At 71.3% G+C, this 57,181-nt stretch carries 49 protein-coding genes and 5 pseudogenes (2 of these 54 only partly in view); 30 read left to right on the top strand and 24 right to left on the bottom strand.

From position 1 onward, the window contains the following. On the top strand, positions 1–191 hold the 3' end of the coding sequence (locus tag OG453_RS40000; protein ID WP_266873627.1) for an isopenicillin N synthase family oxygenase. Its footprint begins 892 nt before the window's first position; only the last 191 of its 1,083 coding nucleotides appear in the window; the start codon falls outside the window, past its left edge; the stop codon is at positions 189–191. Positions 192–204: 13 nt separating this feature from the next. On the opposite strand, the gene OG453_RS39995 is transcribed toward OG453_RS40000, so the two are convergent. Beyond that, positions 205–936 carry a Clp protease N-terminal domain-containing protein gene (locus OG453_RS39995; protein WP_266873626.1) on the bottom strand — a complete coding sequence of 244 codons (732 nt, stop codon included), beginning with the start codon at positions 934–936 and terminating at the stop codon, positions 205–207. Between the two features lie 74 nt (positions 937–1,010). After that, on the bottom strand, positions 1,011–1,661 hold the full coding sequence (locus OG453_RS39990; RefSeq protein ID WP_266873625.1) for an HD domain-containing protein: 651 nt from the start codon (positions 1,659–1,661) through the stop codon (positions 1,011–1,013). A gap of 117 nt (positions 1,662–1,778) precedes the next feature. Between OG453_RS39990 and OG453_RS39985 the strand changes: the two genes are divergently transcribed. Continuing rightward, on the top strand, positions 1,779–2,765 hold the full coding sequence (locus tag OG453_RS39985; protein ID WP_266873624.1) for a GlxA family transcriptional regulator: 987 nt from the start codon (positions 1,779–1,781) through the stop codon (positions 2,763–2,765). A gap of 13 nt (positions 2,766–2,778) precedes the next feature. On the opposite strand, the gene OG453_RS39980 is transcribed toward OG453_RS39985, so the two are convergent. The 4 genes and pseudogenes from OG453_RS39980 to OG453_RS39965 all read right to left on the bottom strand — a co-directional run bounded on the left by OG453_RS39980 (position 2,779) and on the right by OG453_RS39965 (position 6,634). Next, positions 2,779–4,050, bottom strand: coding sequence for an MFS transporter (locus tag OG453_RS39980; RefSeq protein WP_266873623.1), 1,272 nt, complete (start codon positions 4,048–4,050; stop codon positions 2,779–2,781). Between the two features lie 159 nt (positions 4,051–4,209). Further along, complete coding sequence (locus tag OG453_RS39975; protein ID WP_266873886.1) at positions 4,210–4,692, bottom strand: GNAT family N-acetyltransferase; 483 nt, start codon at positions 4,690–4,692, stop codon at positions 4,210–4,212. Positions 4,693–4,782: 90 nt separating this feature from the next. Then, positions 4,783–5,184 (bottom strand): annotated as a pseudogene (locus OG453_RS39970) (Fur family transcriptional regulator); the annotation flags it as partial. A gap of 181 nt (positions 5,185–5,365) precedes the next feature. Then, positions 5,366–6,634, bottom strand: coding sequence for an aminotransferase class I/II-fold pyridoxal phosphate-dependent enzyme (locus OG453_RS39965; protein ID WP_266873622.1), 1,269 nt, complete (start codon positions 6,632–6,634; stop codon positions 5,366–5,368). Between the two features lie 128 nt (positions 6,635–6,762). On the opposite strand from OG453_RS39965, the gene OG453_RS39960 reads away from it, so the two are divergent. Continuing rightward, a complete protein-coding gene (locus OG453_RS39960) occupies positions 6,763–7,119 on the top strand; it encodes an iron chaperone (protein ID WP_266873621.1) in 357 nt (118 codons plus the stop codon). On the opposite strand, the gene OG453_RS39955 is transcribed toward OG453_RS39960, so the two are convergent. Next, on the bottom strand, positions 7,091–7,513 hold the full coding sequence (locus OG453_RS39955) for a DUF4345 domain-containing protein (protein ID WP_266873620.1): 423 nt from the start codon (positions 7,511–7,513) through the stop codon (positions 7,091–7,093). The two genes, OG453_RS39960 and OG453_RS39955, sit on opposite strands and share 29 nt — an antisense overlap. A gap of 132 nt (positions 7,514–7,645) precedes the next feature. Between OG453_RS39955 and OG453_RS39950 the strand changes: the two genes are divergently transcribed. Next, positions 7,646–8,080, top strand: a complete 435-nt coding sequence (locus tag OG453_RS39950; protein ID WP_266873884.1) for a PPOX class F420-dependent oxidoreductase — start codon at positions 7,646–7,648, stop codon at positions 8,078–8,080. On the opposite strand, the gene OG453_RS39945 is transcribed toward OG453_RS39950, so the two are convergent. Both OG453_RS39945 and OG453_RS39940 read right to left on the bottom strand, forming a co-directional pair. Continuing rightward, the gene (locus OG453_RS39945) at positions 8,058–9,107 is read right to left on the bottom strand and encodes a tetratricopeptide repeat protein (RefSeq protein WP_266873619.1); all 1,050 of its coding nucleotides are present in this window, start codon (positions 9,105–9,107) and stop codon (positions 8,058–8,060) included. The genes OG453_RS39950 and OG453_RS39945 overlap by 23 nt on opposite strands. Positions 9,108–9,286: 179 nt before the next feature. Further along, positions 9,287–10,477 carry a hypothetical protein gene (locus tag OG453_RS39940; RefSeq protein ID WP_266873618.1) on the bottom strand — a complete coding sequence of 397 codons (1,191 nt, stop codon included), beginning with the start codon at positions 10,475–10,477 and terminating at the stop codon, positions 9,287–9,289. Between the two features lie 369 nt (positions 10,478–10,846). On the opposite strand from OG453_RS39940, the gene OG453_RS39935 reads away from it, so the two are divergent. Further along, positions 10,847–13,075, top strand: coding sequence for an MMPL family transporter (locus OG453_RS39935; RefSeq protein WP_266873617.1), 2,229 nt, complete (start codon positions 10,847–10,849; stop codon positions 13,073–13,075). A gap of 86 nt (positions 13,076–13,161) precedes the next feature. On the opposite strand, the gene OG453_RS39930 is transcribed toward OG453_RS39935, so the two are convergent. Then, positions 13,162–13,812 carry a hypothetical protein gene (locus OG453_RS39930; RefSeq protein ID WP_266873616.1) on the bottom strand — a complete coding sequence of 217 codons (651 nt, stop codon included), beginning with the start codon at positions 13,810–13,812 and terminating at the stop codon, positions 13,162–13,164. 163 nt (positions 13,813–13,975) lie between these two features. Here OG453_RS39930 and OG453_RS39925 point away from each other — a divergent pair, with 163 nt between their 5' ends. Beyond that, a complete protein-coding gene (locus OG453_RS39925) occupies positions 13,976–14,404 on the top strand; it encodes a cyclopropane-fatty-acyl-phospholipid synthase family protein (RefSeq protein ID WP_266873615.1) in 429 nt (142 codons plus the stop codon). Positions 14,405–14,904: 500 nt separating this feature from the next. Next, on the top strand, positions 14,905–15,540 hold the full coding sequence (locus tag OG453_RS39920; protein ID WP_266873614.1) for a LysE family transporter: 636 nt from the start codon (positions 14,905–14,907) through the stop codon (positions 15,538–15,540). Here the strand turns inward: OG453_RS39920 and OG453_RS39915 are convergent. Beyond that, positions 15,537–16,520 (bottom strand): DUF3048 domain-containing protein, encoded by a 984-nt coding sequence (locus OG453_RS39915; protein WP_266873613.1) that lies wholly within the window; start codon positions 16,518–16,520, stop codon positions 15,537–15,539. The genes OG453_RS39920 and OG453_RS39915 overlap by 4 nt on opposite strands. 185 nt (positions 16,521–16,705) lie before the next feature. Beyond that, positions 16,706–17,851, bottom strand: a complete 1,146-nt coding sequence (locus OG453_RS39910; protein WP_266873612.1) for a S1 family peptidase — start codon at positions 17,849–17,851, stop codon at positions 16,706–16,708. Positions 17,852–18,030: 179 nt separating this feature from the next. Between OG453_RS39910 and OG453_RS39905 the strand changes: the two genes are divergently transcribed. Both OG453_RS39905 and OG453_RS39900 read left to right on the top strand, forming a co-directional pair. After that, complete coding sequence (locus tag OG453_RS39905) at positions 18,031–19,992, top strand: M13 family metallopeptidase (RefSeq protein WP_266873611.1); 1,962 nt, start codon at positions 18,031–18,033, stop codon at positions 19,990–19,992. Between the two features lie 74 nt (positions 19,993–20,066). After that, positions 20,067–20,687, top strand: a pseudogene (locus OG453_RS39900) (aldo/keto reductase); the annotation flags it as partial. On the opposite strand, the gene OG453_RS39895 reads toward OG453_RS39900, so the two are convergent. Beyond that, positions 20,663–20,896, bottom strand: a complete 234-nt coding sequence (locus OG453_RS39895) for a hypothetical protein (protein WP_266873882.1) — start codon at positions 20,894–20,896, stop codon at positions 20,663–20,665. The pseudogene OG453_RS39900 and the gene OG453_RS39895 sit on opposite strands and share 25 nt — an antisense overlap. A 120-nt stretch (positions 20,897–21,016) precedes the next feature. Then, the gene (locus tag OG453_RS39890; RefSeq protein WP_266873610.1) at positions 21,017–23,065 is read right to left on the bottom strand and encodes an NACHT domain-containing NTPase; all 2,049 of its coding nucleotides are present in this window, start codon (positions 23,063–23,065) and stop codon (positions 21,017–21,019) included. Positions 23,066–23,231: 166 nt separating this feature from the next. On the opposite strand from OG453_RS39890, the gene OG453_RS39885 reads away from it, so the two are divergent. Continuing rightward, positions 23,232–23,687 carry a nuclear transport factor 2 family protein gene (locus tag OG453_RS39885; protein ID WP_266873609.1) on the top strand — a complete coding sequence of 152 codons (456 nt, stop codon included), beginning with the start codon at positions 23,232–23,234 and terminating at the stop codon, positions 23,685–23,687. Here the strand turns inward: OG453_RS39885 and OG453_RS39880 are convergent. The 3 genes from OG453_RS39880 to OG453_RS39870 all read right to left on the bottom strand — a co-directional run bounded on the left by OG453_RS39880 (position 23,615) and on the right by OG453_RS39870 (position 26,988). Continuing rightward, positions 23,615–24,754 carry a methyltransferase gene (locus OG453_RS39880; protein ID WP_266873608.1) on the bottom strand — a complete coding sequence of 380 codons (1,140 nt, stop codon included), beginning with the start codon at positions 24,752–24,754 and terminating at the stop codon, positions 23,615–23,617. The genes OG453_RS39885 and OG453_RS39880 overlap by 73 nt on opposite strands. Then, on the bottom strand, positions 24,751–25,551 hold the full coding sequence (locus tag OG453_RS39875; protein ID WP_266873607.1) for an AraC family transcriptional regulator: 801 nt from the start codon (positions 25,549–25,551) through the stop codon (positions 24,751–24,753). The genes OG453_RS39880 and OG453_RS39875 overlap by 4 nt, the downstream gene beginning before the upstream one ends. Positions 25,552–25,791: 240 nt before the next feature. Next, positions 25,792–26,988 (bottom strand): CdaR family transcriptional regulator, encoded by a 1,197-nt coding sequence (locus OG453_RS39870; RefSeq protein ID WP_266873606.1) that lies wholly within the window; start codon positions 26,986–26,988, stop codon positions 25,792–25,794. 145 nt (positions 26,989–27,133) lie between these two features. Between OG453_RS39870 and OG453_RS39865 the strand changes: the two genes are divergently transcribed. Continuing rightward, complete coding sequence (locus OG453_RS39865; protein ID WP_266873605.1) at positions 27,134–28,309, top strand: lactate 2-monooxygenase; 1,176 nt, start codon at positions 27,134–27,136, stop codon at positions 28,307–28,309. Further along, positions 28,306–29,283 (top strand): 2-hydroxyacid dehydrogenase, encoded by a 978-nt coding sequence (locus OG453_RS39860; RefSeq protein WP_266873604.1) that lies wholly within the window; start codon positions 28,306–28,308, stop codon positions 29,281–29,283. Before OG453_RS39865 ends, OG453_RS39860 begins: the two co-directional genes overlap by 4 nt. Positions 29,284–29,360: 77 nt before the next feature. On the opposite strand, the gene OG453_RS39855 is transcribed toward OG453_RS39860, so the two are convergent. After that, entirely contained in the window at positions 29,361–30,182 is an 822-nt protein-coding gene (locus OG453_RS39855; protein WP_266873603.1) for an endonuclease I family protein, read from the bottom strand. Between the two features lie 173 nt (positions 30,183–30,355). Then, a complete protein-coding gene (locus tag OG453_RS39850) occupies positions 30,356–30,946 on the bottom strand; it encodes a TetR/AcrR family transcriptional regulator (RefSeq protein ID WP_266873602.1) in 591 nt (196 codons plus the stop codon). 106 nt (positions 30,947–31,052) lie between these two features. Here OG453_RS39850 and OG453_RS39845 point away from each other — a divergent pair, with 106 nt between their 5' ends. Next, on the top strand, positions 31,053–32,525 hold the full coding sequence (locus tag OG453_RS39845) for an aldehyde dehydrogenase family protein (RefSeq protein WP_266873601.1): 1,473 nt from the start codon (positions 31,053–31,055) through the stop codon (positions 32,523–32,525). Positions 32,526–32,616: 91 nt separating this feature from the next. Here the strand turns inward: OG453_RS39845 and OG453_RS39840 are convergent. Next, positions 32,617–32,909 (bottom strand): annotated as a pseudogene (locus OG453_RS39840) (AzlC family ABC transporter permease); the annotation flags it as partial. Between the two features lie 9 nt (positions 32,910–32,918). Between OG453_RS39840 and OG453_RS39835 the strand changes: the two are divergent. Next, on the top strand, positions 32,919–33,074 hold the full coding sequence (locus OG453_RS39835) for a hypothetical protein (protein ID WP_266873913.1): 156 nt from the start codon (positions 32,919–32,921) through the stop codon (positions 33,072–33,074). A gap of 11 nt (positions 33,075–33,085) precedes the next feature. On the opposite strand, the gene OG453_RS39830 is transcribed toward OG453_RS39835, so the two are convergent. Further along, positions 33,086–34,282, bottom strand: a complete 1,197-nt coding sequence (locus OG453_RS39830) for an acyl-CoA dehydrogenase family protein (RefSeq protein WP_266873600.1) — start codon at positions 34,280–34,282, stop codon at positions 33,086–33,088. A 205-nt stretch (positions 34,283–34,487) separates the two neighbouring features. Here OG453_RS39830 and OG453_RS39825 point away from each other — a divergent pair, with 205 nt between their 5' ends. The 3 genes from OG453_RS39825 (at position 34,488) to OG453_RS39815 (ending at position 35,746) form a co-directional block, all read left to right on the top strand. Then, the gene (locus OG453_RS39825; protein WP_266873599.1) at positions 34,488–34,709 is read left to right on the top strand and encodes a hypothetical protein; all 222 of its coding nucleotides are present in this window, start codon (positions 34,488–34,490) and stop codon (positions 34,707–34,709) included. Positions 34,710–34,732: 23 nt separating this feature from the next. Then, positions 34,733–35,173 carry a hypothetical protein gene (locus OG453_RS39820; protein WP_266873598.1) on the top strand — a complete coding sequence of 147 codons (441 nt, stop codon included), beginning with the start codon at positions 34,733–34,735 and terminating at the stop codon, positions 35,171–35,173. Between the two features lie 96 nt (positions 35,174–35,269). After that, positions 35,270–35,746 (top strand): carboxymuconolactone decarboxylase family protein, encoded by a 477-nt coding sequence (locus OG453_RS39815; protein ID WP_266873597.1) that lies wholly within the window; start codon positions 35,270–35,272, stop codon positions 35,744–35,746. 90 nt (positions 35,747–35,836) lie between these two features. On the opposite strand, the gene OG453_RS39810 is transcribed toward OG453_RS39815, so the two are convergent. Next, positions 35,837–36,295 (bottom strand): Rrf2 family transcriptional regulator, encoded by a 459-nt coding sequence (locus OG453_RS39810; protein WP_266873596.1) that lies wholly within the window; start codon positions 36,293–36,295, stop codon positions 35,837–35,839. A 171-nt stretch (positions 36,296–36,466) separates the two neighbouring features. Here OG453_RS39810 and OG453_RS39805 point away from each other — a divergent pair, with 171 nt between their 5' ends. The 11 genes and pseudogenes from OG453_RS39805 to OG453_RS39760 all read left to right on the top strand — a co-directional run bounded on the left by OG453_RS39805 (position 36,467) and on the right by OG453_RS39760 (position 51,947). Beyond that, positions 36,467–36,970 carry a hypothetical protein gene (locus OG453_RS39805; RefSeq protein WP_266873595.1) on the top strand — a complete coding sequence of 168 codons (504 nt, stop codon included), beginning with the start codon at positions 36,467–36,469 and terminating at the stop codon, positions 36,968–36,970. Further along, positions 36,940–38,366: pseudogene (locus tag OG453_RS39800) on the top strand (hypothetical protein). The gene OG453_RS39805 and the pseudogene OG453_RS39800 overlap by 31 nt, the downstream one beginning before the upstream one ends. Beyond that, the gene (locus tag OG453_RS39795) at positions 38,363–39,817 is read left to right on the top strand and encodes a VWA domain-containing protein (RefSeq protein WP_266873594.1); all 1,455 of its coding nucleotides are present in this window, start codon (positions 38,363–38,365) and stop codon (positions 39,815–39,817) included. Before OG453_RS39800 ends, OG453_RS39795 begins: the two are co-directional and overlap by 4 nt. 77 nt (positions 39,818–39,894) lie before the next feature. Then, complete coding sequence (locus tag OG453_RS39790) at positions 39,895–41,019, top strand: AAA family ATPase (RefSeq protein ID WP_266873593.1); 1,125 nt, start codon at positions 39,895–39,897, stop codon at positions 41,017–41,019. 89 nt (positions 41,020–41,108) lie between these two features. Next, a pseudogene (locus OG453_RS39785) lies at positions 41,109–43,899 on the top strand (hypothetical protein). Between the two features lie 163 nt (positions 43,900–44,062). Continuing rightward, the gene (locus OG453_RS45265; protein WP_323178738.1) at positions 44,063–44,161 is read left to right on the top strand and encodes a putative leader peptide; all 99 of its coding nucleotides are present in this window, start codon (positions 44,063–44,065) and stop codon (positions 44,159–44,161) included. Between the two features lie 166 nt (positions 44,162–44,327). Then, positions 44,328–45,317 carry a TauD/TfdA family dioxygenase gene (locus OG453_RS39780; RefSeq protein ID WP_266873592.1) on the top strand — a complete coding sequence of 330 codons (990 nt, stop codon included), beginning with the start codon at positions 44,328–44,330 and terminating at the stop codon, positions 45,315–45,317. A 354-nt stretch (positions 45,318–45,671) separates the two neighbouring features. After that, positions 45,672–45,899: a type A2 lantipeptide gene (locus tag OG453_RS39775; RefSeq protein WP_135329083.1), complete on the top strand. Its 228-nt coding sequence runs from the start codon at positions 45,672–45,674 to the stop codon at positions 45,897–45,899. A 93-nt stretch (positions 45,900–45,992) separates the two neighbouring features. Next, on the top strand, positions 45,993–46,799 hold the full coding sequence (locus OG453_RS39770; protein WP_266873591.1) for an HlyD family efflux transporter periplasmic adaptor subunit: 807 nt from the start codon (positions 45,993–45,995) through the stop codon (positions 46,797–46,799). After that, positions 46,796–49,081 carry an NHLP family bacteriocin export ABC transporter peptidase/permease/ATPase subunit gene (locus OG453_RS39765; protein WP_266873590.1) on the top strand — a complete coding sequence of 762 codons (2,286 nt, stop codon included), beginning with the start codon at positions 46,796–46,798 and terminating at the stop codon, positions 49,079–49,081. The genes OG453_RS39770 and OG453_RS39765 overlap by 4 nt, the downstream gene beginning before the upstream one ends. Position 49,082: 1 nt before the next feature. Next, positions 49,083–51,947 (top strand): NHLP bacteriocin export ABC transporter permease/ATPase subunit, encoded by a 2,865-nt coding sequence (locus OG453_RS39760; protein ID WP_266873589.1) that lies wholly within the window; start codon positions 49,083–49,085, stop codon positions 51,945–51,947. A gap of 24 nt (positions 51,948–51,971) precedes the next feature. Here the strand turns inward: OG453_RS39760 and OG453_RS39755 are convergent, their stop codons facing one another. Both OG453_RS39755 and OG453_RS39750 read right to left on the bottom strand, forming a co-directional pair. Further along, positions 51,972–53,348 carry an SLC13 family permease gene (locus OG453_RS39755; protein WP_266873588.1) on the bottom strand — a complete coding sequence of 459 codons (1,377 nt, stop codon included), beginning with the start codon at positions 53,346–53,348 and terminating at the stop codon, positions 51,972–51,974. A 265-nt stretch (positions 53,349–53,613) separates the two neighbouring features. Then, entirely contained in the window at positions 53,614–54,393 is a 780-nt protein-coding gene (locus tag OG453_RS39750) for an IclR family transcriptional regulator (protein WP_266873587.1), read from the bottom strand. 97 nt (positions 54,394–54,490) lie between these two features. Here OG453_RS39750 and OG453_RS39745 point away from each other — a divergent pair, with 97 nt between their 5' ends. Together OG453_RS39745 and OG453_RS39740 are read left to right on the top strand one after the other, a co-directional pair. Next, entirely contained in the window at positions 54,491–55,657 is a 1,167-nt protein-coding gene (locus OG453_RS39745) for an alanine--glyoxylate aminotransferase family protein (protein WP_266873586.1), read from the top strand. Positions 55,658–55,697: 40 nt separating this feature from the next. After that, positions 55,698–57,181, top strand: partial view of an FAD-binding and (Fe-S)-binding domain-containing protein gene (locus OG453_RS39740; protein WP_266873585.1) — the 5' portion only. 1,441 nt of this gene lie beyond the right edge of the window; only the first 1,484 of its 2,925 coding nucleotides appear in the window; it begins with the start codon at positions 55,698–55,700; its stop codon lies off the right edge, out of view.

Raw genomic sequence — 57,181 nt, 5'->3', positions numbered from 1 at the left:
ACGTCGACGCGGTCATCGCCACCCTGCCCAGCCATCTGGACGCCGCCGATGAACTGGCCTACGAACCGATCCTCGTACGCGACCACATCAAGGCGAAGCTGGCGGGCTCCCGGCAGGGCAAGGCGAACGCGGCGGCCGTCCGGGAGGCGGCGCGGGTGCTCGCCGCCGCCGAACGGGAGGGCCGGGCCTGAACTGCCGCTGGTGTCAGGCCTGTTCGTGGGCGGCGCGGATCGCCTCCACGGCCTGCACGATGTTCGCCTCGGCGGTCGCCTTGTCGATGCCGAGGCCCGCGAGCGCGCCCGCTCCGTCCTCCGCCTCGAGGAGCGCGAGCAACAGGTGCTCGGTGCCGATGTAGTTGTGGCCGAGGCGCAGGGCCTCACGGAAGGTCAGTTCGAGGACCTTCCGCGCGGGCGCGTCGTACGGAATGAGGTCGGGCACCTCGCCGACCGCGGGCGGCAGGGCGTCGGTGATCCTCTCGCGTACGACATCGAGGTCCACGCCCTGCGCGACGATCGCCTTCGCGGCGAGCGCGTCCGCTTCGGTGAGCAGGCCGAGGGTGAGATGAGCGGTGCCGATCTCGGCGTTGCCACCGGCCCGCGCCTCCTCCTGCGAGGCCATGACCACCTTCCTGGCCCGCTCGGTGAAGCGGCTGAATCCCTGCCCGGGATCGAGATCGGACGCGTCGCCGGGATCCTTGGGCACGAACCGCTTCTGCGCGGCCTGCCGGGTGACGCCCATGCTCTTGCCGATGTCCGTCCAGGAGGCGCCCGAGCGCCGGGCCTGGTCCACGAAGTGGCCGATGAGGTGGTCCGCGACGTCGCCGAGGTGATCCGCGGCGATGACGGCGTCGGTGAGCTGGTCGAGGGCGTCGGTGTGGACCTTCTTGATGGCGTCGATGAGGTCGTCGAGACGGATGGGATGCGAGGGCTGCGTCATGTGTCAACCGTAGGTTGACAGTCCTGCGACCGTCAACCCCGAGTTGACACTTCCGACTGCTCCGCCTGCTCCGCCTACTCCGCCCAAGGGGAGTTCCGGATCACCTCGACGAAGTCGCCGCGGGTGTGGCCCGGGACGAAGTGCGCGAGGACATCGGCCTTCACATTGCCGAAGGCGGTCTCCGGCTTGGGCGCGACGCCCTCGGCGAACGCCTCCAGGATGCGCCGCTTGAAGTCGGGGCGCGGGTGCAGCGCGGTGATCGCGGCACGGTCCTCGGCCGTCAGGTCGTCGTAGCCGATGCCCAGGACGTCGTACTCGACGCCGGCGGTGACCAGTGCGACCTCCGGCTCCATGAACTCGGGGACGCCCGGCGTCGTGTGGAGGGCGATGGCCGTCCACACCCGGCGCACGCCGTCCGCGGGAACGCCGTGGCTCCGCAGGAAGCGCCGCGCCTCGTCGGCCCCGTCCACCTCGAAGCGGCGGCCGCTGCCGTGGAACCGCTCGGCCAGGCCCAAATCGTGGAACATCGCCCCGATGTAGAGCAGTTCGGGATCAAAGCTCAGCCCGCGTCGAGCGCCCTGCAGGCTGCCGAACCAGAAGACGCGGCGGGAGTGGTGGTAGAGCAGCTCGCTGGTCGTGTCCCGCACCAGCTCGGTGGCCGCGGCGGCGAGGGCGGTGTCGGGGACGGAGATTCCGGCGGCGGTGGAGGTGTCGGTGGCGTTCATGGAGTGACTCCTTCTTCTTGGTGGGATCCAGCCTGCTCGCGGCGGGCACCGCACGGCCATGTCCCTGCGGACAGGTACCCCACACATCTGGACACGCTCTCCGGCTACCGTGGACCCGTGCCCAAGGAGCCGGACCGACCCCGCCCCCACCACGTGTACGTCCTCGCCTTCGACGGCGTACGCCTGCTCGACGTCGCCGCACCGCTGGAGGTCTTCACCACCGCCGCCCGCTACACCGGAGGCGGCTACGTGGTGCGGGTCTGCACCCCCGACGGGCAGGACGTCACGACGTCGACCGGACTGCGGATCGCGGCCGACCTGCCGGCGGCCGATGTGCGCCGTGCGGACACCCTGATCGTGCCGGGCCACGCCGAACGCGTCACGTTCGCCGGACGGGCCGAACTCGTCGAGCTTGTGGGCCAACTGGCCGACGCTGCCCGGCGGTTGGCCTCCGTGTGTACGGGAGCGTTCGCGCTCGCCGCCGCGGGCCTCCTGCGCGGGCGCCGGGCCACTACGCACTGGGAGCACGCGGCGCAACTCGCCCGGCTGTACCCGGACACCGACGTGACGGCGGACGCCATCTACGTCCAGGACGGCCCGGTCTTCACCTCGGCCGGGGTCACGGCGGGCATCGACGTCTGCCTGGCCCTGGTCGAGCAGGACCACGGTCCCGACCTCGCCCGCCGGGTCGCCCGTGACCTCGTCGTCTTCCTGCAACGGCCGGGCGGGCAGTCCCAGTTCTCCGCCGCATCGCGCACCCCGGCGACCGGCCACCCGGTGCTCCGCCCGCTCCTGGACGCGATCGCGGCCGACCCGGCGGCCGACCACCGCCTCGCCGCCCTGGCCGCGAAGGCCGCGGTCAGCCCCCGCCACCTGACCCGCCTCTTCAGCCGGCAGCTCGGCACCACCCCGGCCGCGTACGTGGAGTCCCTCCGCTTCGAGGCAGCCCGCATGCTCCTCGAACGCGGCGCCGGTGTCACGGACGCGGCCGAACGCAGCGGCCTCGGCAGCGACGAGACGCTGCGCAGGGCCTTCGCCCGACACCTGGGGACGACACCGTCCGCGTACGCGGCGCGCTTCCGTACGACGGCGGTCAGAGCGTGACGGGGGCGGGTTCCTAGGGGGTGTCGGCGGCCAGACCCTCGGGGGCGGGTCCGTCGTGGCTGGTCGCGCAGTTCCCCGCGCCCCTTCGGGGCGCCTCCGCCCAGCGCACCGCCGGCCCCATCGCAAGGCCGGCGACGAGGAAGACGCCTCCCAGGAGCAGCCATCCCGGGACGCCCCACATCACCAGGAGCCAGGTGAGCAGGAGCGGTCCGAGGGTGCGGGCGACGGGGACGCCGGTGCCGAAGAAGCCCTGGTACTGGCCCACTTGGTGCGCGGGGGCCAGGTCGAAGCCGAGCTGCCAGGAGCCCGCGGACTGCTGCATCTCGGCGACGACCTGGAGCACGGCCCCCACGGCGAGGACCGCCACCGTCGCCCACACCGGCAGGCCCGCGGCCGAGCAGGCGAAGACCACGCACGACGCGAGCATGACCAGGCCGGAGCGCCGCACCGCGCGGGTCGCCGTGCGCGGTCCGCCGACATCACGGGCCATCCGGACCTGGAAGGCCATCACCGCAAGGGTGTTGAGGACGAAGAGCGCCGAGACAAGCCAGCTCGGCGCGTTGGTCCGCTCCACGATCCACAGCGGAACGGCGAGGCTCAGCAGTGGCATCCGCAGCAGCAGAACCGCGTTGAGCGCGGTGACGACGGCGTAGGGCCGGTCCCGGAGCACCGCGAGGCGCGGCTCGCCCTTCGCACGGGCCGCGGAGCCCGGCACCACGGGCAGCCGCAGCAGCGTGACCGCGCAGAGCAGGAAACCGGCCGCGTCCAGCGCGAAGACCGCCAGGTACGCCTCACGCGTGTCATGGCGCAGGGCGAGACCGCCGAGCGCGGCGCCCACGGCGAGCCCGGCGTTGAGCGTCGACTGCAGGCGGGCGAGGACGCCCGTACGCGCCGATGGCTCCACGAGTCCGGCGAGCAGCGCCTGCCGCGCCGCGGCGAGCCCGCACTGCGCGACGGCGTACAGGACGGCGGCGAGGAGGAAGGGAACGAAGGACCGGATGAACAGGAAGGAGCCGACCGACGCACTGGTGGCCAGGGCGAGCAGCACGGCCGTTCCGCGCGGCCCCTGCCGGTCGGCGAGCGCGCCCAGCGGGACACCGGTGACGGAACCGATCGCCCAGGCGATGGTGAGCGCGAGCCCGATCTGGGTGGGGGAGAGGCCGACGACGCGGGTGAAGTAGAGGGCCGAGGTCACGTAGTACGCGCCGTCGCCCAGTGAGTTGCTCAGCTGGGCGACGGCGAGAACACGTGGCGCTCCGGCCGGCGGAAGGATCTGATGCGGCACAACTCTCCCCAGGTCAGCGGCGGTTGGGCCGTCTGGCGAATGTCCTGATGGGGAGAGGTTAGGCAGCTGAGTGGTTCGGTCCCTGGACCATTTGCGGGCCGCCGGCTTGGGCCAATTGGTGCGGCCGCTGCGAGCGGACGCCCGGCCGTCACGCCTTCGCTAGGCCCCCGGCGGACGCACCATGTACACGTCGATCGGGTCCTGCTCCTCGACGCTGAACCCATGGCGTTCGTACAGCCGCCTGGCGGCGCTGCCCTGCAGGACGTTCAGGCGGACGAGGTCGCCGGCGGCGTCGGTCCGGTCGAGCAGCGTCCGCAGCACGGCCGAGCCGAGGCCTCGGCCCTGAAGCGCGGGGTCGAGATAGAAGTGCTCGAGCCACTGCCCGTCATCGGCGGGACGCAGCGTGACGCAGCCCGCGAAGGCGCCGTCGATGACGATGACCGAGGTGTGGCGCGGCGAGAAGGAGTCCCGCAGCCGCTGGCGCACCCGGTGCTCGTCGAACCGGCCGAGCCGCTCCAGATCCGGGCGCATCACCGTCGCCCGCAGCTCGGCGATCACCTCGACGTCCGTGGGCTCGGCGGCCCGCAGGGCCCAGGCCGGGGCGGGAAGCTTCACCGGCGACTCGTCTGTACGCGCATTCATGGCCGCAGTATTCCTGGCCGGCGCCTGGCGGCATGGAGTGGTCTCATCGGCGGCCTGGCAGCCGGCGCAGACGCCGCTCAGTTCGAGGGTGTGCTCCAGGCCGGCAAAGCCGGTGCTCTCGCCGAGGCGCTCGGCCCACCGCTCGACGACCTCGGCGTCGACCGGCTGGCTGCGCCCGCAGCAGCGGCAGATCAGGTAGTGACTGTGCTCGTCCGTGGGCCGCTGCAGATACAGCCGCTCGCCGCCTTCGTCGCGTACGACGTCGACGAGTCCCGCGCGGCCCAGCTCGCGCAGGGTGCGGTAGACCGTGGTCAGCCCGACCGTGCTGCCGGAGGCGGCCAGCACGGCGTGCAGTTCCTGCGCGGAGACGAAGTCCTGGCATCGGCCAAGGGTTTCGAGGACGGCGGTGCGCTGCCGAGTCCTGCGCAGGCCCCGCTCGGCGGCGCGGCTGTCCCGCGAGGCCGGCGGGGCCGCCGGCCGGGCATGGCTCATGGGGGGCTCCTTGGCGGAACGGTGCCGGGTGGAGCCCCCATGCTAAATGAACACGGTTTTCAAGTCGACGCGGTTCCGTGCCCCGAAGGGGCGCGGGGCCGTGACATGTGCGGCTTCGCCGCGTGGGCGCGACCAGCCACATGCGACCCGCGGATTTCGTACCGGTCTTCCAGCGGAGCGCTCAGCTCGCCTGCTTCTCGTACCCCACGAGCCGCACGCACACGGTCAGACCCTCGATGGCCTGCTCCAGCTCCGTGAGCCCGGGGTAGCTGGGCGCGATGCGGATGGTGGCGTCGCGCGGGTCGTCACCGTACGGGTGGGTGGCGCCGGCCGGGGTCAGCACGATGCCCGCGTCGGCGGCACGGCGCACGACCTCCTTCGCGCAGCCGTCCGGCACCTCCAGGGTGACGAAGTAGCCGCCCTTGGGGTCGGTCCACCGGGCAAGCCCGGTCGAGCCGAGCTCGGCGTCCAGGATCCGGGCAACCGTCTCGAACTTCGGCTGGAGCAGCGCGCGCTGGCGCTCCATGTGGGCCCGCACACCCTCGGCGTCCCGCAGGAACAGGACGTGCCGCAGCTGGTTGATCTTGTCAGGGCCGATCGACCGCTTGGAGTTGTTGGCGACCAGCCACTGCACGTTCGCCGGGGACGAGCCGAAGAAGGCGACGCCCGCGCCCGCGGCGGTGATCTTCGAGGTGGAGCCGAACACGAAGGCGCGGTCGGCGTGGCCCGCGTCCGCGCAGGCGGCGAGCAGATCGGCGATCTCGGCGGGCTCGTCGGTGAGGTGGTGGGCGGCGTACGCGTTGTCCCAGAAGATCCGGAAGTCGGCCGCGGCGGTCTCCATGCGGGCAAGGCGCGCCACGGTCTCGTCGCTGTACGTGACACCGTCGGGGTTGCTGTACTTCGGGACGCACCAGATGCCCTTGACCGCCGGGTCCTCGGCGACGAGGCGCTCCACGACGTCCATGTCCGGGCCGTCGGCCGTCATCGGCACCGGGATCATGTCGATCCCGAACCGCTCGCAGAGCGCGAAGTGACGGTCGTAGCCGGGCGCCGGGCACAGGAAAGCGATCCGCTCCTGGTCCACCCAGCGCGACTCGGCCCCCGGCAGCACGCTGAGCAGGGCGTGCACCAGGCAGTCGTGCATCAGCTCCAGGCTGGAGTTGCCGAGCGCGAGCAGCTGCCCGGCCGGCACCTGCAGCACACCGGCGAAGATCTCGCGGAGCTCGGGCAGGCCCTGCAGGCCGCCGTAGTTGCGTACGTCCGTGCCGTCGGCGGCGGTGTGCCGCCCGCCCGGCAGGCTCAGCAGGTCGTCGGAGAGGTCGAGCTGCTCGGGCGCCGGCTTGCCCCGCGTGAGGTCGAGCTTGAGCCCGCGGGCGACAAGGGCCTCGTAGTCCTGCAGGGCCCGCTCGCGGAGCCCGCTCAGGGCGTCGGCGCTCAGCTCGGTGGTCATGGGTGTGTCCTCTCACTGCTGGTGGCGCGGCCCGTACTGGCGCCGGGGGGCTTCCGTCCTGCCTGCCGAGGATACAAACCGGCAGGACCGGGCACGCCCGCCGGGGCGTCCCGGCCTACCCTCGGGGAATGGTGCAGAGCGCGGCTGAAGACGTGACCGGCTACCTCGCCGAGGTCCCCGACGGGCGCAGGCCCGCCCTGACCCGGCTGCGGGAGCTCTGCCTGGCGGAGCTGCCGGGCTTCGACGAGGTCATGGCGTACGGGATGCCCGCGTACGCGCGGAACGGCACCGCCGAGATCGCCTTCGCCGCCCAGAAGCAGTACGTCTCCTTCTACCTCCTGCGCGGCGAGGTGCGCGAGGCCTTCGAGGAGCGTCTTGCCGGACACGACATGGGCAAGGGCTGCCTGCGGTTCCGCAAGGCGGAGAACATCGACTTCGACCTGGTGCGGGATCTGCTCAGGGCGACTGCGGCTCTACCTGTGTGACCCGGCCCCGGAGCGCCTTCTCCTCGGCGTCCGCGAGCCAGAAGAGCAGCGGGGACAGCACCAGTTCGAGCACGCCAAGGGCGACCTGGAAGTCGTGCGGCCAGCCGTCCACAGCCAGCGAGAGCAGCCGCCCGAGCGCGCCGAGCAGGAACACTCCGGTCAGCACCCGCACCGCCGCCGCGGGGATCGGCGACTGGCGGGCCGCCCAGAGCCAGGCGAGGCCGTACCCCGCGAAGATCGCGCCGAAGAACCGCCCGAGGCTGTCGATCGTCGCACCGGCCGATTCCGCGCCCGGGATCGAGGCGTTCCCGAGCAGCACGTGAAAGAGCCCGATCGCCACACACGCGTACCCCATCGCGAGCACGAGCCCGCGGAGCACCTTCGCTCTGGCCATGATCAACCATCCCCCAACTGCCAGTAGACACGTCCACCATGCCTCGAACAGATAGTAGACATGCGTAAGATCGCGCAACCAACGTCGGTGCGCAGCGGGGCCGGCATCGACACAGAGCTCTGGAGCGGGGACATGGACGAGGCGACGGCGCGGCGGCTCGGTGCGGGGAAGTATCTGCTGGTCACCAGCTACCGCAGGAACGGCACCCTGGTGCCGACCCCCGTCTGGGTGGTGCAGGACGGCACCGCCCTTGGCGTCTGGACCGTCGCGGACTCCTGGAAAGTCAAGCGGATCCGCAACCGCGCCGACGTCCTGGTCGGCCCCTGTGATGCACGGGGCAATCCCACCGGCGAGCAGATCCCCGCCACCGCCGAGATCTGCCACCCCGCGCAGACGGCCCGCTACCGCACCCTCATCACCCGCAAGTACGGCCTGATCGGCAGGCTGACCCTGCTCGGCAGCAGGCTCCGGCGCGGCCTCGACGGGACGGTGGGCATCCGCATCACGCTCACGGACGGCACCGACGCCGCTGATGGCACGGGCGTCACCGACGCGTCGCCGAGCTGAGCTCCGTACCTTCCTCCGCGTCGATCTCCGACCGGAAGGCGACGGCCATCTCGCGCGCCTGCCGCAGCCCGATCCTGGTGAAGTCCCGCTCCAGCTCGGCGAGTTCGGCCAGTGTCTCGGCCCGGTCGCGGCCGAGCCGGGCGCGTGACTTCACCAGGCCGAGCCGTGAAAGGGCGATGCCGCGCGGCTCCCGCATGGCACGGAACTCCTCGAGCGCGATGGCGTACGTCTCGCGCGCCGCCCCGTAACTCCCGTCCCGGTACAGGACGTTGCCGCGCATCTTGTGGTTGTAGGCGAGCGCGCTCGCCAGATCCATGGCGCGGCAGATGACCTCCGCCTCCGACAGGAGTTCAAGGGCCCGCTCCGTCTCGCCGCGCAGCGACAGGACGTCGGCGACCCCGCGCAGCGACCAGGCGCGCCCCCGCGCGTCCTGCGCGTCCGTCGCGATCCGGACGCACTCGGTGAACAGTTCGAGGGCCTCGGCATGGTCGCCGGCGTTGCGCCGCATCTGCGCTATGCCGGACATCGCCCACACCATGTGCCGCGCCTCGCCGTGCGCCCGGCCCTGTTCGAGCAGCTGCTCGTGCAGCGCCGCGACGGCCGCGTAATCGCCCTGGATACGTCCCGTCTCGGCGAGCCCGGCCAGCGCATAGCCATGGGCGAGCCGTTCCCCGCTGTCGGCCGCGAGCGTGACCCCCCAGGCGAGCAGCCGCCGGGCGAGCCGCAGTTGCCCGCACTGGCGGGCGAGCGTGCCGCCGCTCCACAGCGCCCAGGCCATGGCGCCGGCGTCCCCCGCCGCACGTGCGCTGCGGTAACTCTCCCGCCAGGCGGCGCGTGCCTCGTCCACCCGGCCGAGCCGCCGTCCCGCCTCGGCGAGGGCGAGTGCGGCGCGCGCCCTCTCCAGTGCGGTGTCCGCATGGGAGAGGGCGCGGCCCGCCGCCGCGTGCACCTCCTCGTAGGAGGAGTTCACTCCAAGTGCCGAGCCCAGTTCCCCCTGGTACTCGGGCGCGAATGCCTTGCCGTGCATAGATCCATGACCTCTCGATCAACTCCGTACGCCGGTCTCCGTACGTTGATCAAGAAGCTACGAGCTATGCGCGGTGCGGCGAATCCCTCCGCGTATGGGTCATTCCGTACGACTCCAGGGCTACGGGTGGGGCCCATGGTCATCATCGGGACGTACGGGGGAGTGGGGGTCCGCGGTCGTCAGCCGGCGTCCTGCGCGGTGTCCGGCGTGGCATCGAAGGCGGGCATGTCGTCGAAGACGGCAACGGCGTCGGCAGCGGCGGCGACAGTGGCGGCACCGGCGGGGGCGGAGCCCGCCGTCGCGGCCTGAAGGGCCGAGATGCACGCGGCGATCGACTGCTGCAGCTCCTCGAGGCGCAGCAGCATGTCGTCCTCGTAGATGTCGTCGACCTCGGCGTCGTCGAAGGTCAGCTCCTCGAAGACCTTCGTCGCCTTCTGCAGGCTGCTGTAGAACTTCGCGCGGCGCTCCTGGACCCGCAGCTGCGGATCGCTCTGGACGGTCTGCGCGACCAGGTCCTTCACGGTGTCGTACGCCTCGCGGGCCCACTCGCCGGAGTCCTCGCCGTCGTCCAGCTCGTCGATGAGGGACAGATGCCGCTCGGCCTCCTCCTTCAGCTCGGCTGGCGCGTCGATGAGCTGGCCCGCCGGGGTCTTGACCTGTCCCTTGTCGACGATCTGGCGTACGTAGTCGACCCGGTCGCCGGCCTTGGCCTCGGCCGCGACCGCCTTCTTGAGGTCGTCGGCGCGGACGATGTCGCGGACGAGCTCCGTACGCAGCGCCGGGTCCTCGTCGAGCCGGTCCATCAGCGCCTTCCGCGCCGCCTCGGCGGTGCCGGGGTCGGCGAGGATCGCGGCCCTGAGCGCCGTCGGGTTCTCGGCCACCTCCAGTGCCTTGGTGGGGCGGATGCCCTCGGCCTCGGCGGCCTCCGTGATCGCGTTGCCGCGCGGGGTGAGGGCGCTGGAGCGGGACGTGTAGTACGTCAACCAGGCGTCGGCGTCCGGAAGTTCGATGTCCACGCCGGGCGTGAGCGTCTCGAAGTGCGGGACGAGACCGTCGTCGGCCGCCTTGTCCCAGGCCTTGTAGTAGCGCATGACGCGGTCGGCCGAGCAGCCGGCCAGCTCGCTGAACTCCTTCGCCGAGACCTTCGGCGTCTCGTCGGCGGCCTGCTCCTGCGGGCTCTGTCCGCCGGGCCGCACACTGCGCGCGACCTTCAGGGCGAAGGCCCAGCCGCCGGTCCGCGCGTAGGCCCCGAACTCGCGGGCGTCCCGGGCCACCGGGTCGGGCACGTCGGCCGACGGGGCGGCCGCGGCGGCCGCCGTGGTGTCGGTGGGCGTGTCGGCTGCGTCGGACGGCGCAATGACAAGAGTCACGAAAGGTTCTCCTGGGTGGGTATGACAACTATCTGAGAGCTGACTCGCAACCTTATCGCCTCTATTGGCCTGGTATGAGAGCGAGTTGTTCAGGCCGAAACCACCGGCCAAGGGTGCGGAGTCAAGGCTTCCGGCACGGTGGGCTTCTCCGGGGGTCCTACACGAGGTGATCACATCTCCTCCCCGAGGATGACCCTGTGTATCGAGCACTACAGCGACCGTGGGCCGATAGTCCGGCTCAGAGTCGGACTTCCCGGGTCGATCCTGCCCGGATATTAGAGGGGAACCTGCTGACCGCCCTGACGTGCACCGATGTGACGCCGGGCACAGTCACCCTGCCTGACAATCCCGACGGGGGTCCCTTTCGCCGTGGCTACGTTCCTCTACAAACTAGGCCGCCTCGCCTTCCGGCGACGCCGCTATGTGGCACTGACGTGGGTGGTGCTGCTCGTCGCTGTCATCTTCTCCGCGTCCGCGGCACCCGCGGCGCCCGAAGACTCCTTCTCCATGCCGGGAACGGAGTCCCAGAAGGCCTTCGACCTCCTCGACGAGAAGTTCCCCGCCGCGAGCGCCGAGGGAGCCACGGCCCGCGTCGTGATCCGCGCCCCCGAGGGCGAGAAGCTGACCGAGTCCGGCCCCAAGGGTGACGTCGAGAAGCTGGTCAAGACCCTGGGCGAGGGCCCGCAGGTCTCCGAGGTCGCCGACCCGTTCAAGGCGAACGCCGTCAGCAAGGATGGCACCACCGCGTACGCGTCCGTCACGTACAAGGTCAACGCCCAGGAGCTCACCGACAAGGCGCGCGACGCGCTGACCAAGGCCACCGACGACACCCGTAAGACGGGCTACACCGTCGAGACCGGCGGTGACGCGGTCATGGCCGAGCAGGAGATGGGCGGCTCCGCCGAACTCATCGGCATCGCGGTCTCCGCGGTCGTCCTGATCATCACCTTCGGCTCGATGGTCGCCGCGGGCATGCCGCTGCTCACCGCCATCATCGGCGTGGGCATCGGGGTCTCCGGCATCGCCGCACTCGGCAGCCTCCTCGACCTCTCCGCCACCACCTCGACGCTGGCGATGATGATCGGCCTCGCGGTCGGCATCGACTACGCCCTCTTCATCGTCTCCCGCTTCCGGGCGGAGATAGCCGACGGCCGCGAGCCGGAGGACGCCGCGGGCCGCGCCACGGGCACGGCCGGTTCCGCCGTGGTGTTCGCCGGACTCACCGTCATCGTCGCGCTGTCCGGCCTGGCGATCGTCAACATCCCGATCCTCACCAAGATGGGTCTGGCCGCGGCGGGCACCGTCGCGATCGCCGTCCTCATCGCCCTCACCATGATCCCCGCGCTGCTCGGCTTCGCGGGCAAGAAGGTGCTGCGCCGCAAGGACCGCAAGAAGTCCCCGGCCGAGCTGCAGGACCCGAACGCCAAGCCGAAGCTGGGTACCCGTTGGGCGCGCTTCGTACTGCGCCGCCCGCTTCCGGTGCTGCTGCTCGCCGTGGTCGGCCTCGGAACCGCCGCCGTCCCGATGGCGAGCCTGGAGCTCGGCCTTCCGGACGAGGGCACGTCCGCCCCGGACACCACGCAGCGCAAGGCGTACGACATCCTGTCGGACTCCTTCGGCGCGGGCTTCAACGGCCCGCTGATGGTCACCGTCGACAAGGACAAGGGTGCGGGCGCCGCCGCGGCGGCCGACACGGTCGGCAAGGAGATCGCCAAGATCGACGGCGTCGCGGCCGTGGCGCCGGCGCAGGCCAACAAGAGCGACGACACCGCGATCTTCAACGTCGTACCGACGACCGGTCCGAGCGACCACAAGACCGAGGAAGCGGTCAAGGAGATCCGCTCGACCGTCGACGGACTCGGGGACAAGACAGGCTCCGAGGTCCTGGTCACCGGCGCGACCGCGATGACCATCGACTTCTCGCAGACCCTGGACGACGCGCTCCTTCCCTACCTGGGCCTCGTCGTCGGCCTGGCCTTCCTGCTCCTGATGCTCGTCTTCCGCTCGGTCCTCGTACCGCTCAAGGCGGCACTCGGCTTCCTCCTCTCGGTGGCCGCCGCCCTCGGCGCAGTCGTCGCGGTCTTCCAGTGGGGCTGGCTGGCGGACATCGTCGGTGTGGACCAGCCGGGCCCGATCATGAGCATGATGCCGATCTTCATGATCGGCGTGGTCTTCGGTCTCGCGATGGACTACGAGGTCTTCCTCGTGACGCGGATGCGTGAGGCGTACGTCCACGGGGCGCGGCCGGGCGAGGCCGTCGTCACCGGCTTCACCCACGGCGGCCGCGTCGTCGCGGCCGCGGCGGTCATCATGATCAGCGTCTTCTCCGGCTTCATCATGGAGAACGACGACATGATCAAGATGATGGGCTTCGGCCTGGCCATCGCCGTCCTCTTCGACGCCTTCGTCGTCCGCATGGCGATCGTCCCCGCCGTCCTCGCCCTTCTGGGCAAGTCGGCGTGGTGGCTGCCGAAGTGGCTCAACCGGCTGCTTCCGAACGTCGACGTGGAGGGCGAGAAGCTGCACAAGCAGCTGGGCGACGTCCCGTCGGCGCCGGACGCCGACCGCGACAGGGAGCTGGAGTCCGTACGCGGCTGAGCACCTGACGCTCCGTTAGGAGCCCCCTCAGTCAGCCCGGTGACCGTTCACGGTCACCGGGCTGACGCCTGTCCTGGCGTCCGGCGTCAGCGGCCTGCCCGGCGGCCGAGTACGAGGCAGCCCGCTCCGGCGGCCACGGCCGCGGCCGCGACGGCGGCGAGCATCCACAGACTGGCGTCGCCGGCCTCCGCCAGCTCGGGCGGGCGCGGGCGCGTGGAGGGGGAGGTGGAGGGGGTGCTGGTGGCGGGTGTCGTCGTCGGCTGCGTGGGCACACCGTTGTCCGACGTCGAGGGTGTCGGGGTGTGGGGCGGCCTCGGAGTCGGGGTTTCCGCGGGGGGAGTGACGGGAGCGCCCACCGACGACGTCGAGCCCGGCTTGGGCGTGGGCTTGGATGTGGACGTGTGTGTGGGTGCGGGTGCGGAGGGCGTGTGCGAGGCTTCGCCCCCGTGGCCCGTGTTCGGCTGCGAAGGCGCGTCCGAGGGGCGCGGTCCCGAGGGGACCCCGGGGCCGTGGCCCGGGGTCCCCTCGTGTCCGTGGCCCGGCAGTTGCTCGTCCCCGTACCAGTACGGGGATTCATCGCGGACCTGCGCCCCTTGCGGCTGCGACTGGCCGGTGTGATGCAGGGCCGACCCGGCCGCCGGCGTCCCGTCTTCGGCTGCTGCTGCCGTCAGGCTTCCCGTGGTGGCCAGCACGGCCAGGCAGCCGGAAACAGCCAGGTGCCTCATACGGATCTTCATTGACGCATCACTCCATGCTCCTCGCCTTGTTGCGCTGGTGTGACTATCGGACGTGGGGTGCCGGTGGGCGGCGGGGCGCGCCGTGCGAAGGTGCCCGGATCACCCCGTTGTCCGAGGGACCGCAGGCGTCTTCCCGCCGCCGTTCCGTGCGTACTGTCGACGCATGGCACAGCTCTCGCAACGCCTCGCCGAGGGCGTCGACGCGCACCCCCTCGAACCACATCTGCGGGTCCTGGAGATCGGCTGCGGGCCCGGTGCCGCCGCGCGGGCCGTCGCGGCGCGGCTGGACACCGGGCACATCCTGGCGATCGACAGGTCCGCCGCGGCGGTGGCCCAGGCTCGCATCGCCTGCGCGGCGGAGATCGCGTCCGGCCGTCTCGCCGTACGCCGGTGCGCCGCCGAGGACTTCGTCCCGGAGCCCGGCGAGGCTCCCTTCGACCTCGTCTTCGCGTTCCGCGTCGGCGCTCTGGACGGCCGCCACCCGGAAGCGGGCACCCGCGCCCTGCCCCGCATCGCCGCCGCGCTGACCCCCACGGGGCGGCTCTTCATCGACGGGGGAGACCCGTTGAGGGAGCTGCACGTTCCGAGGTGATCAGCCCGGCCGTCGCACCAGCGTGGTGCCCTGGCCGAGGCCGATCGCCCACGCCGAGACCGCTGCTTGGAACGCGGGCGAGCAGGACGCGCCGAGCTCGGCAGGAGCAAGAGGCCCACTGTTCCCCGCTGTAGCGGATACCTGTGCGGCGCCGCCCGCCGTGCTCTCGTGGCCGCACCCGTGCCCGCCGTGCTCTCGTGGCCGCACCCGCGCCCGCCGTGCTCTCGTGCCGCACCCGCGCCCGCCGTCCTCGTGCCGCACCCCCGCCTGCCGTCCTCGTGCCGCACCCCCGCCCGCCGTCCTCGCGCCGCGCCCCAGCCCCCCGGCCTCACCCCACGCCCCCGCCCCCGAAAAGGACTTGCCCCTCCCTCCCACCTTCCCCAGAATCCGCGCATGACCACGATCGCGAGAACCGCCGCCCTGCCGCTGTCCGCCGCCGCCCGTCCGGTGCGCGTCCAGCAGCAGCCCGGTCGCCCGCGGAGGCCCGAGCTCGCGCACCTGTGATCGAGGCGCTGGTCGCTGGCGCCCTCGCCGGGTATGGCATTGCCATGCCGGTCGGGGCGGTCGGGACCTATCTCGTGGCGCTCACCGCGCGGACGTCCCTGCGCACCGGTGCCTGCGCCGCGTTGGGGATAGCGACCGCCGACGGTCTGTACGCCCTGATCGCGATGATCGGCGGTACCTCGCTCACCCGCGTACTCGAACCGGTCATGGATCCGCTGCGCTGGGCCTCGGCCGTCGTGCTGATCGCGCTCGCGGTGCACGGCGGCGCGAAGGCGCTACGGCAGCACCGCGCGCGGCGGTCGGCGGACGGGGCCGGGCCCGCCCCGGCACCCATCAGTCCCGCCCGCGCCTATCTGAGCCTGGTCGGGATCACGCTCCTGAACCCCGTCACCGTCGTCTACTTCGCCGCGCTCGTCCTCGGCAGCAGGACCGGCACCGCCCTCGACCGGCCGGCGCAGACCGCGTTCGTGCTCGCCGCCTTCGTCGCGTCCGCGAGCTGGCAGCTGCTGCTCGCGGGCGGCGGAGCGCTCCTCGGCCGGGCGCTGACCGGCGGCCGGGGGCGGCTGTGGACGGCGCTCGCGGCCAGTGCCGTGACCGGCGCGCTCGCTGTCCACCTGCTCATGAGCGGTTAGCGGCCCGCGTACACCATCCAGACCTGGCCGCGGGCGAACGGCATCCGGGAGCCATCGGGACGCGTGAAGGACGTACCGCCGGTGGCGTCGGAACGCTTCCAACGGGTGCTGTACGCCTTGCCGTTGCGCAGGACCAGAGCCCGGCCGCGGCCCACGGTCTTGATGTACGGGGTCGCCTCGCCGTTGACGTCCTTGTAGCGCGACGGCGGCATGTCCACGTACTGGATGACGATCGTCTTCGCGCCGAGCCGCGCTCCCGAGGTGGCGCGGGCCGGGACCCCGTCGAAGGACGCCAGCCAGCGGCCCTGCCTCGGCGACCAGCGGAAGGTGTGGCTCGCCGATGAGTAGCGGACGGTGCGCTTCTGCATGGGGGAGCCGCCGGCCGGCGCAGGGCCGAAGCGGAAGCCGATGTCGGTGGGCAGGCTGGCCTTGGGGGCCGAGCGGAGCACGGACTTGGGGCGTACGAACAGGTCGTGCGGGGCGGGGCGGCGGGCGCTGCGGAAGTAGGCCCTCGGGATGCGGGCGTGCGGGCGGGTGTACAGCGGTGACTCCCGGAGCATCTTGGTGAGCGAGCTGCGCACCCCCGAGTAAGCGAGCGCCGGGCGGCCGAACTGCCGCAGCAGTTCGACGTCGGACTTCCGGGCGCTGCGCACCGGACCGAGGGTCTTGGGGAGGCGGCTCGAGTACACGCCCATCAGCCGGCTCACGCCGGCCTCGACCTTCTCCACGTAGACGATGTCCGCCTGCGCGATACCGGTGTGCGGCCTTGCCGACCGCGCGTTGTCGAACTTCACCGCGAGCACCGGGCCCTGACGCGCCGCGAGGCCGGTGAACGGCGACCGGTCGCGCGGCGCGGCCTTGCCGTCGGCCGAGGCGCTCTCGTGCGTGGCGCCCAGGCCGAGCGCGCCCACGGCGACCATGGCGAGGAGTCTCGTGCCGATGCGGGTGCGGCGCCGGATCCCGGCCGACCGTGCTGTCATCGCGGATCTCCGTCCGTCCGTGAACCGGGGGCCCGCGGACCTGTCGTACGTACGTGGATATGGCAGCCGCAGTCCTTCCTCCGGGGCGGCCGCGGTGAACCCGGTTAGGGCCATCCAGCCGTCAGGACTCACCGAGGGGGTGTACGCGCCGGACCCTCCCGCGGGCCCGGCGCGGTCCCGCACCGTCAGGCGGTGTGCAGGGTGAGCCCGTACCGCGACAGGATCTCGTTGACCGGCTGGTGCCAGGTCTCGCCCCCGCCGCTGCAGTTGCCCCAGCCGCCCGATGTGACGCCCTGGGCCTGGTCGCCGCTGATGAACGAGCCGCCGGAGTCGCCCGGTTCGGCGCAGACGCTGGTCTTGGTCATCTGGTGGACGGCGCCCTGGCTGTAGTTGACGGTCTCGTTCTTCGCCAGGACGGTGCCGCAGTGCCAGTGCGTGGTGGAACCGGAGCGGCAGACCGACGCCCCCACCGGCGCTTCGGCCGAACCGCGCACCAACTGGTCGGGGACGGTGCCCCAGCCGAGCACCACAGGGACGGTCCACCAGCCGTTGCCGACGCTGACGTACGCGTAGTCGTCACCGGGGAAGGAGGAGCCCTGGAAGCTGCCGATGCCCGAGCCGTCCCAGCCGCGCACCGCGGCCCCGGCCTGCCCGCAGTGGCCCGCGGTGACGAAGCCGCCGTGCACCGAGAAGCCGATCGAGCAGCGGACGTTGCCCGTGTAATAGGGGTCGCCGCCCACGGTCCCGGCGGCGAAAGTGGTCGGCGCGGCGCCGACCGTCTCGACCTGGACCGGGCCTGCGCGGCGGGCCTTGTCGACGAAGCGCCGGACATCGTTGTCGTCCTTTTGAGCGGCGACGACGTTCACGACGACTGTGTTGCCGCGGGGCGCGACGTGCCAGCTGCTGACCCCTGAGGGCGCGGACAGCTTGTCGATCCGTTGCTTGGCGGCGTCCAGCTCCGTCGCGCTGTGGCGGACGATGCGGACCGCCGCGCCGGTCTCCCGCAGGGCCGATGCCTTCCGGGTGCTGGTGGTCGCGACCGTCAACTTGCCGGTGCCGGCGTCGTACCAGGAGCCGCCGTACGTCGATCCGGCGGTGCGCCGCGCCGTGCGGTCGACGGCGATGGCGGCCTTCTCGTCGGCGAGGCGCTCGCGCGCCTGGCCCGGTGTGAGGCCGAGGTCGTCCTGCAGTGCGGTGAGCATGCCTGCCGACGCGGGGGCGGCGGCGGGCTTGGGCGCGGCGTCGGCGGCGGGGGCGAGCGCGATGCTCGCCCACGAGCCGATCAGGAGTAAGGAGGAGAGGCCGGCGCGGGCCGCGGTTCTGCGTCTCATGGTGGTGCCCTTCTGTCGTTCCAACGGGTGGGGGAGGAACAGGGAGGAACAGAGGTGATGAGAGCGCTCTCACGATGAGTTCAGGCGGAGTGTAGGAGTGACTCTGCGGTCATGTCCATACCAACTCGCGTCACGGAAGCCGATCGTGCCGGGGCCCGTAGTCCGCGTAGGGTGCGTGAATGAGCATGCTGGATGACGCCCGCGCGGGCATGAACCCTGAGATCCGGCCGCAGGACGACCTGTTCGGCCATGTCAACGGTCACTGGCTGGAGAACGAGCCGATCCCCGATGATCGCTCCAGCTGGGGCCCCTTTGTGCAGTTGGTCGACACGGCCGAGGAACAAGTGAAGGTGATCATCCAGGAGCTGGCGTCCGCCGCCTCGGACGGCGCAGGATCCGAGGACGCCCACAAGATCGCCACGCTGTACGCCTCCTTCATGGACGAGGAGGCCATCGCCGCCGGTGGGCTCGCCCCGGTGCAGCCCCTGATCGACGAGGTCGCGGGCCTTCGGGACACCCGGGAGCTCGCGGCGTTCCTCGGCCGCTTCGAGCGCGTCGGCGGCTCCGGCCTCTTCGGCTCGTACATCGACACGGACGACCGCGACTCCGACCGCTACCTCTTCAACATCCTCCAGGGCGGCATCGGCCTGCCGGACGAGTCGTACTACCGCGACGACAAGTTCGCCGACATCCGCGAGAAGTACGTCGCCCACCTCACCGAACTGCTCACGCTCGGGCGGCACGCCGCGCCCGCCGAGGCCGCGCAGACGGTCCTCGCCCTGGAGACCCGTCTTGCCGCAGGCCACTGGGAGCGGGCCGAGACCCGTGACGTACAGAAGACGTACAACCTCCTCGCTCTGCACGAACTGATCACCCTGGCACCGCACTTCGACTGGTGCGCCTATGCCGAGGGGCTCGGTGGCTCGGACGCCGCCATCGCCGAGACGTGCGTCCGTCAGCCGTCCTACTTCCGTCACCTGTCCGCGGTCCTGGACGAGGTGCCGATCGAGCAGTGGCGGGACTGGGTGCTGACCCGGGTGCTCAGCAGCAGCGCGCCGTACCTCACGGACGACTTCGTCCAGAACAACTTCGAGTTCTACGGCCGCACCCTCAACGGCACCCCGGAGCTGCGCGCCCGGTGGAAGCGGGCCGTCGCGTTCGTCGAGGGCTCCATCGGCGAGGCCGTCGGCAAGGAGTACGTGGCCCGGCACTTCCCGCCGTCCTCCAAGGCGATGATGGACGACCTCGTCGCCAACCTCCTTGAGGCCTACCGCCAGTCGATCGCCCGGCTCGACTGGATGACGGACGAGACGAAGGAGCGCGCGTACGAGAAGCTCGCCACGTTCCGCCCCAAGATCGGCTACCCGGACACCTTCCGCGACTACTCGGCTCTCGCGGTCTCCGCCGACGACCTCCTCGGCAACGCGCACGCGGCGGCCGCCTTCGAGTCCGACCGGCAGCTCGCCAAGATCGGCGCGCCGGTCGACCGCGACGAGTGGTTCATGCTGCCGCAGACGGTCAACGCGTACTACAACCCGGGCACCAACGAGATCTGCTTCCCCGCGGGCATTCTGCAGAAGCCGTTCTTCTCGCCCGACGCCGACCCCGCCGAGAACTACGGCGGCATCGGCTCGGTCATCGGCCACGAGATCGGCCACGGCTTCGACGACCAGGGCGCGCAGTACGACGGCGCGGGCAACCTCAACGACTGGTGGACCGCCGACGACAAGACCGCCTTCGAGGCCAAGTCGAAGGCCCTGGTCAAGCAGTACGACGGCTTCTCGCCCCGCAACCTGCCCGGCGAGTTCGTCAACGGCTCCCTGACGGTCGGCGAGAACATCGGCGACCTGGGCGGCCTGACCATCGGCCACACGGCGTACAAGATCGCGCTCGACGGCGGCCCGATGCCTACGACCGACGGTACGACAGGCTCCCAGCGGCTCTTCATGAACTGGGCCTACTGCTGGCGCACCAAGCGCCGCAAGGAGCAGGAGCAGCAGTACCTCACCATCGACCCGCACTCGCCGCCGGAGTTCCGGGCCAACATCGTCCGCAACCTCGACGAGTTCCACGAGGCGTTCGGGACGGCGGACGGCGACGGGCTCTGGCTGGACCACGCGGAGCGCGTACGCATCTGGTGAATCCGGTTGAACCGGGGTGACGGCCGGGGCAGGCTTGCTGCGGCCGTCACCTGTTTCAAGACGCCGGAGGCACCGTGGAGTTGAGGCTGAAGTCGAACCGACTCGGACGCGGCACGGTGGAGGTCACCGAGCTCGGCTTCGGCGGCGGGCCGCTCGGCGGACTCTTCGAGCCGCTCGACGACGCCACCGCGGCAGGCGCCCTCGCGGCGGCCTGGGACAGCGGCATCCGCTACTTCGACACCTCACCCCACTACGGCATCGGGCACTCCGAACGCCGGACCGGCGATCTGCTGAGCCGCAAGCCGCGAGGCGAGTTCACGCTCTCGACGAAGGTCGGCAGGCTGCTCGTCCCGCAGGACCCTGCGGGCCGCACCGATGAGGGGTTCCAGGTGCCCGCCACGCACCACCGCGTCTGGGACTTCTCCCGCGACGGCATCCTGCGCAGCGTCCAGGACTCCCTGACGCGCATGGGCGTCGACCGGATCGACGTGCTGCTCCTGCACGACGCGGAACTCCACTTCGACGCCGCGCTGCGCACGGGCTACCCCGCGCTCGCCGAACTGCGGGACCAGGGCGTGATCGGCGCGATCGGCGCCGGCATGTACGACACCGCCCGGCTGACCCGGCTCGTCCGCGAGACCGACGTGGACGTCGTGATGCAGTCCGGCCACTACACCCTCCTCCAACACGGCGCCCTGGACGAGCTGTTGCCCGCCTGCGCCGAGCGCGGCGTCTCCGTCCTCGCGGCCTCCGTCTCGTCGAGGAGCCCCTCCGCCCGCAGATCAGCCCACACCTGGTCCGGGATCGCGGCCCCGAACGCCGCCACGTTGCGCCGTACCTCGTCGGCGGAGCGCATCCCGACCACGATCCCGGCGACCACGGGATGCCGCAGCGGAAAGGCCATCGTCACCTGCGGCAGCGTCACCCCGTGGGCCTCGCAGACGTCGGCGATGCGGTGTGAGGGCTCCTGTGGGGTGACACGGCCGTATTCCGGGAGGCCGGGAGGCAGGGAGGCCGCGCGGCGTCAGCGGCCTCCGCCCTCGCTTTCGGGCGGCGGCGACGGGGTGCGCAACAGCCAGGCCCGCAGTTCGTGGTGGCGGAACTGGTAGGCGTGGCCCGATACGCGCAGGAGCCCCGCCTCGTACGCCCAGTCCAGAAAGCGCATGAGCCGCCACGGCAGCCGCCCGCGGGCCCGGGCGCACAGGACGAAGACCAGGTAGCGGCGGCTGGCCTCGCTCCACCAGACCATGCCGCAGGCGAGCCCGCCGACGGTGCCCGCGCCCAGGCCGATCGCGTGGTCGCCGCTGCTGTAGCCGACGACCGTGCCGAAACAGACCGCGAAGAGCGCCGAGTACGTGAGCGCCGAGTTGAGGTCGTCGCGCAGCAGCTGCCGTGGATGGGTCTTGTGCTGGGGTTCGTGATCCCTGCTCGCGGCGGTGAACTCGGAGACCAGCGTGAGGACGAGACCCGCGGTGAGGACCGCGATCACCACGGCGACGAGCCCGGACGCCACCCACTGCACGATGACGATCGCGAGGACGAGCACCGCGGCGCCCCGCAGCCGGTGCAGCAGCAACTGCCGTTCGTGCTGGGTGTGCAGACGGCGGAGCTTCCCGCCGGGGGACAGCGAGACCCGCCCCCTGCCCACCCGGGCGAGCAGGACGAGGACCAGGCCCGCGAAGGCGAAGGCCGTCGGCAGATCACGCGGATCGAGCCCGGAGTCCGACCGCATGAGCAGGGCGCCGGCCCCGCTGAGAATGACGAAGGAGGTGAGCAGCGCGTCGGCGATCCGCACGGTCCAGGGCCCGGCGAGCGGCCACAGCTGGTGCGGGACGAGGCCTGCCTGCGCCGTCACGGCGGCCTGTCGCTCGCTGTGCAGGGCGAGTTGGCGCAGCCAGTGGTGCACGTGCTCCGGCCGGTAGGGTCCGGCCGCGCGGGGATGCAGCCGCACGGCGGCCGGGATGTACCGGCCGAGCAGCTCCTTGTCGAGGGATACCTGGTCGTGGTGGCGCAGCAGTTCCTGCGGGTCGCCCGCGTCGGCGTACGCGGTCGCCGCAAGCGTCAGCCGCCAGGGCGTGGACATCGCACGGGTCAGGAACACCGCGGTGCCGGACGCCTCGGTCGAGGCGCGCAGGACGGTGCCCCAGCGGTCCGGCCGCTGCGGGGAGCGGGCCTCCAGGTAGGCGCGCGCGGCGGTGACCGTGACCGGGCGGATCTCGATGCGCAGGGCGTCCGGCACCCCGCGGCCGACCTGCTCCAGGCGTTCGTACCAGTCGGTCCGGCAGGTCACCACCAGGGGCAGTCCCCGGGTGCCGTTCTGGTAGGCGTCGAGCCGCTCGACGCCCGCCGCCGCGCGGGAGTTGGTGACGTCGGTGTGCGGGTGCAGGGCGTCGTCCATCTCGTCGAGACCGTCGAGGATCGGCAGGATCCTGCGCTGGGCCACCAGATCGCGGGCCACCCGCGGCTCCCGGTCGTAGTCCTGTACGAGGCGCTGCACCAGCCAGTCCTCGAAGTCGACCTGAGGATTCCACCCGGACAGCGAGAGGCGCACCGGGACCGGCTCCCGGCCGCCCTGCCGGGTCAGTTCGAGCAGCAGGGCGAGCGCGAGGACCGTCTTGCCGGCGCCGGGGGCACCCGTGATCACCAGACGCCGGTCGTCGGTGGCGCGGTAGTCATCGGCGACCCTGGACAGGCGGCCCGCCAGGTCCTGCGGGGGCCGTGAGCCGCGGGCGCCGTTGCCCGCCACGTCGTAGCCGAGATCGATGAAGACGCGGTCACCGCCCAGGAGTTGGCGCCACTGGCGGCCCTCGGCCGCATGGACCCGGTGCAGCAGCCGCTCGGCCGCCTGTGCGGGATCGGGCTCCTGGCCCGCCCGGTGCCGCAGCGCCGCGACCGCGGCGACCAGACTGATCAGGCCGACGACCAGGCCGACGACCCCCGCGGTGTCCTGCGGCGCGAGGCCGCCCCGGGCGACGACGCTCGCGGCCCACACGATCGCGCCGACCACCAGTACGGCACCGGCGGCCATGAGGGCGAGCCACAGCCGCCGATGACTGCTTCCCCCGTACTCCATGCCGTGTCCGTGTCCCCCGTACTGACCGTCGTGGTGCCGAACAGCCTGGCACAGACAGGGGGTTGACGGCAGGCGAAGGGGAGTGGGTGCGGCTGCCCCACCTCACACTCCTCGGGCCTGTCTCGTCGGTCCGTCGGGGGGCGAGAACCTGAGGAGGAAGGAAATCATGAGCAACCTTCAGAGCATCGTGGATCGCTTCGAGATCGAGGCGCTGCGAGGCGAGTTCACCGACGCCGGGATGATGCACGACTACGACCGCTTCGCGGCGCTGTTCACACAGGACGGAGCGCTGCGGATCCCCGACGGCGGCATCGCGCTGGTCGGCCGGGAGGAGATCCGTGCCGGGATCGAGCGTCTGCAGGCCAACTGGAACTACTTCGTGCAGACCGTGCACCCGGGCACGATCCAGGTCGAGGGCGACAGTGCGGCGGGCCGTGCGTACATCGCGGAGTTCGGGACCTTGCGCGACGGCAGCTCGCACGCGAACCACGCCGTGTACCACGACCGTTATCAACGCACCTCGGACGGCTGGAAGTTCATGGAGCGCGTCTATGAGCTGAGGTACGTCGACACCACTGCGCTGAAGGGCTCGGCGCCCCGCTCCGCGGGGGCACCCGCCTGACGGGGCGCGGCGGTCGCCTCGATGAGGCAGAACGGTGGCGCCTGTGTCAGCGGGGTCACCGAGGTCAGGGACAGCCCCGCCCTGTGGCACACGTCCTCGAAGTCGGCGCGGGTGCGTTCCCTGCCGCCCACGTTCACCAGCATGTTGAGGTCGGTGAGGTAGGTGAGCCCGGCGGTCTCGGGGTCGACGACCTCGGGCAGCACGGGCTCCACGATCAGTACGCGTCCGGCCGGCGGCAGCACCTCGCGGCAGTGGGTCAGGATCGTGACCGCCTGGTCGTCCGTCCAGTCGTGCAGGATGCTCTTCATCAGGTACAGGTCGGCGCCTTCGGGCACCGAGCGGAAGAAGTCTCCCGCCACCAGGGAGCAGCGCCCCGTGAGCCCCTGCCGCTCCAGCGTCGTCGGCGCCTGGGCCAGGCCCTCCTGGGTGTCGTAGATGACGCCCTTGAGGGCCGGATGCGCGCTGAGCACGCCGCCGAGCAGGGTGCCGTCGCCGCCCCCGACGTCGGTGACCGTGGTGAACGGGCCGAAGTCGAAGGCGAGCGGCAGTGCGGCGGCCGTCGCCGTGGCGGCCTGGCTCATGGCCGCGTTGAACTCGGCCGACAACGCGGGGAGTTCCTTGAGATGGCTGAAGAAGTCCTTGCCGAAGACCGCGTCGAACGCGATGTCACCGGTTCGCACACTGTCGTCCAGGTGCTCCCAGGCACGCAGCATCGTCGGTTCGGTGAACATCCCCACCAGTGCGCTGAGCGAGTCGGGCCGCGTCGGGTCCAGGAGCGCGCCCGCGGGGGTCACCGAGAAGGAACCCGCGGTGTGTTCGCGCAGCAGGCCCAGGCTGGTCAGGGCGCGCAGCAGTCGGGTCATGGGCCGGGTGCTCGCTCCGGCGTCGGCGGCGATCTCGGCCGCCGACCGCTCCTTGTCGCCGATCAGCTCCATCACCTTCAACCGGGCGGCCGCGCGGACCGTCTGCGCGGCCATGCTGCCGAACACGAGCCGTTCGACCAGCTCATACTCGCTCTCGTCGGCGTGCGTCCTGTCGTTGTTCGTCTTGTCGTTCGTCGTCGTCATCGTTGATTCCTCTCGATCGCGTCGCTCAGCGCGCCGGGCGTACACCCGGCGAACGCCAGCACATCGCGGTGCAGATGGGACTGGTCGACATAGCCGCAGGCCATGGCGACCTCGGTGGGGTCCTTGCCCGCGCGCAGACCGGCGACGGCGTGGTCGAACCGGACCAGCATCGCGGCCCGCTTGGGCGTGAGGCCGAGCTGGGCGCTGAACCTGGACCAGAGCCGCTTGCGGCTCCAACCGCAGGACGCGGCGAGGTCGTTGACCCGGATCCGGCCGCGCCGCCTGACGATGTGCTCCCAGCCGGCAGCCACCTCCGGGTCGATCGATGGTGGTCTCGCAAGGCGGCCGTCCAGAAACGCGTCGACCAGGGCGAAGCGTTGCGGCCATGTCGCCGCGGCCGCCAACTGCTCCCGCAGCAGCTGCGCTTGGCGTCCCCATACGTCGTCCACGTCGGTCACCGCCCCGTTCAGTTCGGACGGGGCGACGCCCAGCAGACCGGACGCGACCACCGGTGACAGATGCAGCTCGACGCACTCCACCCGCTCACCGCGAATGCGGGTGGGACCCGGGAACTGGGCGGCGACCAGGCCCCCGAGCGTCTGCCGCCCGGTGACGCCGTCGACCGTCAGCATGTCGTCCGCGAACCCGAGCACGACCGTCACGACGGGCTGCGGAAGCGCCCGCATGTCGAGGCCGATCCCCGAACGGTCCCGGAACGCCGCCACTTGGACACCCGCGATCCGGGCGCCGCCGACAGGTACGGCCATCTCCCAGCCGGCTGCGACCTCGCTCTTCACTGGGGGCTACCTCCCGGACGTCGTACGGCTCAAGCCGCTTGCGGTGCGCCGACAGGACTCGATGACCGGAGTGGCCGCGGCGCGCACCACCAACTATCGCCGAGGCCGGAGCGACGGTCTTGGACGAATGTTCCCGGCACGGCAGCCGCCGGCAGGGGCACGGGCAAAGCGCACTGGGCCATGCCCGGCGGCGGCCTCGACCCCGGCGAGACGCCTCGGCGCGACAGGGCTGAGGCAGCCCTATCCGTTCCGGCCCCCGAGGGCGATCGTGCGGGCGATGTCCAGGGTGAGGCGCTGCCAAGGATCGCGGGGGTCGCGGGACGTGATGTCGTGGACGCGGCGCAGGCGATAGCGGACGGACTGCGGGTGCAGGTGGAGTTCGCGGGCGGCGGCGTTGGCGGATCCGGTGTCGATGTACGCGGTGAGCGCCTCCAGGAGGTGGCGCTGGGCGCGGTCGACCAGGGGGCCGAGGACGATGCGGCCGATCCGGTCGGGGCTCGTCACGGGGTGCCCGGCCAGGAGCGCGAGGACGTGGGCGTCGGCGTCGGTCAGGACGCGGTCGGGGCGGTGCGCGTGCGGGGGAGCGGAGTCCAGGGCGCCGGCGGCCAGACGGTGCGCGACCGCGACCCGGTCCAGGCTCTCGCCCGAGATGACGCAGCCGCGCCAGCCGTGTCCGCGTAGGACGGCTGGTACGGCGTCGGTGGCGGCCGTCGGGAGGAGCAGGACGGCACGCGAGCCATGGGTCGTCGCCAGTGAGGTCTCCCGGGCCCGGTCGGCGCCGAGGGCCGTAAGGAGGGCCGTCGATGTGTGCAGGGAGAGGTCGGAGGCGCCGCCGTCCTGGGGCGCGGCGTCCACCGGTTCGGCCACCAACAGGCAGTAGCGCTCCGGGAGTTGGATACCCAGGCGCGTCGCCCGGTCCGTCAGCGCGCCGAGCGACGCGTGGCGGCCTGCGATCAGGTCGTCGAGCAGCAACTGCAGCGCACGGTCGCGGTCACCCGTGAGGCGCTGGCTGGTGTCCGCGTACGCCGCGGTCATCTCCTCGGACAGCGTGTCCATGGCGGTGAGCAGCAGTCGGGTGAGGGCGAAGGCGTCCTTCGCGGACAGCTGCGGGGCGCGGGCGGCCACCTCGTCGGCGAGCACCGCCGCCGCGACCCGGTAGGCGCGCAGCACGGCCTGCAAGGGGCGGCCGTCCGCCGCCCGTGCCGCCGCGATCCCCCGGAAGCGCCGCAGATCGGCCGCGTCGATCGCGCCGCCCGTCACCCAGTGATCGAGCAGCCGGTCGTTCGCCCAGGCCGCGATGGCGCGCACCTCGGGGAACCGGCTGCCGTCGAGGGCGGTGTACGCCGGAACCTGCTCGTGCACCGCGTCGACGACGGCCTCGACAAGCCGGGGGTCGGACAGCAGCTCCTGCCGGACGCGTTCGCGCTTGTTTGTCACGGGGTGCTTGTTTGTCACAGGGTGATGGTCCCATCGGAAAAAGGTGCGTACGGGCATGGACGGCGCTTGTCACTGTGGCAAGGATCGACGGGTAGACAGCGCGCAGTCTCACGGACACCGACGGACACCGGACGGGACCCACCACATGACGCCTTCGCCGCACTGGGCGGACTTCCAGTACGAGATCTATCTCAACGGCATGACCGGGGCGGTGCCCCGCCTGCCCACCGATCTGACCCGCCTGGAGGAGCTGACCGGGCAGCGGCTCGGGCCCGGCCCCGTCGGCTATGTCGCGGGCAGCGCCGGCAACGGCAGCACCGCCCGCGCCAACCGCGAGGCGCTCGAGCGGCGCCGGATCGTGCCGCGCATGCTGCGCGACGTACACGAACGTGATCTGTCCGTGGAGGTGCTCGGGCACCAACTGCCCGCCCCGCTCGCCCTCGCGCCCGTCGGCGTCCTGTCGATCATGCACCCGGAGGGCGAGTCCGCCGCCGCCCGCGCGGCCGCGGCCCGTGGCGTGCCCTACATCCTGTCCTCGGCGTCCAGCACGCCGATGGAGCAGGTCGCCAAGGAGATGGGCGACGCGCAGCGGTGGTTCCAGCTGTACTGGGCCAAGGACCGTGACGTCACCAAGAGCTTCCTGGACCGGGCGAAGGCCGCCGGGTTCACCGCGCTGTTCGTCACGCTCGACACCCCGCTGCTCGCTTGGCGGCCGCGCGATCTCGACCAGGCGTACCTGCCCTTCCTGCACGGCGTGGGCACCGCCAACTACTTCAGCGACCCGGCGTTCCAGGCGGGCCTCGCCAAGCCGGTGCACGAGGACCCGAACGCGGCCGTGATGCATTTCGTGGGCATGTTCGCGGACCCCGCGAAGACCTGGCCCGACCTGCAGTTCCTGCGGGAGAACTGGGACGGACCGATCGTCCTGAAGGGCATCCTGCACCCGGACGACGCGCGCCGCGCCGCCGACGTGGGCATGGACGGCGTGGTGGTCTCCAACCACGGCGGCCGCCAGGTCGCGGGCTCCGTGGCGGCCGCCGACGCCCTGCCGCGCGTGGTGGAGGCGGTCGGCGACCGGCTCACCGTGCTGTTCGACAGCGGGATCCGCACCGGTGACGACATCTTCAAGGCGCTCGCACTGGGCGCCAAGTCCGTACTGGTGGGACGGCCGTACGCCTATGGCCTCGGCCTGGACGGCCAGGCGGGCGTCGACCACGTGATCCGCTGTCTGCTCGCCGAGCTCGACCTCACGCTGGCCCTGTCCGGGCACGCCGGGCCCGCATCCCTCACCCCCGACGACCTGATCGAGGAGACCGCATGACCGCCGTGAAGAACGTCCTGGCCATCGTCTCGCCGCACGTGGGCGGCCGCGCCGCCGGAGGGGCACTCGCCGGGCTCCTTCCCCCGTCGGCCCACGTCACCGTCGTGGAGGCGGCCGACGAGGACCCAGCGGCCCTCCGCGAGGCGCACATCATCGTCACGGGCCTGGCTCCCGTGACCGCCGAGCACATCGCGGCGGCACCCGGCCTCGAGGTCATCCAGTGCGCGAGCCACGGCTTCGACTACGTCGATCTGGACGCGGCCCGCGCCCGTTCCGTAGCCGTCTGCTCGATCGGCTCCAGCGGCGCCGAGAAGCAGAACGTCGCCGAGCAGACCTTCGCCCTCATGCTGGCCCTGGCCAAGCAGCTGATCCCGGCGCACACCGCGCTGACCGAGGCCGACTGGGCGCTGCCCCGCCTTCAGCAGTCCATCACGGAGCTGTCCGGCAAGACGCTGGGCATCGTGGGGCTCGGCCACATCGGCGAGGAAGTCGCGCGCCGCGCGGTCGTGTTCGACATGTCCATCGTCTACGCCGGACCGAGCTCGGTGGGCGCGGAGACGGAGGCCCGCCTCGGCGGCGCGCGTCACGTCGAGCTCGATGAGCTCCTGCGTACATCCGACTACGTAACCCTGCACGCCCCGCTGAACGACAAGACACGCCACCTCCTGGACGCCGAGCGCCTCGCCCTCCTGAAGCCGACGGCCTTCGTCGTCAACACGGCCCGCGGCGCGCTCATCGACCAGGACGCCCTCGCCGACGCGCTCACGGCCGGCACGCTGGCCGGGGCGGGCATCGACGTGTTCGACCCGGAGCCGCCCACCGCCGCTCTGCGGCTGCTCAAGGCGCCGAACGTGGTGCTCTCCCCGCATGTCGCGGGCGTCACGCGCGAGACGCTGGTCCGCATCGGCCTCGCCGCGATCCAGAACGTGGCGGGTCACCTGGAGGGCAAACCGCTGGCAGACGTGGTCTCCTGACGCCACGTCAGCCGAAGTGGGGCGGTGGCGCGTGCTCCGGGAGCCGGGCCCGCGCACCGCCCCACATCGGCAGGGGTTCACCAGATCGCTTCGACCCACTCGGGGTGATCGATGAACGGGTTCCGGTTGTGCTGGAACTGGTCGAAGATGACGTCGTTGCGGTTCTTCTCGAACGCGTCCGGCGGGTCCTCGTCGCTCCACTGCTTGAGCACGGAGAGCCGCCCGATGGCGGGCGCGCTGCCGTTGTCGACCTTGTCGTTGGGCTCGAGGTCGGCGAAGCCGTCCTCGCCGTCGTAGCGCACGGCCATGTACAGGATCATGCGGGCCACATCGCCCTTGACGGCGTCACGGGGCTCGAAGGAGTCGGAGTCCGTGAAGTTGCCGGGCGCCTCGCCGACCGCGCTGCCGCCGTTGTCGAAGTCCTTGTTGCCGCGCGTGCTGTTGACCGACACGTCCTCGGGACGCAGGTGGTGGATGTCGGTGCCGGGTCCCGTCGCGGTGCCGAAGTCGCCGTGGGACTTGGCCCACACGTGCTCGCGGTTCCACTGGTCCGGGTCGCCGCCGTTGCTGCCCTTGCTCTGCGAGCGGTTGGTGTAGAGAAGGAGCACGTTGCTGCTGTTGGCCGGATCCTCGTCGGTGACCTTGAGCGCGTCCCAGACCTGGTCGTACGAGAGCTTGGTCTGGTCGCTGATGATCGTGTGCAGGGCGCTCTTCAGCTCGGGCCCGGTCTTGCCGAGCGCGTCCTGGTAGTACGTGTCGTCATAGGCGCTGACGGGTGCGGCGCCCGGCGTGGGGGCCGAGGTCGCGGCGTCGGCGGCGGCCGGGACGGTGATCCCGACGAGAAGCGCGGCGGCCGTCATCGCGAGGGGTTTCCAGCGACGTATATGAGGGACGGGCATGTGGGGGGTGTCCTCTCCCGGAGGCTCGGGCGGACCGCGGATCCCCTCCAACGGGACCCGCGATCTACGCGAGTTGACAAGTGGGCCAACGGGAGAGTGGCACGGGTGAGCGCATCACTGTATGAACGTTGTGCGTCGACTGTGTGACGATGTCATGGACGGGACAAACGACCTCAAGTGGCGCGTACGCCGTCGAGTACGGCGGCGACGGTCCGGCGGGCGAAGTCCTCGTCCAGTGGCAGGCGGCGGAAGACCGCGCGCAGCCAGACCGCACCCGCCAGCAGGTCCATCAGGAGCATCGTGTCGGTGCCGGGCGGCAGTTCGCCCCGTTCGACGGCGCGGTCGACCACCGCCTGCTCGCGGGCGAGGCGGTCGGCGAAGAAGTCCCTGATGTACGTCGCGAGTCCCGCGTCGCCGAGCGCGGCGCCCAGCACGGCCCGCGCGACCGACCCCGAGGGCTGTCCGGTCAGCAGCTTGATGAGGTTGTCGACCAGTTGCTCCAGGTCCCCGCGGAGATCTCCCGTGTCGGGCATGGGCAGTTCGAGGAGCGGCGCGTCGATCATCGCCGCGCCGAGCAGCGCCGACTTGGAGGGCCACCAGCGGTAGATCGTCGTCTTGTTGACGCCGGACTCCTCGGCGATGCCCTCGATCGTCATGGATGCGAAGCCGTCGCGTGCCAGCGCCCGCAGAGTGGCGTCGAAGATCTGCCGCTTGCGGCGCGGCCCACTGCCCGGTGCGGGCTGCGGGCGCTGATTCGTCGTCATGCCCCGGAGCCTAATGCAACACAACGGTGCGTTGCATATGGGTGGTTGGGCGGCTACGGTCGTTTCAAACGCAACGCACCGTTGCATTCCGAGGAGGGGGACTGCCGTGGGACAGGAACTACTCGCTGACGGGGCACAGGGGTTGGGCGCGGCCGAGACCAAGACCGAGACCAAGGCCGAGACCAAGACCGACACCAAGGCCGAGACCGAGGACGTCACCGGCACGGTCGGCCGGTTGCGTGCGACCTTCGACGCGGGCCGTACGCGTCCGACGGCCTGGCGACGCCGTCAACTGCGAGCTCTGCGTGCCCTGTTGACCGAGCAGGCCCCGGTGTTCGCAGAGGCGCTCGCCGCCGACCTGGGCAAGAGCCCGGTGGAGACGCACACTTCGGAGCTGGGCCTCGTCGTCAACGAGATCGATCACACGCTGCGCCACCTGGAGCGCTGGCTGCGCCCGCGCCGTGTCGCCGTACCGGTGCCGATGCTCCCGGCCCGCGCCCGGACGGTGCGCGAACCGCTCGGCGTGGTCCTGGTCATCAGCCCGTGGAACTACCCGGTGATGCTCGCCCTCGCGCCGATGGTGGGCGCCCTGGCCGCGGGCAACTGCGTCGTGCTCAAGCCGAGCGAACTGGCCCCCGCGACCTCCGCCGCACTGGCCCGGCTCCTGCCCCGCTACCTCGACCCGGACGCGGTCGCGGTCGTCGAGGGCGCCGCCGAGCGCACCACCCGGCTCCTTGAGCAGCGCTTCGACCACATCCTCTATACGGGCAACGGCACGGTCGGCCGGATCGTCATGACGGCCGCCGCCCGCCACCTCACCCCGGTCACCCTCGAACTGGGCGGCAAATGCCCGGCCCTTGTCGAGCCGGGCACCGATCTGGCCGCCGCCGCACGCCGGATCGCCTGGGGCAAGTTCCTCAACGCCGGACAGAGCTGCACCGCCCCCGACTACGTCCTGGCCATCGGAGGTACCGCGGGCCCCTTGGCGGACCACATCGCCGACGCCATCACCTCGATGTACGGCGCGGACCCCGCCCGCAGCCCCGACTACGGCCGCATCGTCAACGAACGCCACTTCGACCGGCTCACCGCCCTGCTCGGCGACGGCCGCGTGGTCACCGGCGGCACGCACGACCGCGCATCGCGCTACCTCGCCCCCACGGTGCTCGCCGACGTCGACCCGGCCGCCCCCGTGATGGACGGGGAGATCTTCGGCCCCGTCCTGCCGGTCCTTTCGGTGCCCGACCTGGACTCGGCCATCGCGTTCGTGAACGCCCGCCCGAAGCCGCTCGCCGTCTACGCCTTCACGCCCCACCGGCGGACCCGGCGCCGACTGCTGGCCGAGACCTCTTCGGGGGCGGTCGGCTTCGGGCTCCCCAACGCCCATATCACCATGCCGGGCCTGCCGTTCGGCGGCGTGGGCGAGAGCGGCATCGGCAGCTATCACGGCCGGTACTCGATCGAGGCGTTCAGCCACACCAAGGCCGTCCTCGACAAGCCGCTGCTTCCCGACACGGTACGGGCCGTCTACCCGCCCTTCACGGCTGCGAAGGAACGGCTGATCCGCCGCTTCATGTGAGCGGCGGGACGCGTCACCGGGCGAAGACCGTACTGGTCAGGATCACATGGGCAGTTGTGCCGCCGAGGATGCTGAGGAGCGCGTTGCGGCGCCACAGGTGCAGGCAGTAGGCGACCAGGATCACCATGACGCCGGCGGGTATCCAGGCGGCGGTCAGCGCGTACGCCTCGTCGGTGAGCGCGAAGGTGCCGTACGCCTGGCCGAGGCGGCCGGTCACCCGGTGCAGGGGGAAGGACAGGGCGTAGAACACGTGCCGGACGTTCACCATGAAGGCGGTGGCGGCGATCGTAACCAGCGGGGCGGCGGCGGTGACCAGGCCGATGAGCAGGAGGGCTCGAACGATCCGGCGTAGACGTCGTCGCCGGGTACCGGGCCGTCATCGATCCCGAAGCTTTGGGCCGGGGCCTTGAAGTCCTCGTCGACGTCGAGGTCAGCGCCACCGACCGCGAGGCCTATGAAGCGTTCATCACCGGCAAGCTCAGCGGTCTGCCCGCCGTGCTGCGCCTCGAATCCCACCTCACCATGAAGAAGATCAAGGCGGACGGCTGATCGTGGGGCGCCTACTGAAGTCCGTTGAGGTAGTGCTCGCCGATGTCGCGGAGCCGGTGCGCCGCGGAGCCGTGCGCGGTCAGGGCGCGGGCGTTGCGCCAGAAGCGGTCGAGGCCGGGGTCGGTCACCAGGGCCGGGGCGTCGGCGGTGAGTTCGAGGACGCGGGTCGTGATGTGCAGGGCGGAATCTGCGGTGACCGCTTCGGCCGCGTCGACGAGGAACGCGATGTCGGCGCGCTCGTCCGCACCGAGCGCGGGGCCCTCCGCAAGACCGCGCGCCATGGCCTCCGCCGCACGGTCCACCACCGCGCCCGCACTGTGGACGGACGTCGCCAACTCCCCGTAGGCGAGGAGCAGATAGGGATCGGCGGGCGGTGTCCCGTACTGCGCGCCGCTGTCGGCATCCGTCGACGGGCGGGCGCGCGGCAGGGCGCGGCTGATGTCCCGTGCCTCGGCCAGGGCGCCCTCCGCGTTGCCCAGGCCGACGTGGACGAGCAGCAGGCGACGGGCCAGCGGAGCGAGCGCGGTGAACGGCGAGATCTCGTGCTCGTCCACCGGAACGCCGCCGAGCACCTGGTGCGCCGCCACCGGTACGTCGTCGTAGCTGACCCCGCCCGCCCCGCTCAGGCGCTGGCCGAGCAGATCGTGCGCCGGCTCGGCCGACACTCCGGGGTGGGCCGGGTCCACATGGACGACCACCCATGCGCCGCTGTCCGTGCGCCGCGCCGTGTGGACGAGCCGGTCGGCGACGGCGACGCCCGCGGTCAGGGGCCGCCGGCCGTTGAGGACGTACCCGTCGGTGGCCGGCGTGAGCGCGAGCCCGGTGCTCGTCTGCGCGTCCGGCAGGTCGATGTCACCGCCCCAGAGCCACTGCTCCTGTACGGCGCGCAGTGCGAGCGCGGCAGCGTCCTCGGCCGTGCCGAAGAGCCGCGGACTCCACGACAGGGCGTGGTGGTGCGCGAGGAGTTCGGCGATGGAGCTGTCAGCCGCCGCGATGTCCCTGACCGCCGAACACGCCGTGCGCCAGTCGACGCCGCGGCCGTCCGGGCCGGGCGGCGTCAGGAGCGCGGGCAGTCCCGCCTCGCGCAGCCGGGAGACCTCGTCGAACGGAGGCTTGCCCGCCCGGTCGCGCAGGTCCGCGTCGACGGCGAGGTCGTCGGCGAGTTCCCGGACGACGCGCGGCGAGGCGGAGGGGATCAGCGTTGTCACGAGGACGCCTCACAGATTCCTAGTTTCCCTACCTGATTGATAGGAATAGTGGATCTGAACTCCCGCTGCGGCAAGGGGGTGTTCAAGGTATGGACCGACGCGTCTCGATCTCTGGGACTCCGGGGAGCGTGCCTGCCTTCGCATCACGTCGAGACCCACCGAAATTCGGTTACGGAACCGCGGCCCGGATGCCTAGCATCCGACCATGCCAAGACCCTCCGGTTTCGCCTACGAGCAGCATTCCGACGCCGGCGTGACGATCACCCACCACGGCCGCCCGGCCGGCACGCTGCGAGGCGCGCGCGCCGAGAAGTTCCTCGCCGAGGTCGAGTCGGGCGACGCCCAACTGGTGATGGCCCGTTGGACCGGTGCCTACAAGCACGGCAATGAACGTACGGCGCGCAATCACCCGCGCAACCGGCGCTAGCGGAGAGAGGTGGGGGGCGGGTCGTGGGACTGATCGAACGGCTGTGGGCGGCAGGGGAGATGCCGTTCCGTGACGGCCTCTACCGGCCGGACGACACCGGCCTGGAGCTGCACGTGGACGGCCCCGGGGCCTATCACCCGGACGCCGGGCAGCCGATCCCCTTCCGTCTCGGTGGGTCCGTCGACGTGGCCTTGGCCGTCGCGGAGGACGGCTGTACCGAGGTGCACCCCAACTTCGAGAGCCCGCTGCCGGACGGGGCGGGATGGATGTCCGGCGGGGGCAGCGGGATGGGCAACATCGGCTACCTCGCCCGCCTCGACGCCGACCGCTCCTTGCGATGGATCGCCGTCATGTTCTGCTCCAACCCGTTCGTGGGTGTGCGCCACGAAGGGGCGACCGCCGTCTTCACCAACGACTGGCGAAACTGTCTGACCCTCGACCTGACCGTGCCCGCCCTCGCCTGACCGGCAGGGAGACGCACGTCACATTCGGCCATGTCGATTCCCGCCGGGCCGCCTCGTGTAGGAGGTGTAACCGCCACCAACGGCCAAGGAGTCACCATGGAAGCCCGCTTGAACCTCTTCGGCACCCCGCTCGTCGCCAAGTCCTTGGGGCACATCGCGTCGGCGAGCCAGGTGATCATGACGGAGTCGACGCTGTCGGCCGCGACTCAGGAGCTGGTCAAGCTGCGCGCCAGCCAGATCAACGGCTGCGCCTACTGCACCGACATGCACACCAAGGACGCCGCGCACGCGGGGGAGAGCGCGACGCGCCTCAACCTGGTCGCGGTCTGGCGTGAGGCCAAGGTGTTCACCGACGCCGAGCGTGCCGCCCTGGAGCTGACAGAACAGGGCTCCCGTATCGCGGACACCGGGGGCGGGGTCACCGACGAGGCATGGGCGAACGCCGCCAAGCACTACGACGAGGAACAGCTCGGCGCGCTGGTGTCGACCATTGCCCTCATCAACGCCGCCAACCGCCTTGGCGTCATCACCCGGCAGCAGGGCGGCGATTACCGGCCCGGACGGTCCGCGTAACAAGGAGGAGCAGCAGCACACGCCCTGGGCACCGGTCGTCATCGGAGCCCGGGGCGTTGTGCTGCTTCCCCAGGGGAGTGCGGCGTCGGGCTAAGGGTTCGTCCAAGCCGCCGGGTCCTCGGCGAGCGCCGTGACCTGGGCCGGGAGTTCGGCCGCCGCGACATCGGCCAGCGAGACGCCCTCGAGGATCTGGCGGACATTGGCCCGCAGCGCGATCCACAGCGGAAGCAGCGACTCGGCGGGCCCGCTGTAGGCCAGCTCCGGCGGGCGGACTCCCCGCACCGACACCAGCGGCCCCTCCACGACACGGATCACATCCGCGATGCTGATGGAGTCGGCGGGCCTGGCCAGGCGATAGCCGCCGTTGCCGCCGCGCTGGCTGAGAACGAGCCCTCCGCGGCGCATGTCGTTGAGGATGCCCTCCAGGAACTTGTGCGGGATCTCTTGAGCGTCCGCGATGGCCTCGGCCTTCAAGGGCCCGTCGTCCTGGCACGCGGCGAGTTGCAGCGCGGCACGTACCGCGTAGTCCGCCCTGGCTGAGATCCGCATGGCCGCATTATGGTGCACCGCCCCGAACGGAACGCATCGCCCCAGGTCACGCGGGCGCGACCGCCGGGTGTCCGACGTCCGCGATCAGCGTTTGTCAGTGGTCGCCAGTAAGTTCATTGGTGTCCCGCCGATCCGGCGTGGACGTCCCTTTGGCGTGGAGGAGTTGGTGTGGTGTCAGTTTGGGAGAGGTCGAGCACGGCGCGCGTGACAGCGCCCGCGCGGCCACGGAAGCTCGCCAAGGTCCCGTTCGTCGAACTGGCCGACGGACGCCTGCAGGGCGTGGTGTCCAGCGGCTCGGACATCGGCCGGGTCTACGTCTCGTCGATCGCGGCCGGGACGTACGCGTTCGCGTGCAGCACCAACAACAACCGGCCCTGCGGCGGCGCCCGCGGCTCGTTCTGCAACCACATCCGGGCGCTCGTCGGCGAGGCCGTGCTGCAGTACGGCGCCGAGCGCGTCGCCCGCTATCTGAAGGTGGAGGCCGCCGACGGCGAGCCGAGCGCGCACTCCCTAACCTACGAGATGAGCGGCACCCGCCCGTCGCAGGGGGACACCACGGCCGCCGCGCCCGTCTTCAGCCGGTTCCTGCGTCACCTGGCCTACCTGGAACTCGCCCCGAGCACCGCGCCGTTGCCCGAGATGCAGTGGTTCCCGCCGACCAGGGCGGTGGCCTGATGCGCGCCGATCTGCTCGCCGAGGACGCCGAGGACATTGCCGGGCTCGACGAGGCCCTCGAGGCCGTCGACGCCTTCGACCAGGCACTCGTCACCGGTCTGCTCCGTCCGCAGCCCGCCCAGGCCGCAGGTCTGACGCGGCTCGCCCACGCCGTCGCGGGATCGCCCTTGTCGGCGCGTGTCGCCGAGGCCGCCGAGAAGGCGGCCGCCGGATCCGCGAGCGAGGACCACTTCGTCGCACTGGCCGCGGCCCGCACCGCACTGCTCGGCTCCGTCCACGACGCCCTGCTCACCCGCGTCGAGGAGGCGACCGGACGCCCCCGCGGCGAGCAGACCGCGTCGGCGCCCGGAGGGCAGCAGGCGGCGAACGTCCTTGCCGCCGCCCGCTCCTGGCTCTCCGACCTGGCACGCGCCGGGTGGCAGGGCATCGACCACGAGCTGATCTCCGGCGCGGCGCAGGTCGTCTCGCGATGCTCCCGGATCCGGCCCTGCGCCGCCCGGCCACCATCCTGGACGGCTTCGCCGCCGAACTCGCCGCGTCCTGCCCGGGCGTGACCCTGGAACGTATTCCGGTACGCCGCTGGGCCGACCTCTGGTCGCGCGCGATGCTCCTCACCGTGCCCGGAGCGGCCGATGCCCCGGCGACCGGCATGGCCACCGGCCGTCTGCTGCCCCTCGGCGTCGACGTGCAGGAACATGCGACCGCCGTACAGGCCCAGGTCCACGCGGTGTTCGAGCCCGCCGACGGCAGTACGCCCCGCCTGGTGCGGGCCAGTGCCTCGGCGCCGAAGCCCGACACGGTCGTCGGAGCCGGCCTCTGGCAGCTGCTCCGCCCGCATCTGTCGCTCCTCGCGGCGCTCGGCGACGGCCGCTCGATGGACCTCACCGACATGCCGGTCACCGCCGACGGCGACCTGATCTGGAGCGACGAGCACGCCCGCGCGGGCGAGCCCGCGGACGCCTTCGCCACCGCCCGCGTTGCCCTGCCCACCGCCACGGAGGCGCCGACGGCACCCCTGGACCGGCATCCGGCGCGCATCGCCGTCCCGGTGTTCCTGGAGGGGTACGCGGCGCAGGAGGACGACGAGGCGCTGACGTTCACTGTGGCCGGACAGCCGCTGGCCGTCGACACCGACCGCATTCCGGCCGCGGGACCGCTCACTCCCAAGGCCGTCGCCGCATCCGGCGCGTGCATCGGACTGCTCCGCTGGGACGCCGGGGCGTACCGCCTGCAGCCGCTGGCCGTGGAGACGACCGTACGGAAGAAGGCCGTGGCGATCCACGCCGGGGGATGGGCGGGCGGCACGACCGACAAGGGCGGGGTCAAGGCCGAGAAGGCCGCTACCGACGCGGTGGCCGTGCTGCGGGAGCGCGCGGGAAGGCTGCTGCGGAAATGACGGACCACACGACCGGGCAGCTGCCCACTCCTGAGGCCGACCCCCACGACAACCGCAGGCAGGTCCTGTACTGGCGGCTCCTCGCCCGGCTCTTCGACCCCGAGGAGCAGGCCACACTGGAGTCGGCGAGTCTCGCCGTCGTCGAGGACATCGGACTGCCGTCGGCGCTCCTGGACCCGGGGGCCTCCGTCGACTCGATCGTGCAGCGCCACCCGGAACTGGCCGCGGAGTTTGATGGGTTGATGGCACCCGAACCCGGGCATGACGGTGCCCGCGACCGGGCCGCCGAGGTGCGGCGCGCCGCCCTGGTGTCGAAGACGCTGCTTAATGTGTTCGCCACCGGATCCGGCACGGTCACCGCCGGACAGCTGGCGCGGTGGCAGTCCGACGCGGGCTGGCTGGAGCGCGCGCTCGGCTGCAAGCCCGGCGATCTGCGGGGCGGGCGGGCCGGCGGAGGTTCAGGGGCAGGAGCAGGAGCAGCGACCGGCGGCGGGGGACAGGGCGTCAGCCCGACCGGCACCGGCGGAGGCGGCACGACCCCCGACCTCAGCAGGCTCATCCCGGCGATCGGCCCGGAACTGGGCTCGATCGAGGCCGACCTGGTCAAGCGCATGCACCTGCGGGAGGTCCTCGCCGATCCGAAGCTCGCCTCGCAGCTGACGCCGAGCATGTCGCTCATCGAGCAGCTGCTGCGGGACAAGGACAACCTCTCGGGTGTGGCCCTGGCCAACGCCAAGGCGCTGATCCGCCGCTTCGTCGACGAGGTCGCCGAAGTCCTGCGCACCCAGGTGGAGAAGGCCACCGTAGGCGCCATCGACCGCTCCGTGCCGCCCAAGCGGGTGTTCCGCAACCTCGACCTCGACCGCACCATCTGGAAGAACCTCACCAACTGGAGCCCGGAGGAGGAGCGGCTGTACGTCGACCGCCTCTACTACCGGCACACCGCCCGCAAGACGACGCCCCAGCGGCTGATCGTCGTCGTGGACCAGTCGGGCTCGATGGTCGACTCGATGGTGAACTGCACCATCCTGGCGTCGATCTTCGCCGGGCTGCCCAAGGTGGACGTCCACCTCATCGCGTACGACACCCAGGCGCTCGACCTCACGCCCTGGGTGCACGATCCCTTCGAGACGCTCCTTCGCACCCAGCTCGGCGGCGGCACCGACGGCACGGTCGCCATGGCGCTTGCGCAGCCGAAGATCGCCGAGCCCCGCAACACCGTCGTCGTGTGGATCTCCGACTTCTACGAGTGGCGGAGCGAGCCGCTGTTCGAGTCCATGGCGGCCATCCACCGCTCGGGCGCCAAGTTCATCCCCGTCGGCTCGGTGACCAGCTCCGGCCGCGGCAGCGTCAACCCGTGGTTCCGCGAGCGGTTCAAGGACCTCGGTGCGCCGGTGCTCTCCGGCCACATAAAGAAGCTCGTCCACGAGCTCAAGACGTTCCTCGCCTGACGCTCCAGGCTGGACGCCCGCCTGCGGCGCCGAAAGCTCCCCCCTTTACCTGAACCCTTTTCGAGGAAGGCCCTGCCATGTCCGATGTGTTGCGCGCCCCTGCCGAGCTCAAGTACGCCGAGGAGCTTGACTGGCTCGAGTCCGTCGACGACAACCCCAAGCCCTTCTCCTGGCGGCTGTCCCCGAAGATGGTCCGCCTGTTCGTCCTTGGCTCCGAGCGCTCCGACGGCCTGGACCGGAAGATCTCGCAGAAGTGGTTCGGCGACCGCAGCTTCGTCGAGCGCTCCATCGTCACGCTGGCCTCCGACCGCGGGCTGCTGCTCATCGGCGACCCCGGCACCGGCAAGAGCTGGCTCGCCGAGCTGCTCTCCGCGGCGATCAGCCGCAATTCCACGCAGGTGGTGCAGGGCACGGCCGGCACCACCGAGGACCACATCAAGTACTCGTGGAACGTGTCCATGGTCATCGCCAAGGGCCAGTCGCGGGAGTCGATGATCCCCTCGCCGATCATGACGGCGATGGAGACCGGCACGATCGGCCGCTTCGAGGAACTGACCCGTTCCACCAGCGACGTACAGGACGCGCTGATCTCGATCCTGTCCGAGAAGTACATCTCCGTACCGGAGTTGGGCAGCGACGCGGACAGCGACAACATCGTCTTCGCCAAGCCCGGCTTCTCCATCATCGCCACCGCCAACAGCCGTGACCGCGGCGTCAACGACCTGTCGTCGGCCCTCAAGCGCCGCTTCAACTTCGTCCGCATCCCGGTCGTGACGAACAAGAAGAGCGAGACGGAGATCGTCCGCTTCCGCACCGAGGAACTGCTGCGCCGCCACCAGATCGACCTGGACGTGCCGCCGACACTGCTCGACGTACTGCTGCAGAGCTTCGCCGACCTGCGCGCCTCGTCGGCCGCGGCCGCGAGCGACGACGAGAAGCTGGAGTCCGCCCTGTCCACCGCAGAACAGATCGGCGTGCTTGAAGACGCCATCCTGCACAGCAACTTCTTCGGCGAGCAGGCCCTGACCGCGCACACGCTGGCCTCCTCGCTCGTCGGGTCGCTGGCCCGGCGCGAGCCCGAGGACCTGGCCATACTCAACAAGTATCTGCACGGCGTCGTCGAGCCGCGCAGCAAGGAAGTCGGCGGATCCTGGCCGGAGTTCCTGGAGGGCGGCCGCGACGCGATCGCCACCCTGTCATGAGCGGCACCCAGGCGAGCAACCACGTGAGCACTCAACCGAGCACCCACGACGGAACTCAAGCGAGCACCCACGACGGCACCTTCGAGGCGCTGCGCGGACAGCTGCAGGAGGCCGCCGCGACGTTCGCCGACGGACCCGATGCCCTGCAGGGCATCCTCCTCGGCCTGGTCGACGACGTCGACCGCGCCCTCGGCGAACCGCTGGAGATCTTCCCCGTCTGCCATCACTCGCCGGCCTCGGCGCTCGCGATGGCCCGCCGCCTGCGCGAGAAGCAGCCGAAGGTCGTGTACGTGGAGCTGTGCGAGGACATGGCGCCGCTCCTGACCGAACTGCGCAACTGCAGGCTCCCGGTGGCGGTCCAGGCGTTCGCCACCGAGGTCGACGGCTTCCCCGCCGACTGGTCGCCGCTGTCGGTGGTCGCACCGATCACCGAGGCCTCGGCCGAGTACCAGGCGATCGCGTACGCACTGGACACGCCGGGCGTGGAACTGGTCCTCGTCGACCGATCGTCGGACCACGTCTTCCAGTGGGACACGCGCGGCAAGCACGCCGAGGACCCGGCTGATCCGGACGCACCCCCCGCCGACGAGGAGGCCGCGCTGCACGGCGACGCGGTCGGCGTGGAGATCGGCGACCTGCGGCCGCGCTTCGCCGAACTGGAGGAGCACCTGCTGCGCCACGGCCGGGTGCGGCACTGGTCGGAGTGGTGGCACCAGTACGTCGAACTGCCGCTGGGCGACAGCGACCACGACACCTACCGCCAGGTGATGCTCCTGATAGGCAGCCTCTTCCGGCGCCTTGCGCCCGGCGACCCGCACCGGGTGCGGGTCGACGAGGACCGCGAGCGCTACATGTGGACCAGGATGCGCGAGCACCTGGCCGCGACCGGCACCGATCCCGCCGACTGCCTCTATGTCTGCGGCGCCTTCCATGCGGCAAGCCGCGTCGAGGAGTTCGGCGTGCACGGCACCGACACCTTCGAGATCAGCCCGCGCAGCGCCACCAAGTGGCAGCACGGCCTGATCCCGTCGAGCCACGCGTCGATCGAGGCGCAGTTCGGCCTCGCCGCCGGTTCGGTGTCCATCGCCGCGACGGTCTGGGCGAAGAACCTCAAGCGCACCAGGACGGAGCCGTACCGTCTCGCGGGACAGGCGGGCGCGAAGAAGAAGTCCAAGGCCAAGAAGGCGGCCGCCGCACCACCGCAAGTGCCAGCGCCACCACTCGCACCGGCGGCCGAGCCCTCGGACAAGCTGACCGGCTTCCTGCGGCAGCCGCCCGTCCTCGACCGGCTCGACGAGGCCGAACTGCTCGGCTGGTCCGTGGAGATCGTGCGCGCCGCGCGCCGCAACGGCTATCTGGCCTCCACCGCCGACGCCATCGCGGTGTTCGAGACGTCGATCCTGCTGGCCGGGATGCGCGACCGGGCAAGGCCCACGCCGTACGACTTCCAGGACGCGGCCGTCACGTGCATCGAGAAGGACTCGGTGCCTGGCCGGCGCGACGTACGCCGCCTCGTGGAAATCATGATGGGCGGCGACCGGGTCGGGCAGGTCGGCTACGAATCGCTGCCACCGCTGGCCCGCGACGTGCACGACCGCCTCGTACCGCTGAACCTGCCGCTGGAGAAGCGCGGCGTGCAGCGGGCCCTGCTCGACATCGCCGGGAAGCCGGAGCTGGGGCCGTGCTCCGACGTGCTGTGGATGCTGCGCCATCTGATGCCGCACGGCGCCGCACGACCGATCATGGGCGAGCGGAAGCTGGGGGAGCGGTCCATCCAGGAGTCGTGGGACCTGGCTCTGGGCACCCACCAGCGCGCGCTCATCGAGCTCGGCTACGAGGGCGTCAGCATCGAGCAGGTCCTTGAGCAGCGCCTGCGCCGCATCGCGTACGGGCCGCAGGCCACCGCGGCGACGGTCCTGCAGGCCGTCGAGGACGCGACGCTGTACCTGCGCAGCCGCCGCCTCGCCGACGAACTGGGGACCCGCGCCCTGGAGGTGCTCTCGGCCGAACGCAGCGTGGACGGAGCGCCGGAAGTGCTGCGCCGGGTGCGGCGGCTGCTCGCCCACTACCGCACCAGCGAGCCGACGCTGCCGCCGTGGATCGAGTCCTTCGTCAAGGCCGGGTACGCGCACTACTGCACCCTGCTGCCGACGGCCTTCACCGACGAGGACGCCACCGTGCGCCAGGTGGCGGCGATGCTGGGCTTCCTGTTCAGCATGGAGAGCCTGGCCCTGTCGCTCGGCTGCGACCGGACCCAGCTGGAGCTCGCGGTCGCCCAGTCGCATCCGCAGGACCCGTCGAAGACGGCGCTGCTGTGGGCCGCCCAGACGCAGCTGGGGAACCTGTCCCGTGCGGACCTTCGGGCCAGGTGCGACGAACTCCTGGGCAACCCCCTGGTGGTGCCCGCCTATCCGCGGTACCTGAGCGGCTTCGTGCACGCCCTGGAGCCCGTCCCGGGTCTCACCGACTTCGTCGTGGAGGCGGTGTCCAAGGCGTTCGGACGGCTGCCGGACCCGGTGCTCCTGCCGTGGCTGCCGACGCTGATCACGACCCTGCGGGGGAGCGGCACGGACTTGGCGCCGCTCCTCATCCGCGAGGCCGGACGGATCTTCCCGGGCAAGCTCGCGGCGCTCGACGCGTGGGTGCCGCCGTGGCTGGCGCAGCCGGAGCCGGTGGCGATGCGTCCTGCGGGGCGCGCCGACGGTGCCTCCGGCTGCACGCTGCTCGCCGCTCACCCCGCGACGTGTGACGCGGTGGCGAGCCTGCTCGGCTGCGAGGGGACGGGGGAGACGGCGGATGCGGGCCCCGTCGGGTGCCGCACTGGTCGGCCGTCATCCCGAGACGGCACTGTCGCTTGAGGCGCTGCTGTCCGGCGCCTGACCTCGACGGCCGTGACCTCCTAACTCGTCCGTGGCTCGCGGCAGTACCGCGAAGCCGCGGGCGAGTTCGTGTTTCCCGGGAGCACGAGCGTTCCGCGAAGCCGCTCGTTGCAAGGTCGTGAAGCGAGCCACCGGCTCCTTGACCGTGCTTCCGTCCGGCGGCCATGCTCCTGGACATGACCGCGATGACCCCTCTTGTCCCGCGGCTCCACGTCGACCTGGGCCGTCTCGCCTCGGCCGCGTGTCGCCGGCGCATGGCCTGACCGGCCTCTCACGCGCCCTCTTCGCCCAGCCGCTCGGCGGCTCGGCAGCTCACTCACACCTCCGCAACACCACCACCATCACCTCAACTCGGCCGACACCGGGGCGAGGCGATCCGTGCTGCCCATCGAAACGATCCGTGCTGCCCATCGAAGGGAAACCGGCCCCATGACCTCCGCACCCGCAGTGGAAACACCGCACGCCCCCCAGACCCCCGGCATCGCCGTCCAGAAGGTCGGCGGCCGCATCGGCGTCATCTCCGGCGTCCGCCTCGGCGGCGACCTGGACGAGACGGCCGTGGCCGCCGTCCGCGCCGCACTCCTCGAGCACAAGGTCGTCTTCTTCCGTGACCAGCAGCACCTGGACGGGGAGAGCCACGAGGCCTTCGCCCGGCTGCTCGGCACCCCCGTCGCCCACCCCACCGTGCCGTCCGTCGACGGCCGTTACGCCCTCGGCATCGACAACGACCACGGCGGCCGCGCCAACCAGTGGCACACCGACGTCACCTTCGTGCCCGCCTACCCGGCGTTCTCCATCCTCCGCGCCGAGGTCATCCCGCCCTACGGCGGCAACACGCTGTGGTCCAACACCGCCGCCGCGTACGCCGAGCTGCCCGAGCCGCTGCGGATCCTCGCCGACAGCCTGCGCGGCGTACACACCAACGACTACGACTACGCGGCCGTACGCCCCGGCGCCTCGACGGCGGCGCTCGAACAGCACCGGAAGGTGTTCACCGCGGTCACGTTCCAGACCGAGCACCCCGTGGTGCGCGTCCACCCCGAGACCGGGGAACGCACCCTGATCCTCGGCAACTTCCTGCAGAAGCTGACCGGCTTCAGGGCCGCCGACTCCCGCGCCCTCATCGCCATCCTCCAGTCGCACGTGGAGCGGCCGGAGAACACCGTGCGCTGGCAGTGGCGCGCGGGCGACGTCGCCATCTGGGACAACCGCGCCACACAGCACTACGGCGTGGACGACTCCGACGACCACGAGCGGACCCTGCGCCGCGTCACCATCGACGGCGACGTACCGGTCGGCGTCGACGGGCGGCGTTCGACGCTGCTCACCCCGCGGTCCGTTCCCGAGCCCGTGCACGGGATCGCTTCCGGCGCCTCCACGGACGGCACGGTCGCGGAGGGTTCGGAGGGCCTTCAATAAACCTGCACATCGAATACCCGGTCCAGTCACCGAATTCGGCGAACACTTCACACAAAGCCGTGTGTATGAGCCACAGAACAGACGCTATTGGGGAGGGAGTGTCCGCTTTGTTGAAGGGAGTCCCGCGGCCCGCCCGATTTCCTCATGTGAAGCTTGTGAAGGAGCTGCCGCCACACGGTGAACATGCCTGCACGCAGGGGTGATTCGTCGTCGCATTCACAGCGGACGGCCGTCCGGCCGAGTGGATGTGCGACATGCGAACGTGCTTTGATCCTGCCCACGCGGAATTCGCAGTTTGGGTTCCGCATTCTTAGAAACATCTTTGCAACATCCATGAGAAGGGCAGCTCACATCATGAACTCCACCCCCCAGGTCCAGACCCTCGAGATCTCCGACGCCGACCTCGACAACGTCTCGGGTGGCCTCTCCGCCGCTGCCGTCGGCACCGTGACCGGCGCCGTCGACTCGATCGCCCCGGTCTCCTCCACGGTTGCCGGCGTCGTTGGCGTCGTCGAGGGCACCACCGGCCTGAACACCGCCCCCCTCGCGGGCCTGGCCACCAGCACGGTCGCCGGTCTCTGAGCATCTCGCTCACTGAGACACCATGATTCGTGAGCCCCGGAACATCCAGTTCCGGGGCTCACGGACGCCATAAGCAAGGTAGGGAAGAGCTCCGTGCAGTTCCGCCAACAGGCCCTGTCCAAGCTGCAGTCGCCCGAGGAACTCGACCTGCCGGTGCGCTACGCCCGCCCCCAGGGCCTGCTCGTCCTCGCCATCACCCTCGTCGTGATGGCCGCGGCCGGTGTCTGGGCGGTGACCGGTTCGGTCTCCTCGACGCTGCGGGCGCCCGGCATCCTCACGCACGGCCAGGGCAGTTACGTCCTGCAGAGCCCCGTCACCGGGCAGGTGACCAGCGTCCTCGTCGAAGACGGCGAACGGCTCGCCGCCGGCGCTCCGGTGCTCAAGGTCCGTACGGAACAAGGCGACAAGGTGGTCCGCGCCATCGCGGCGGGCCGCGTCACCGCACTCGTGGCCCGGATCGGCACCGTCGTCACCACGGGCGCCGACGTCGCGACCGTGGAGCGCGTGGACGGCAGCGACGACCCGCTCCTCGCCATGGTCTACGTACCCGCGGACAGCGCGGCCACCGTCCCCGTCGGCGCGAAGGTGGACCTCACCGTCCAGTCCGTGCCCACCCAGCAGTACGGCGTGCTGCGCGGGCATGTGAAGGCGATCGGGCGGTCGGCGCAGAGCGCGCAGAAGATCACCGGATTCCTCGGCGACAAGGAACTGGCCGAACAGTTCACCGAGGAAGGACCGCCCGTGGCGGTCCTCGTGCGGCTCGACCGCTCATCCGCCACCAAGTCCGGCTACGCCTGGTCGTCGGCGGGCGGCCCGCCCTTCGCACTCGACTCCATGACCCTGGCCACCGGCGCCTTCGCCCTCGCCGAGCAGCGCCCGATCGATTGGCTGCTTCCGTGACCGCACCGCACCCCTCCCCGGCACACCAGCAGCAACTGCCGCCACCCGGCGGACGCCGCAGGCACCGTCCCGAGCCCCCGCAGCGCGGCCGCCGCCGCGCGGCGCAGCGCCCCGCGTCCAAGGGCAAGCGGCAGAAGACGGTGCGCACCCCCACCGTCCTGCAGATGGAGGCCGTGGAGTGCGGCGCCGCCGCGCTCGCCATGGTCCTGGCCCACTACGGAAAGCACGTCCCGCTGGAGGAGCTGCGCATCGCCTGCGGCGTCTCCCGCGACGGCTCACGGGCCAGCAACCTCCTCAAGGCGGCGCGCAGTTACGGCCTCACCGCCAAGGGCATGCAGATGGAGCCGGCCGCGCTCGCCGAGGTCAAGGCGCCCGCGATCCTCTTCTGGGAGTTCAACCACTACGTCGTCTACGACGGCATGGGGCGCCGCCTCGGCCGCCGCGGCGTGTACATCAACGACCCCGACAAGGGCCGCCGCTTCGTGCCGTCGGAGGACTTCGACACCAGCTTCACCGGCGTCGCCCTCGTCCTCGAACCCGGCGACGACTTCCGCCCCGGCGGGCGCAGGCCCGGCATCATGCGGGCCCTCCCGGCCCGCCTGCGCGGCACCACGGGCACCATGCTCGCCGCGCTCCTGGCCAGCCTGCTCCTGGTGGCGGTCGGCGCGGCGCTGCCCGCGCTCAGCCGGACGTACATCGATCTGTTCCTGATCGGAGATCAGACCTCCCTCCTTGGCGCCCTCTTCGCGTCCATGGGGGCGATGGTCGCGCTCACCGTGGTCCTCACCTGGCTGCAACAGGCGAACCTGCTGCGCGGCCGCATCATCTCCTCCACCCTCAGCAGCGCCCGCTTCCTGCGCCATCTGCTGCGCCTGCCCGTCACGTTCTACGCCCAGCGCAGCCCCGCCGACCTGGTGCAACGCCTGGCCTCCAACGACGCGGTCGCCGAAACCCTGGCCCGCGACCTCACGGCCGCCGGTGTCGACGGCATCGTCGTACTCCTCTATGCGGCCCTGCTGTGGACGTACGATCCCCAGCTCACCCTCGTCGGCGTCGGCATCGCCCTGCTGAACATCGTCGCGATGCGCGTCGTCATCCGGCTGCGCGCCACCGGCACCCAGAAGCTGCGCGCCGACAGCGCCAAGCTCACCAACACCTCGTACACCGGCCTGCAGTTGATCGAGACGATGAAGGCCACCGGCGGCGAGAACGGCTACTTCCGGCGGTGGGCGGGCCAGCACGCCACCACCCTGGAGGAGCAGCAGCGCCTTGGCGTGCCCAGTGCCTGGCTCGGCATCGTCGCACCGACCCTCGCGACCCTGAACAGCGCGCTGATCCTGTGGATCGGCGGCCTGCGTGCGGTGGAGGGGCATCTCTCCATCGGCCTGCTCGTCGCCTTCCAGGCCCTGGTGACCCGCTTCACCGCGCCCATCACCCGCCTCAACGGCGTCGCCGGACGCATCCAGGACTTCGCCGCCGACGTCGCCCGTCTCAAGGACGTCGAGAACTTCCCCGTCGACACGCTCTACTCCCGCCCCGAACCGGCCGCGAGCACCCGCCGTCTCAAGGGCCACGTCACCCTCGACGACATCACCTTCGGCTACAGCCCCCTGGACAAGCCGCTCCTGACCGGCTTCTCCCTGACGGTCGGTCCCGGCCAGCAGGTCGCGCTCGTCGGCGGCTCGGGCAGCGGCAAGTCGACCGTCTCCCGGCTGATATCGGGCCTCTACAGCCCGTGGGAGGGCACGATCCGCATCGACGGACAGCGCCTGGAGGACATCCCGCGCGGCGCGCTCGCCGCCTCCGTCTCCTTCGTCGACCAGGACGTCTTCCTCTTCGAGGGCACCATCCGCGACAACGTCGCCCTGTGGGACCCCTCCATCCCCGACGACGCCGTCGTCGCCGCGCTCAAGGACGCCTGTCTGTACGAGATCGTCGCCCGCAGGCCCGGCGGCATCCACGGCCGCGTCGAGCAGGACGGCCGCAACTTCTCCGGCGGGCAGCGTCAGCGCCTGGAGATCGCCCGCGCGCTGGTGCGCCGCCCCAGCATCCTCGTCCTCGACGAGGTGACCAGCGCCCTGGACGCGGAGACCGAGCAGGTCATCATCGACAATCTGCGCCGCCGCGGCTGCGCCTGCGTCGTCATCGCCCACCGTCTGAGCACCGTGCGCGACAGCGACGAGATCGTCGTCCTCGACCACGGCTCGGTCGTCGAGCGCGGCCGCCACGAACACCTGGTCGCCGCGGGCGGTCCCTACGCCGACCTGGTCAAGGAGCACTGAGGTGACTTCGGTACCGGAGCAGTACACCCAGACCGCGTACGGGGACGACGCGGTCGCCGCCGCCTTCGGCGCGCTCGGCACCCCCGCCGACTGCACGGACCTGCGCAGCGTCCACCTGGAGGGGCCGCAGGTGCTCTGGCTCGTCGTGGCGGGCGCCCTCGATCTGTTCGCGGTCGACGCCGTGCAGCAGGGCCACTGGCACTTCCTGGGCCGCCTCGAACCAGGCACCCTGCTCCTGGGCCCGGTCGAAGGCCCCCAGCACACCCTCGTCGGTCGCCCCCTCCAGGGCTGCGAGCTGCGCCGCATCCCGCTGCGCGAGCTCTACCGTCCCGACTTCGGCGACACCTGGGCCTACGAGCAGCAGTACCCCACCCAGTACGACACCCAGGACCAGGCCCTGAGCCTGCTCGAGCACGCCTTCGCGCTCGGCATCGGGCGCAGCCACCGGGTGCTGTTCGAAGCGCCCCTGGACGGGCGCACCCTGGGCGACGAAGTGGTGACCGACGACGACATCCTCTGGATGCCGGTCGCGCCGGGCAGCGTGCAGTACGGCGCCGCCTACAGCACGGAGGCCGCCGGCGATCTGCTCGTCGACCCCGCCGTCTGGCAGCGCATGGTCAATCAGCAGTACCGGCTGCTCTCCACGCTCGACCGCTGGATCGAACGCCTTGAGCGCGCCCACGAGGACCGCACGGCCGCCGGCATCAAGGCGGGCGAGACGGTCCGCGAGCAGGCCGACCGGACCCTGATCGCCTCCATCGGCCGCTCGGGCAGGGGCGGTTCGGGCCGCCCCGCGTCCCAGGGCGGCGACGACATGACGTACGCGGCCTGCCGTCTCGTAGCCGACGCGGCCGGCATCAAGCTCGCCGCCCCGGCGGAGAGCGGTGCGGTCAGTGACCGGATCGACCCGGTGGAGCAGGTCGCGGTGGCCTCACGGATCCGCACCCGGGCCGTCCGGCTCGATGGCCCCTGGTGGCGCGAGAACGCGGGACCCCTGGTGGGGCACCGCGCCGCGAGCGGGGCGCCGGTCGCGCTGCTGTGGCGACGCGGCGGCTACGAGTCGGTGCACCCTTCCTCCGGGCGGCGCACGCGCGTCGACGAGGACAACGCGGAGGAGTTCGAGCCGCAGGGCGTCATGTTCTACCGGCCGCTGCCGGACCGGGCGTTGACCCCCTGGGGTCTCTTCCGCTTCAGCCTGCGCGGCAACGGCGGCGACGTACGCAATCTCGCGATCGCCGGTCTGGTGACGGTTCTCATCGGAGCCCTGGTGCCGATCGCGACGGGCCAGGTGCTCGGCGTGTACGTCCCGAACGCCGAGAAGAGCCTGATCGTCCAGGTCTCCCTGGCCGTCATGATCACCAGCATCGTCTCCGCGGCCTTCATGCTGCTGCAGAACCTCACCATCCTGCGCATGGAGGGGCGGATGGAAAGCGCCCTGCAACCCGCCGTCTGGGACCGCCTGTTGAGGCTGCCGACCCGCTTCTTCGCCTCCCGCTCCACCGGTGAACTGGCCAGCGCGGCGATGGGCGTCAGCGCCATCCGGCGGGTGCTCTCAGGCATCGGCCCGGTGGCCCTGCAGGCGGGCACGGTCGGCGCGATGAACCTCGTCCTGCTGCTCCTCTACAGCGTGCCCCTCGCCCTGGCCGCGCTCGGCATGCTGGTCGTCATCGCCGGGGTGTTCCTCGCCCTCGGCCTGTGGGAACTGCGCTGGCAGCGCCGCCTGGTCGAGCTCGGCAACAAGCTCAACAACCAGGCCTTCCAGACCCTGCGCGGACTGCCCAAGCTCCGCGTCGCCGGGGCCGAGAGCTTCGCGTACGCGGCATGGGCGGGGGAATTCGCGCGCAGCCGCGAGCTCCAGCAGCGCGCGGGCCGCATCAAGAACCTCACGACGGTCCTCAACGCGGTCTATCTGCCGCTCTGTACGCTGATCATGTTCGTGCTCCTCGCGGGCCCGGCCCGCGGCAGCCTCACCGCGGGGGAATTCCTCACCTTCAGCACTGCCGTGACGATGCTCCTGACGGCCGTCACCCAGCTCACCGGGGCACTGATCTCGGCGGCCTCGGTCCTGCCGATGTTCGAGCAGATCAAGCCGGTGCTCGACGAGGCACCCGAGGTGCGCGGCGCGAGCACGCAGCCCGGCGAACTCCAGGGGGAGATCGAGGCCCGCGCCGTCTCCTTCCGCTACACCGACGACGGCCCGCTGGTCCTGGACGACGTGTCCCTCGCCATCCGGCCAGGGGAGTTCGTGGCGATCGTCGGCCCGAGCGGCTGCGGCAAGTCGACGCTCCTGCGCCTGCTCATCGGCTTCGACAAGCCGGTCGCGGGCAGCGTCCTGTACGACGGCCAGGACCTGGCCGCCCTCGACCAGGCCGCCGTACGCCGCCAGTGCGGGGTCGTGCTGCAGAACGCGCAGCCTCTCACCGGCTCGATCCTGGACTGCATCTGCGGCGCCGAGACGTTCACCCAGGAAGAGGCCTGGGAGGCCGCGGCGATGGCGGGCCTCGCCGAGGACATCAAGCGCATGCCGATGGGCCTGCACACGATGATCTCCGGCGGGGGAGCGGTCTCCGGCGGCCAGCGCCAGCGCCTGATGATCGCCCAGGCGCTGATCCGCCGCCCCCGGGTCCTCTTCTTCGACGAGGCGACCAGCGCCCTGGACAACGAGACGCAGCGCACCGTCATCGACAGCACCCGCGCCCTGAACGCCACCCGCGTCGTGATCGCCCACCGCCTGTCCACCGTCCTGGACGCCGACCGGGTGATCGTGATGTCGGAGGGCCGCGTCGTCCAACAGGGGCCGCCCGCCCAGCTGTTGGCGGACACGGGTGGACGGCTGCATGAACTAGTGCGGCGTCAGATGAGCTGAATCCGTCAGAGAGACGCTGCACCGTCAGAGGGATCCAGGGGCGACGAACAGACCCCAGGTCACCAGCGGCGCGACCACGGCGATGCCGAGCCCCCAGGCCATGAGGCGCCGGAAGACGAAGTCGCGCTGCTCCTCAGGGGTGTTGGCGGTCACCAGTGCCCCGCTGGTGGAGAACGGCGATGCGTCCACCACGGACGCGGAGATGGCAAGGGCGGTGATGAGCCCCACCGCGCCCACCTGCCCGTCGAGCAGGAAGGGCACCGCCAGGGGGATCAGCGCCCCGAGCATGCCGGTGGTCGACGCGAAGGCGGAGACCACCGCGCCGATGAGGCAGATCAACAGGGCGCCGACGAGAGGCGCTTGGATGGAGGCGACCTCCTTGCCGAGGTAGTCGATGGTGCCGATGCGCTCCATCTGGCTCACGTAGGTGACGATGCCGCAGACCAGCAGCACGGTGGACCAAGCGCACCGCTCGACGGCGCCTTTGGCCGACTTGGGGGAGACGAGGGAGAGCACGACGGTGATGCTGAGCGCCATAAGCCCCACATCGAGGTCGAAGAAGAGCGCTCCGCCGACCAGGCTGAGCAGACCGAGCAGGGTCAGGGCGCGGGGGCCGTCGAGGCGGACGGGTGGTGTGTCCGCGGTCGCGGTCGCGGTGTTCTTGGCGATGGCCAAGGCTGGCCCGGGCGGGCCGCCCGCCTCGACCAGTTGACCGCCGGGCGGTCCGTCGTCCTGTTCGCCCGGTGACGGTCCCGCGCCCCCGATGCCACCGGTGTGGGTAAGTGCTGCACGTTGCCCCAGCAACTGCCGTCCGCCGAAGACGAAGAAGACGATGACGCACAGGCCCACGTTGAACAGGAACGAGGCGGTGAAGAGCATCGCGGGGCTGCCCGGCAGATCGTTGCGCTCGACGACGTTGTTGGTGATGCTGCCGAACACACCGATGGGCGAGAAGCCGCCCGCGCTGGCCCCATTGGCGATGAGCAGGCCCATGAGCACGGGGTTGATGCCGTACGTCGCGGCGAAGCCGAGCCCGATGGGCGCGATGATCCCGACGGCCGCAGGGGTGACCGCGCCGACCGCGGTGAGCATGGCGGTGACCAGGAACATGACCCAGGGGATGAGGGCGATCCGGCCCCGCACCGCCTTCACGGCCGCGTGCACGAGCCAGTCGACCGTGCCGTTGTTCTTCGCGATGGCGAACAGCAGGGTCACGCCGACCAGGACGACGAAGAGATCGCCGGGGAACCCCGCGAAGAGGTCGTCCGTCGACTCGTCCGCCACCGTCGAGCCGATGATGAACGCGGCCACCAGGGCGAGCGCGCCCAGATGGACGGAGGAGAAGGTCGCGATGGCGAAGATCAGTACCAGGGCGATGATGGAGATGACTTGATCTGACACGAGGGCTCCCTTGCCGTCGGCCGATGGTCATGTCACGGAGCGCCGCGGCGTGTTGAGGCCGGGGCGCGTGAAGGGCATAGGGGAGTCGATTGGATTCCGAAATGCGGAATCAAGTTTTCGCAGTGGGGAGTATTGAAGCGCTTCGCCCGGGGCGTCAAGGGGTGCGCCGGATTCCGGAGTGGTGTCGCGCCCCCGAAGGGGCGCGGGGAACTGCGCGACCAGCCCCCACGGACCCGCAGGCGAATACGGCCCCCCGGCGGAGCCGCTAGCCCCGGGCCGCAGGTCCGCCCCACGCCCCCTCCGCCAACTGCCTCAACGCAGCGCTGACCTGCAATGCCGTCTCGCGCACCAGTGCCCCGTGCGCCGCGCTCGACTCCTCCGTCATCCGGCTAGTCGGCATATTGACGCTGATGCTCGCCACCGGCGACCCCGCCTCGTCCAGGACCGGCGCGGCGACCGCCGACACATCGGTGCGCCACTCGCCACCGTTGGTGGCGTACCCCCGTTCCCGGATCAGCGCGAGCTCGGCGAGCAGCGCCTCCCGGTCCGTGATGGTCGTCTCGGTGAACTCTTCGAGCCCGGCGGCCAGTTGACCCTCGATTGCCTCCGCGGGACGTGAGGCGAGCACGGCCTTGCCGTTCGCGGAGGCGTGGATGGGCAGCCGGGTGCCCAGGGCCAGGATGATCCGCACCGGCTTGGAGGTCTCGAGGCGCTCGATCAGGACCACCGACTCGCCGTCAGGGACGGTCAGATGCACCGTCTCGTCGGTGCGCCGCCGCAGCTCCTCCATGATCGGCACGGCCACGTCACGCAGGCTCAACTCCCCGGTGGCACGCCGCCCGACCTGCAGCGCCTTGGTGGTCAGCGCCCACCGCGTGACCTCGCCGCCGGCCGGCCGGATCCAGCCCGCCGTGTGCAGCGTACGCAGGGCGCGCTGCGCCGAGCTCTTGGGCAGTTCCAGGGCGCGGGCCAGGTCGGCGACGCCGACGGGCTGGCGCGCGGCCACCTCTTCGAGCACCCGAAGTGCGTTGAGAACGCTCTGCATCCGTTGACTCCCCTAGCGTCGGCTCCTATGCTCCGGCGTGCCACCTTATGACACACCGTGCCACAATGCGGCACGCTTCTCAAGGGAGTTGGCCACAGTGACCTCTCAGTCCGGGCGGCACTTCTTGCAGATACCGGGCCCCACCAACGTCCCCGACCAGGTGCTCCGCGCCATCGCGGCGCCCACCATCGACCATCGCGGCCCCGAATTCGCCGCGTTCACCACGGAGTTGCTCGCCGGCCTCGGACCGGTGTTCGGCACCACCGGACCCGTCGTGATCTTCCCCGGCTCCGGCACCGGCGCCTGGGAAGCGGCGCTGGTCAACACGCTCAGCACCGGAGACCGCGTCCTGCACGTCGAGACCGGCCACTTCGCCACCCTCTGGCGGCAGATGGCCACCACCCTCGGCCTGTACGTCGACTTCGTACCCGGCGACTGGCGCCACGGCGCCGCCCCCGAGGCCGTCGCCGAACGCCTCGCCGCCGACACCGCCCGCACCATCAAGGCCGTCTGCGTGGTGCACAACGAGACCTCGACCGGCGTGACCAGCCGCGTCTCCGAGATCCGGCGGGCGATGGACGCGACCGGACACCCGGCGCTGCTCCTCGTCGACACCATCTCCTCGCTCGGCTCGATCGACTACCGGCACGACGAATGGGGCGTCGACGTCACCGTCGCGGGCTCCCAGAAGGGCCTGATGCTCCCGCCCGGCCTGAGCTTCAACGCCGTCAGCGAGAAGGCCCTTTCCGCCTCCCGCACGGCGGGACTGCGCAGGTCGTACTGGGACTGGCAGCCCGTCATCGACGCGAACAAGCGCGGCTACTTCCCCTACACCCCCGCCACCAACCTCCTCTACGGCCTGGCCGAGGCGCTGCGCATGCTCCGGGCCGAAGGGCTCCCCGCGGTCTTCGCCCGGCACGACCGGCACGCGGCAGCCACCCGAACCGCCGTACACGGCTGGGGACTTGAGCTGCTCTGCGCCGACGAACGGGAGTACTCCTCCTCGCTCACCGCGGTGCTCATGCCCGAGGGCGACGACGCCGACAAGGTGCGCGAGGTCATCCTCGACCGGTTCGACATGTCCCTGGGCGCAGGGCTCGGCAGGCTCGCCGGACGGGTCTTCCGTATCGGCCACCTCGGCCACTTCAACGACCTGACCCTCGCGGGCACCCTCGCCGGCGTCCAGATGGGCCTCCAACTGGCCGGCGTACGCATCGACCCGAACGGACTCACCGCCGCCCTGGACGTCCTGCGCGCCGAGTGACGCCGCCGAACTGCCCACCCAGCAGAGGAGGTTGCCGCGTATGAAGGAACACGGCAAGGACCAGGCCCGAGCTCTCGAGCAGGCCCTCGTCAAGGATCTCGACGGTGAGGTCCAGTTCGACGACTACACCCGGCATCTGTTCGCCCGCGACGCGAGCATGTACGCGATCACGCCGATGGGCGTGGTCTTCCCCCGGCACGCCGACGACATCGCCGCAGCCGTCGCGGCCGCCGCCGCTCACCAGGTCCCCGTCGTGCCACGCGGCGCCGGCACCAGCCTGGCGGGCCAGACCGTCGGCCCCGGCCTCGTCCTCGACCTGTCCCGGCACATGAACGCGATCGTGGAGCTGGACCCGGAGAGCGGCACCGCGCTGGTCGAACCTGGCGTCGTACAGGACCAGTTGAACCGCGCCGCAAGCCCCTGGGGTCTGATGTTCGGCCCCGACACCTCGACCAGCAACCGCGCCACCATCGGCGGAATGATCGGCAACAACTCCGCAGGCAGCGGATCGGTCCGCTACGGCATGACCATCGACCACATCCGCGAACTCGACGTGGTGCTCTCGGACGCGAGCCGGGCCCGCCTCGGCCGCGTCGACGACACCGAACGCGCCCGCCGCGCCAAGCAGGAGACCCTCGAAGGGGCCCTCTACCGCGAACTGCCCGAGATCGTCAGGGCCAACGCGACCGCGATCGCCGACGGCTTCCCCGCCCACTGGCGCCGCGCCTGCGGCTACCGCCTCGACCGGCTCGCCCGCGATGACGCCCCCTTCGACCTCGCGAAGTTCGTCGTCGGCTCGGAGGGCACGCTGTCCGTGGCCACGCGGGCCCTGGTCGACCTGGTGCCCAAGCCGAGCCGCACCGTGATCGCCGTGGGCCACTTCGCCTCCGTCGCCGAGGCCATCGCAGGCACAGAGGACGCGCTGGCCTGCGACCCGGCCGCCGTCGAGCTGATGGACCGCACGATCCTCGACCTGTCCCGCCGCAAGATCGAGTACGCCGCGCTCGGCGACCTCCTTCAAGGAGCCCCCGAAGCCCTGCTCTTCGTCTCCTTCACCGGCGACGACGAGGGCGAACTCCTCGACCGGATGCGGCGCCTGACGAAGCTGTGGGCGCGGCACGGCCACGGCTACCACACGCTCCAGGCGGTATCCCCGGCCCAGCAGGCATCGCTCCTCAAGGTGCGCAAGGCCGGGCTCGGCCTGCTGATGGCCGCCGGCGAGGGCACCCGCCGCCCGCTGGCCTTCGTCGAGGACACCGCGGTCGACCCCGTCCATCTCGCCGACTACACCCGCCGGTTCAAGGACGTCCTCGACCGGCACGGCATGAGCGCCGGCTTCTACGGCCACTGCTCGGTCGGCTGCCTGCACATCCGCCCCTACCTCGACCTCGCCGACCCCGCCGACGTGGGCCGGATGCGCGCCGTCGCGGAGGAGATCAAGGACCTGGTCGCCGAGTACGGCGGTGTGAACTCCAGCGAGCACGGCGACGGCCTTGCGCGCAGCGAGTTCAACCGCGAGATCTT

The organism is Streptomyces sp. NBC_01381, from assembly GCF_026340305.1.
In the GTDB taxonomy this organism is placed as follows: Bacteria; Actinomycetota; Actinomycetes; order Streptomycetales; family Streptomycetaceae; genus Streptomyces.
The sequence above is the reverse complement of the archived record's forward strand: the minus strand, read 5'-3'. Positions and strand labels throughout refer to the sequence as shown.

Coding starts and splice junctions, on each gene's coding strand:
- OG453_RS39925 (WP_266873615.1), top strand. CDS start 13,976: ATGGCACAGCTCTCGCAACGCCTCGCCGAGGGCGTCGACGCGCACCCC.
- OG453_RS39850 (WP_266873602.1), bottom strand. CDS start 30,946: ATGACGACGAATCAGCGCCCGCAGCCCGCACCGGGCAGTGGGCCGCGC.
- OG453_RS39775 (WP_135329083.1), top strand. CDS start 45,672: ATGAACTCCACCCCCCAGGTCCAGACCCTCGAGATCTCCGACGCCGAC.
- OG453_RS39855 (WP_266873603.1), bottom strand. CDS start 30,182: ATGCCCGTCCCTCATATACGTCGCTGGAAACCCCTCGCGATGACGGCC.
- OG453_RS39895 (WP_266873882.1), bottom strand. CDS start 20,896: ATGGCCTTTCCGCTGCGGCATCCCGTGGTCGCCGGGATCGTGGTCGGG.
- OG453_RS39810 (WP_266873596.1), bottom strand. CDS start 36,295: ATGCGGATCTCAGCCAGGGCGGACTACGCGGTACGTGCCGCGCTGCAA.
- OG453_RS39860 (WP_266873604.1), top strand. CDS start 28,306: ATGACCGCCGTGAAGAACGTCCTGGCCATCGTCTCGCCGCACGTGGGC.
- OG453_RS39915 (WP_266873613.1), bottom strand. CDS start 16,520: ATGACAGCACGGTCGGCCGGGATCCGGCGCCGCACCCGCATCGGCACG.
- OG453_RS39905 (WP_266873611.1), top strand. CDS start 18,031: ATGAGCATGCTGGATGACGCCCGCGCGGGCATGAACCCTGAGATCCGG.
- OG453_RS39955 (WP_266873620.1), bottom strand. CDS start 7,513: ATGGCCAGAGCGAAGGTGCTCCGCGGGCTCGTGCTCGCGATGGGGTAC.
- OG453_RS39945 (WP_266873619.1), bottom strand. CDS start 9,107: ATGCACGGCAAGGCATTCGCGCCCGAGTACCAGGGGGAACTGGGCTCG.
- OG453_RS39790 (WP_266873593.1), top strand. CDS start 39,895: ATGTCCGATGTGTTGCGCGCCCCTGCCGAGCTCAAGTACGCCGAGGAG.
- OG453_RS39890 (WP_266873610.1), bottom strand. CDS start 23,065: ATGGAGTACGGGGGAAGCAGTCATCGGCGGCTGTGGCTCGCCCTCATG.
- OG453_RS39780 (WP_266873592.1), top strand. CDS start 44,328: ATGACCTCCGCACCCGCAGTGGAAACACCGCACGCCCCCCAGACCCCC.
- OG453_RS39960 (WP_266873621.1), top strand. CDS start 6,763: ATGGTGCAGAGCGCGGCTGAAGACGTGACCGGCTACCTCGCCGAGGTC.
- OG453_RS39825 (WP_266873599.1), top strand. CDS start 34,488: ATGCCAAGACCCTCCGGTTTCGCCTACGAGCAGCATTCCGACGCCGGC.
- OG453_RS39910 (WP_266873612.1), bottom strand. CDS start 17,851: ATGAGACGCAGAACCGCGGCCCGCGCCGGCCTCTCCTCCTTACTCCTG.
- OG453_RS39990 (WP_266873625.1), bottom strand. CDS start 1,661: ATGAACGCCACCGACACCTCCACCGCCGCCGGAATCTCCGTCCCCGAC.
- OG453_RS39965 (WP_266873622.1), bottom strand. CDS start 6,634: ATGACCACCGAGCTGAGCGCCGACGCCCTGAGCGGGCTCCGCGAGCGG.
- OG453_RS39995 (WP_266873626.1), bottom strand. CDS start 936: ATGACGCAGCCCTCGCATCCCATCCGTCTCGACGACCTCATCGACGCC.
- OG453_RS39950 (WP_266873884.1), top strand. CDS start 7,646: ATGGACGAGGCGACGGCGCGGCGGCTCGGTGCGGGGAAGTATCTGCTG.
- OG453_RS45265 (WP_323178738.1), top strand. CDS start 44,063: ATGCTCCTGGACATGACCGCGATGACCCCTCTTGTCCCGCGGCTCCAC.
- OG453_RS39880 (WP_266873608.1), bottom strand. CDS start 24,754: ATGACGACGACGAACGACAAGACGAACAACGACAGGACGCACGCCGAC.
- OG453_RS39975 (WP_266873886.1), bottom strand. CDS start 4,692: ATGAATGCGCGTACAGACGAGTCGCCGGTGAAGCTTCCCGCCCCGGCC.
- OG453_RS39795 (WP_266873594.1), top strand. CDS start 38,363: ATGACGGACCACACGACCGGGCAGCTGCCCACTCCTGAGGCCGACCCC.
- OG453_RS39885 (WP_266873609.1), top strand. CDS start 23,232: ATGAGCAACCTTCAGAGCATCGTGGATCGCTTCGAGATCGAGGCGCTG.
- OG453_RS39815 (WP_266873597.1), top strand. CDS start 35,270: ATGGAAGCCCGCTTGAACCTCTTCGGCACCCCGCTCGTCGCCAAGTCC.
- OG453_RS39750 (WP_266873587.1), bottom strand. CDS start 54,393: ATGCAGAGCGTTCTCAACGCACTTCGGGTGCTCGAAGAGGTGGCCGCG.
- OG453_RS39865 (WP_266873605.1), top strand. CDS start 27,134: ATGACGCCTTCGCCGCACTGGGCGGACTTCCAGTACGAGATCTATCTC.
- OG453_RS39930 (WP_266873616.1), bottom strand. CDS start 13,812: ATGAAGATCCGTATGAGGCACCTGGCTGTTTCCGGCTGCCTGGCCGTG.